This is a genomic window from Ruegeria sp. CDSA021 (assembly GCF_059612325.1).
Genome location: NZ_JBXWQJ010000011.1, coordinates 1 through 55,811, shown reverse-complemented (window position 1 = coordinate 55,811; position 55,811 = coordinate 1). Strand labels below are relative to the sequence as shown.

At 57.1% G+C, this 55,811-nt stretch carries 56 protein-coding genes, 3 tRNA genes, 1 pseudogene and 1 riboswitch (1 of these 61 running past the window's edge); of the genes and pseudogenes, 28 read left to right on the top strand and 32 right to left on the bottom strand.

Features of this window, described 5'->3' with window-relative positions:
- A protein-coding gene (locus AC2FLD_RS15140) for a class I SAM-dependent methyltransferase (protein WP_496670164.1) crosses the window boundary here: on the bottom strand, window positions 1-111 show its beginning. Its footprint begins 741 nt before the window's first position; only the first 111 of its 852 coding nucleotides appear in the window; its start codon is at window positions 109-111; its stop codon lies off the left edge, out of view.
- 584 nt (window positions 112-695) lie between these two features.
- Here AC2FLD_RS15140 and AC2FLD_RS15135 point away from each other — a divergent pair.
- The 10 genes from AC2FLD_RS15135 to AC2FLD_RS15090 all read left to right on the top strand — a co-directional run bounded on the left by AC2FLD_RS15135 (window position 696) and on the right by AC2FLD_RS15090 (window position 11,623).
- Complete coding sequence (locus AC2FLD_RS15135) at window positions 696-2,639, top strand: AMP-binding protein (protein ID WP_496670280.1); 1,944 nt, start codon at window positions 696-698, stop codon at window positions 2,637-2,639.
- Window positions 2,640-2,700: 61 nt separating this feature from the next.
- Window positions 2,701-3,519, top strand: a complete 819-nt coding sequence (locus AC2FLD_RS15130; protein WP_050604581.1) for an ABC transporter ATP-binding protein — start codon at window positions 2,701-2,703, stop codon at window positions 3,517-3,519.
- 29 nt (window positions 3,520-3,548) lie between these two features.
- Window positions 3,549-4,535, top strand: a complete 987-nt coding sequence (locus tag AC2FLD_RS15125) for a branched-chain amino acid ABC transporter permease (RefSeq protein ID WP_050604580.1) — start codon at window positions 3,549-3,551, stop codon at window positions 4,533-4,535.
- A 3-nt stretch (window positions 4,536-4,538) separates the two neighbouring features.
- Entirely contained in the window at window positions 4,539-4,796 is a 258-nt protein-coding gene (locus AC2FLD_RS15120; RefSeq protein WP_050604579.1) for a hypothetical protein, read from the top strand.
- Between the two features lie 3 nt (window positions 4,797-4,799).
- The gene (locus tag AC2FLD_RS15115) at window positions 4,800-5,876 is read left to right on the top strand and encodes a branched-chain amino acid ABC transporter permease (protein WP_050604578.1); all 1,077 of its coding nucleotides are present in this window, start codon (window positions 4,800-4,802) and stop codon (window positions 5,874-5,876) included.
- 72 nt (window positions 5,877-5,948) lie between these two features.
- Window positions 5,949-7,232, top strand: coding sequence for an ABC transporter substrate-binding protein (locus AC2FLD_RS15110; protein WP_496670163.1), 1,284 nt, complete (start codon window positions 5,949-5,951; stop codon window positions 7,230-7,232).
- Window positions 7,233-7,341: 109 nt separating this feature from the next.
- Entirely contained in the window at window positions 7,342-8,175 is an 834-nt protein-coding gene (locus AC2FLD_RS15105) for an ABC transporter ATP-binding protein (RefSeq protein WP_050604576.1), read from the top strand.
- 19 nt (window positions 8,176-8,194) lie between these two features.
- Complete coding sequence (locus AC2FLD_RS15100; RefSeq protein WP_496670162.1) at window positions 8,195-9,412, top strand: phenylacetate--CoA ligase family protein; 1,218 nt, start codon at window positions 8,195-8,197, stop codon at window positions 9,410-9,412.
- A 122-nt stretch (window positions 9,413-9,534) separates the two neighbouring features.
- Window positions 9,535-11,199 (top strand): ABC transporter permease, encoded by a 1,665-nt coding sequence (locus AC2FLD_RS15095; protein WP_496670161.1) that lies wholly within the window; start codon window positions 9,535-9,537, stop codon window positions 11,197-11,199.
- A 73-nt stretch (window positions 11,200-11,272) separates the two neighbouring features.
- Window positions 11,273-11,623 carry a DUF2794 domain-containing protein gene (locus AC2FLD_RS15090; RefSeq protein WP_050604574.1) on the top strand — a complete coding sequence of 117 codons (351 nt, stop codon included), beginning with the start codon at window positions 11,273-11,275 and terminating at the stop codon, window positions 11,621-11,623.
- Here the strand turns inward: AC2FLD_RS15090 and AC2FLD_RS15085 are convergent.
- The 3 genes from AC2FLD_RS15085 to AC2FLD_RS15075 form a co-directional block, all read right to left on the bottom strand.
- A complete protein-coding gene (locus AC2FLD_RS15085) occupies window positions 11,620-12,357 on the bottom strand; it encodes a C40 family peptidase (protein ID WP_496670160.1) in 738 nt (245 codons plus the stop codon). The two genes, AC2FLD_RS15090 and AC2FLD_RS15085, sit on opposite strands and share 4 nt — an antisense overlap.
- Window positions 12,354-13,736, bottom strand: coding sequence for a leucyl aminopeptidase family protein (locus AC2FLD_RS15080; RefSeq protein WP_496670159.1), 1,383 nt, complete (start codon window positions 13,734-13,736; stop codon window positions 12,354-12,356). Before AC2FLD_RS15080 ends, AC2FLD_RS15085 begins: the two co-directional genes overlap by 4 nt.
- 63 nt (window positions 13,737-13,799) lie before the next feature.
- On the bottom strand, window positions 13,800-14,189 hold the full coding sequence (locus tag AC2FLD_RS15075) for a hypothetical protein (protein ID WP_496670274.1): 390 nt from the start codon (window positions 14,187-14,189) through the stop codon (window positions 13,800-13,802).
- Between the two features lie 145 nt (window positions 14,190-14,334).
- Between AC2FLD_RS15075 and AC2FLD_RS15070 the strand changes: the two genes are divergently transcribed.
- Entirely contained in the window at window positions 14,335-14,985 is a 651-nt protein-coding gene (locus AC2FLD_RS15070) for a carbonic anhydrase (protein WP_496670158.1), read from the top strand.
- Between the two features lie 88 nt (window positions 14,986-15,073).
- Window positions 15,074-15,610 carry an SRPBCC family protein gene (locus AC2FLD_RS15065; protein WP_496670157.1) on the top strand — a complete coding sequence of 179 codons (537 nt, stop codon included), beginning with the start codon at window positions 15,074-15,076 and terminating at the stop codon, window positions 15,608-15,610.
- A 41-nt stretch (window positions 15,611-15,651) separates the two neighbouring features.
- Here AC2FLD_RS15065 and AC2FLD_RS15060 read toward each other — a convergent pair whose 3' ends face one another.
- The 5 genes from AC2FLD_RS15060 to AC2FLD_RS15040 all read right to left on the bottom strand — a co-directional run bounded on the left by AC2FLD_RS15060 (window position 15,652) and on the right by AC2FLD_RS15040 (window position 21,374).
- Complete coding sequence (locus AC2FLD_RS15060) at window positions 15,652-16,569, bottom strand: endonuclease/exonuclease/phosphatase family protein (RefSeq protein WP_496670156.1); 918 nt, start codon at window positions 16,567-16,569, stop codon at window positions 15,652-15,654.
- Between the two features lie 548 nt (window positions 16,570-17,117).
- Entirely contained in the window at window positions 17,118-17,573 is a 456-nt protein-coding gene (locus tag AC2FLD_RS15055; protein WP_496670155.1) for a GNAT family N-acetyltransferase, read from the bottom strand.
- Between the two features lie 449 nt (window positions 17,574-18,022).
- Window positions 18,023-19,045, bottom strand: a complete 1,023-nt coding sequence (locus AC2FLD_RS15050; protein WP_496670154.1) for an aspartate-semialdehyde dehydrogenase — start codon at window positions 19,043-19,045, stop codon at window positions 18,023-18,025.
- Window positions 19,046-19,148: 103 nt separating this feature from the next.
- Entirely contained in the window at window positions 19,149-20,180 is a 1,032-nt protein-coding gene (locus tag AC2FLD_RS15045; RefSeq protein ID WP_496670153.1) for a glycosyltransferase family 4 protein, read from the bottom strand.
- A 21-nt stretch (window positions 20,181-20,201) separates the two neighbouring features.
- Entirely contained in the window at window positions 20,202-21,374 is a 1,173-nt protein-coding gene (locus AC2FLD_RS15040; protein ID WP_496670152.1) for an MFS transporter, read from the bottom strand.
- 141 nt (window positions 21,375-21,515) lie between these two features.
- Here AC2FLD_RS15040 and AC2FLD_RS15035 point away from each other — a divergent pair, with 141 nt between their 5' ends.
- Complete coding sequence (locus AC2FLD_RS15035) at window positions 21,516-22,658, top strand: DUF3095 domain-containing protein (RefSeq protein ID WP_496670151.1); 1,143 nt, start codon at window positions 21,516-21,518, stop codon at window positions 22,656-22,658.
- A gap of 4 nt (window positions 22,659-22,662) precedes the next feature.
- Here AC2FLD_RS15035 and AC2FLD_RS15030 read toward each other — a convergent pair whose 3' ends face one another.
- Complete coding sequence (locus tag AC2FLD_RS15030; protein ID WP_496670150.1) at window positions 22,663-23,433, bottom strand: HpcH/HpaI aldolase family protein; 771 nt, start codon at window positions 23,431-23,433, stop codon at window positions 22,663-22,665.
- Window positions 23,434-23,652: 219 nt separating this feature from the next.
- Here AC2FLD_RS15030 and hpaR point away from each other — a divergent pair, with 219 nt between their 5' ends.
- Together hpaR and AC2FLD_RS15020 are read left to right on the top strand one after the other, a co-directional pair.
- A complete protein-coding gene (hpaR, locus tag AC2FLD_RS15025) occupies window positions 23,653-24,087 on the top strand; it encodes a homoprotocatechuate degradation operon regulator HpaR (protein WP_496670149.1) in 435 nt (144 codons plus the stop codon).
- A 601-nt stretch (window positions 24,088-24,688) separates the two neighbouring features.
- Complete coding sequence (locus AC2FLD_RS15020; RefSeq protein ID WP_496670270.1) at window positions 24,689-25,375, top strand: fumarylacetoacetate hydrolase family protein; 687 nt, start codon at window positions 24,689-24,691, stop codon at window positions 25,373-25,375.
- Between the two features lie 3 nt (window positions 25,376-25,378).
- Here the strand turns inward: AC2FLD_RS15020 and AC2FLD_RS15015 are convergent, their stop codons facing one another.
- The gene (locus AC2FLD_RS15015) at window positions 25,379-26,599 is read right to left on the bottom strand and encodes a winged helix-turn-helix domain-containing protein (protein ID WP_496670148.1); all 1,221 of its coding nucleotides are present in this window, start codon (window positions 26,597-26,599) and stop codon (window positions 25,379-25,381) included.
- Window positions 26,596-27,621, bottom strand: a complete 1,026-nt coding sequence (locus tag AC2FLD_RS15010; protein ID WP_050604554.1) for a LacI family DNA-binding transcriptional regulator — start codon at window positions 27,619-27,621, stop codon at window positions 26,596-26,598. Before AC2FLD_RS15010 ends, AC2FLD_RS15015 begins: the two co-directional genes overlap by 4 nt.
- Before the next feature lie 115 nt (window positions 27,622-27,736).
- Here AC2FLD_RS15010 and AC2FLD_RS15005 point away from each other — a divergent pair.
- Window positions 27,737-27,813: transfer RNA gene (locus AC2FLD_RS15005), tRNA-Arg, on the top strand.
- Between the two features lie 3 nt (window positions 27,814-27,816).
- Here the strand turns inward: AC2FLD_RS15005 and arsB are convergent.
- From arsB to AC2FLD_RS14985, 4 genes are read right to left on the bottom strand one after another with little or no spacing between them, the layout of a single operon-like run.
- Window positions 27,817-28,839, bottom strand: coding sequence for an ACR3 family arsenite efflux transporter (gene arsB / locus AC2FLD_RS15000; protein WP_496670147.1), 1,023 nt, complete (start codon window positions 28,837-28,839; stop codon window positions 27,817-27,819).
- Window positions 28,836-30,101, bottom strand: coding sequence for an organoarsenical effux MFS transporter ArsJ (gene arsJ, locus AC2FLD_RS14995; RefSeq protein ID WP_496670146.1), 1,266 nt, complete (start codon window positions 30,099-30,101; stop codon window positions 28,836-28,838). Before arsJ ends, arsB begins: the two co-directional genes overlap by 4 nt.
- The gene (locus tag AC2FLD_RS14990) at window positions 30,098-31,096 is read right to left on the bottom strand and encodes an ArsJ-associated glyceraldehyde-3-phosphate dehydrogenase (protein ID WP_496670145.1); all 999 of its coding nucleotides are present in this window, start codon (window positions 31,094-31,096) and stop codon (window positions 30,098-30,100) included. The genes arsJ and AC2FLD_RS14990 overlap by 4 nt, the downstream gene beginning before the upstream one ends.
- The gene (locus AC2FLD_RS14985) at window positions 31,093-31,926 is read right to left on the bottom strand and encodes an arsenate reductase/protein-tyrosine-phosphatase family protein (RefSeq protein ID WP_496670144.1); all 834 of its coding nucleotides are present in this window, start codon (window positions 31,924-31,926) and stop codon (window positions 31,093-31,095) included. The genes AC2FLD_RS14990 and AC2FLD_RS14985 overlap by 4 nt, the downstream gene beginning before the upstream one ends.
- Before the next feature lie 226 nt (window positions 31,927-32,152).
- Between AC2FLD_RS14985 and AC2FLD_RS14980 the strand changes: the two genes are divergently transcribed.
- Window positions 32,153-32,228 (top strand) — tRNA-Thr (locus tag AC2FLD_RS14980).
- 732 nt (window positions 32,229-32,960) lie between these two features.
- On the opposite strand, the gene dxs is transcribed toward AC2FLD_RS14980, so the two are convergent.
- The 6 genes from dxs to AC2FLD_RS14950 all read right to left on the bottom strand — a co-directional run bounded on the left by dxs (window position 32,961) and on the right by AC2FLD_RS14950 (window position 38,218).
- Window positions 32,961-34,889, bottom strand: coding sequence for a 1-deoxy-D-xylulose-5-phosphate synthase (gene dxs / locus AC2FLD_RS14975; protein WP_496670143.1), 1,929 nt, complete (start codon window positions 34,887-34,889; stop codon window positions 32,961-32,963).
- 16 nt (window positions 34,890-34,905) lie between these two features.
- The gene (locus AC2FLD_RS14970; protein ID WP_496670142.1) at window positions 34,906-35,772 is read right to left on the bottom strand and encodes a polyprenyl synthetase family protein; all 867 of its coding nucleotides are present in this window, start codon (window positions 35,770-35,772) and stop codon (window positions 34,906-34,908) included.
- Window positions 35,773-36,015, bottom strand: coding sequence for an exodeoxyribonuclease VII small subunit (locus AC2FLD_RS14965; RefSeq protein ID WP_050604532.1), 243 nt, complete (start codon window positions 36,013-36,015; stop codon window positions 35,773-35,775).
- Window positions 36,012-36,938, bottom strand: a complete 927-nt coding sequence (locus AC2FLD_RS14960; RefSeq protein WP_496670141.1) for a histone deacetylase family protein — start codon at window positions 36,936-36,938, stop codon at window positions 36,012-36,014. Before AC2FLD_RS14960 ends, AC2FLD_RS14965 begins: the two co-directional genes overlap by 4 nt.
- A gap of 69 nt (window positions 36,939-37,007) precedes the next feature.
- Window positions 37,008-37,709 (bottom strand): response regulator, encoded by a 702-nt coding sequence (locus AC2FLD_RS14955; RefSeq protein WP_050604530.1) that lies wholly within the window; start codon window positions 37,707-37,709, stop codon window positions 37,008-37,010.
- On the bottom strand, window positions 37,706-38,218 hold the full coding sequence (locus AC2FLD_RS14950) for a MarR family winged helix-turn-helix transcriptional regulator (RefSeq protein ID WP_050604529.1): 513 nt from the start codon (window positions 38,216-38,218) through the stop codon (window positions 37,706-37,708). The genes AC2FLD_RS14955 and AC2FLD_RS14950 overlap by 4 nt, the downstream gene beginning before the upstream one ends.
- Before the next feature lie 159 nt (window positions 38,219-38,377).
- Here AC2FLD_RS14950 and AC2FLD_RS14945 point away from each other — a divergent pair, with 159 nt between their 5' ends.
- From AC2FLD_RS14945 to AC2FLD_RS14925, 5 genes are all read left to right on the top strand, one after another.
- On the top strand, window positions 38,378-39,244 hold the full coding sequence (locus AC2FLD_RS14945) for a branched-chain amino acid aminotransferase (RefSeq protein ID WP_496670140.1): 867 nt from the start codon (window positions 38,378-38,380) through the stop codon (window positions 39,242-39,244).
- A 106-nt stretch (window positions 39,245-39,350) separates the two neighbouring features.
- A complete protein-coding gene (locus AC2FLD_RS14940; protein ID WP_496670139.1) occupies window positions 39,351-40,301 on the top strand; it encodes an AraC family transcriptional regulator in 951 nt (316 codons plus the stop codon).
- 111 nt (window positions 40,302-40,412) lie between these two features.
- Window positions 40,413-40,778 carry an SPW repeat domain-containing protein gene (locus AC2FLD_RS14935; protein ID WP_050604526.1) on the top strand — a complete coding sequence of 122 codons (366 nt, stop codon included), beginning with the start codon at window positions 40,413-40,415 and terminating at the stop codon, window positions 40,776-40,778.
- Between the two features lie 137 nt (window positions 40,779-40,915).
- Window positions 40,916-42,484: an alkaline phosphatase D family protein gene (locus tag AC2FLD_RS14930; protein WP_496670138.1), complete on the top strand. Its 1,569-nt coding sequence runs from the start codon at window positions 40,916-40,918 to the stop codon at window positions 42,482-42,484.
- 209 nt (window positions 42,485-42,693) lie between these two features.
- Window positions 42,694-42,912: a hypothetical protein gene (locus AC2FLD_RS14925; protein ID WP_496670137.1), complete on the top strand. Its 219-nt coding sequence runs from the start codon at window positions 42,694-42,696 to the stop codon at window positions 42,910-42,912.
- A gap of 35 nt (window positions 42,913-42,947) precedes the next feature.
- Here the strand turns inward: AC2FLD_RS14925 and cobO are convergent, their stop codons facing one another.
- The 5 genes from cobO to AC2FLD_RS14900 form a co-directional block, all read right to left on the bottom strand.
- The gene (gene cobO, locus AC2FLD_RS14920) at window positions 42,948-43,547 is read right to left on the bottom strand and encodes a cob(I)yrinic acid a,c-diamide adenosyltransferase (RefSeq protein ID WP_496670136.1); all 600 of its coding nucleotides are present in this window, start codon (window positions 43,545-43,547) and stop codon (window positions 42,948-42,950) included.
- A 56-nt stretch (window positions 43,548-43,603) separates the two neighbouring features.
- Window positions 43,604-44,539, bottom strand: coding sequence for a DMT family transporter (locus tag AC2FLD_RS14915; RefSeq protein WP_496670135.1), 936 nt, complete (start codon window positions 44,537-44,539; stop codon window positions 43,604-43,606).
- 45 nt (window positions 44,540-44,584) lie between these two features.
- A complete protein-coding gene (locus AC2FLD_RS14910; RefSeq protein WP_496670134.1) occupies window positions 44,585-45,247 on the bottom strand; it encodes an HD domain-containing protein in 663 nt (220 codons plus the stop codon).
- Window positions 45,231-46,331 carry a chorismate synthase gene (aroC, locus tag AC2FLD_RS14905; protein WP_496670133.1) on the bottom strand — a complete coding sequence of 367 codons (1,101 nt, stop codon included), beginning with the start codon at window positions 46,329-46,331 and terminating at the stop codon, window positions 45,231-45,233. Before aroC ends, AC2FLD_RS14910 begins: the two co-directional genes overlap by 17 nt.
- Before the next feature lie 125 nt (window positions 46,332-46,456).
- Entirely contained in the window at window positions 46,457-46,897 is a 441-nt protein-coding gene (locus AC2FLD_RS14900) for a 6,7-dimethyl-8-ribityllumazine synthase (protein WP_496670132.1), read from the bottom strand.
- 129 nt (window positions 46,898-47,026) lie between these two features.
- Window positions 47,027-47,226, bottom strand: a riboswitch (FMN riboswitch).
- A gap of 54 nt (window positions 47,227-47,280) precedes the next feature.
- Between AC2FLD_RS14900 and AC2FLD_RS14895 the strand changes: the two genes are divergently transcribed.
- Complete coding sequence (locus AC2FLD_RS14895; RefSeq protein WP_496670131.1) at window positions 47,281-47,895, top strand: FMN-binding negative transcriptional regulator; 615 nt, start codon at window positions 47,281-47,283, stop codon at window positions 47,893-47,895.
- Between the two features lie 70 nt (window positions 47,896-47,965).
- Window positions 47,966-48,574 carry a glutathione S-transferase gene (locus AC2FLD_RS14890; protein ID WP_496670130.1) on the top strand — a complete coding sequence of 203 codons (609 nt, stop codon included), beginning with the start codon at window positions 47,966-47,968 and terminating at the stop codon, window positions 48,572-48,574.
- Window positions 48,575-48,596: 22 nt separating this feature from the next.
- On the opposite strand, the gene AC2FLD_RS14885 is transcribed toward AC2FLD_RS14890, so the two are convergent.
- On the bottom strand, window positions 48,597-49,040 hold the full coding sequence (locus AC2FLD_RS14885) for a c-type cytochrome (RefSeq protein ID WP_050604516.1): 444 nt from the start codon (window positions 49,038-49,040) through the stop codon (window positions 48,597-48,599).
- Window positions 49,041-49,504: 464 nt separating this feature from the next.
- On the opposite strand from AC2FLD_RS14885, the gene petA reads away from it, so the two are divergent.
- From petA to AC2FLD_RS14870, 3 genes are read left to right on the top strand one after another with little or no spacing between them, the layout of a single operon-like run.
- Window positions 49,505-50,089, top strand: coding sequence for a ubiquinol-cytochrome c reductase iron-sulfur subunit (petA, locus tag AC2FLD_RS14880; protein ID WP_050604515.1), 585 nt, complete (start codon window positions 49,505-49,507; stop codon window positions 50,087-50,089).
- A 14-nt stretch (window positions 50,090-50,103) separates the two neighbouring features.
- Window positions 50,104-51,435 (top strand): cytochrome b, encoded by a 1,332-nt coding sequence (gene petB, locus AC2FLD_RS14875; RefSeq protein ID WP_050604514.1) that lies wholly within the window; start codon window positions 50,104-50,106, stop codon window positions 51,433-51,435.
- A 17-nt stretch (window positions 51,436-51,452) separates the two neighbouring features.
- Window positions 51,453-52,244: a cytochrome c1 gene (locus AC2FLD_RS14870; RefSeq protein ID WP_050604513.1), complete on the top strand. Its 792-nt coding sequence runs from the start codon at window positions 51,453-51,455 to the stop codon at window positions 52,242-52,244.
- 144 nt (window positions 52,245-52,388) lie between these two features.
- Here AC2FLD_RS14870 and mtaB read toward each other — a convergent pair whose 3' ends face one another.
- Both mtaB and dapF read right to left on the bottom strand, forming a co-directional pair.
- A complete protein-coding gene (gene mtaB / locus AC2FLD_RS14865; RefSeq protein WP_496670129.1) occupies window positions 52,389-53,645 on the bottom strand; it encodes a tRNA (N(6)-L-threonylcarbamoyladenosine(37)-C(2))-methylthiotransferase MtaB in 1,257 nt (418 codons plus the stop codon).
- Window positions 53,642-54,475 carry a diaminopimelate epimerase gene (dapF, locus tag AC2FLD_RS14860; RefSeq protein ID WP_496670128.1) on the bottom strand — a complete coding sequence of 278 codons (834 nt, stop codon included), beginning with the start codon at window positions 54,473-54,475 and terminating at the stop codon, window positions 53,642-53,644. The genes mtaB and dapF overlap by 4 nt, the downstream gene beginning before the upstream one ends.
- Before the next feature lie 220 nt (window positions 54,476-54,695).
- Between dapF and AC2FLD_RS14855 the strand changes: the two genes are divergently transcribed.
- Window positions 54,696-54,771: transfer RNA gene (locus AC2FLD_RS14855), tRNA-Lys, on the top strand.
- Window positions 54,772-54,872: 101 nt separating this feature from the next.
- Here AC2FLD_RS14855 and AC2FLD_RS14850 read toward each other — a convergent pair.
- A complete protein-coding gene (locus tag AC2FLD_RS14850; protein WP_496670127.1) occupies window positions 54,873-55,445 on the bottom strand; it encodes a recombinase family protein in 573 nt (190 codons plus the stop codon).
- Window positions 55,446-55,715: 270 nt separating this feature from the next.
- Window positions 55,716-55,811, bottom strand: a pseudogene (locus AC2FLD_RS14845) (IS5/IS1182 family transposase); the annotation flags it as partial.

Sequence of the window (55,811 nt, the reverse complement as noted above, 5' to 3'; positions counted from 1 at the left end):
TTCCAGAATGCTGGGCATCACGCGAGGTTCGATCCTGACGCCAAGGAAGTTGGTTATCAACCCGTCTCTTGCTTCTGGATCAGGTTCGGCGAAGTCGCGAATCAGTTCCATGGCCGGGAACTCGCAGATGTAGTTGTACAGCGGATGTCCGGCACCGGCGTGGTATACCTGAGTTCGCGTATTAGGGCAAAAATGCCGTCTGAAGTATCGCCTTAGTCCCACTCTTCTGTCCTGAAGTAATTAGAGGGCCACCTCTCATTGATCGGATAGCAGACATTGTCCAGCTTTCCTCGGCAAAAAAAGCAGTGATTGTCGCGCTATCGGGTTTTCAGCGCAGTGTTCCGAAGCGGCCTTTAGTCAGGTCGTGGCCTATGTGCTATCTCGTGTCAGCGCCTTTCGTCCTAAATCGTTTTTTGCGCGAAGAATCCAGATGCTTGCGTCAAGCTCAACCCGGATCTTGGCAGGCTCGTCCAATTGCACGGCAAGCGCATCTTGTAGAAATCTCACCTTTCAATGCCTGTTACAATTCGTAAGAATTGAGAAAACATCAGGCAAAACTTGACGCTGATCGTGGCAATGTCCCTAATCGGGACGCTGGCATCCGGGGCGACCTCTGGTTTGCCGTTTCCGGTCTTGAGGAGGACCGGATGGGGAGGAGAAAAAGATTGGCTCAGACGCAGTCGGGCGCTGAAGGGATGCAGTCTCTTCCGGCGCTGCTACACCGCAATGTGACCCAGTTCGGGGATGCCCCGGCCTATCGGGAAAAAGAATTCGGGATCTGGCAATGCTGGACCTGGGCAGAAGCCGCCAGGGAAATCCGCGCCATCGCGCTTGGATTTTTGGAGCTGGGCGTTGCAAAGGGCGACCATATCGCCGTCATAGGCCGCAACCGCCCGGCGCATTACTGGTCGATGGTGGCAGCGCAGATGGTGGGTGCGGTACCGGTGCCATTGTATCAGGACGCGGTCGCCGAAGAGATGACTTATGTGATGGAACATTGCGGCGCGAAATATGTCGTCTGCGGTGATCAGGAGCAGGTCGACAAGGTCATCGAAATTCAGGAAAAAGTACATCAGATCGAACATATCCTGTATACCGACAAGCGCGGGATGCGGAAGTACGACCACAGCCAAATGAACGCGCTTGAAGACATAATGGCCGAGGGTAGCGCCGGTCACGCGCGGTTCGATGCGGAACTGGACAAGCGTATCGCTGCGATCACTTATGACGACACCTGTGTGATGCTCTATACCTCGGGCACCACGGGTAAGCCGAAGGGTGTCGTGCTGTCCAACCGCAACGTCATCGAAAGCGCAAAGAATTCTGCCGAGTTCGATCATCTGACCCGAAGCGAAGATATCCTCTCTTACCTGCCGATGGCCTGGGTGGGTGATTTCATATTCTCAATTGGTCAGGCCTATTGGTGCGGGTTCTGCGTGAACTGCCCCGAAAGCGCCGACACGATGATGACGGACCTGCGCGAGATCGGGCCGACCTATTTCTTCGCTCCGCCGCGCGTGTTTGAGAACCAGTTGACCAATGTGATGATCCGGATGGAGGATTCGAGCAAGCTGAAGCAGCGCATGTTCCATCACTTCATGGCGCATGCCAAGAAAGTCGGAGGTCTGTTGCTGGACGGTAAGCCGGTGGGTCTTGGCGATAAGTTGAAATACGCGCTGGGCAATCTGTTGGTTTACGGACCGCTCAAGGATACGCTCGGCTATGGCCGGTTCCGCGTGGGTTATACGGCGGGTGAGGCAATTGGGCCGGAAATCTTTGATTTCTATCGTTCATTGGGCATCAACCTGAAGCAGCTTTATGGTCAGACTGAAGCAACCGTATTCATCACAGTACAGCCCGATGGTGAGGTGCGTGCCGATACGGTTGGCGTCCCCGCGCCGGATGTTGAGCTGAAGATCGATGACAAGGGCGAGATCCACTATCGCTCGCCGGGCGTGTTTGTTGAATATTACAATAACCCGGCCTCGACGGCCTCGACCAAGGATTCTGAGGGTTGGGTTGCGACGGGCGATGCCGGGTTCATCGAAGAAAGTTCGGGCCATCTGCGGATCATCGATCGCGCCAAGGATGTGGGCAAAATGGCCGACGGGTCGATGTTCGCGCCCAAATATGTCGAGAATAAGCTGAAGTTCTATCCGGATATTCTGGAGGTCGTTCTGTTCGGCAACGGCAAAGATCACTGCGTGGCTTTCATCAATATCGACCTGACGGCGGTGGGAAACTGGGCAGAGCGCAACAACGTGGCCTATGCGTCCTATCAGGAACTGACGGCAAATCCTCGAGTGTTAGAGACGATTCGTGACCATGTGGAAGAGGTCAACAAGTCGGTCGCGGCCGACGAGATGCTGTCGGGCTGCCAGGTGCATCGTTTTGTGGTTCTGCACAAGGAACTGGATGCCGATGATGGTGAGATGACCCGGACCCGCAAGGTGCGTCGGGGCTTTGTCGAGGACAAGTTCCACGACATCATCACGGCGCTTTATGACGGGTCCGAACGCGTGTCGACGACAACCGAAGTGACCTATGAGGATGGTCGCAAAGGGTCGATTTCGGCGACGCTCGAGATTGTCGACGTGCCGGTTGTAGCGGTTGTACAGCACAAAGTGGCGGCGGAATGAGCGCCGCGACCTGCGGTTATCGCCCCGCCGCCGTCTTGTTTTTTGTGTCAGGGAGTAACTGATGCTGGATAATTCCGAAGGATATGTCACCGAAGACGGCCGCAAGATCGGCGGCGTGGTGATGGAGATGAAGAACATCACTCTGCGCTTTGGCGGGGTGGTGGCGATCAAGGATATCTCGTTCGACATTCGTGAAGGTGAAATCCGCGCCATCATCGGGCCGAACGGGGCGGGCAAATCCTCGATGCTGAATGTGATCTCGGGGTTCTATGTTCCGCAAGAGGGCGAGGTCTGGTTTCACGGTTCAAAGCGCCCTCAGATGCGGCCCTTTGAGGTGGCGCAGCAGGGCATTGCGCGGACGTTCCAGAATATTGCTCTGTTCGAAGGCATGAGCGTGCTGGACAACGTCATGACCGGGCGGTTGAGTTTCATGAAGACGAACATGCTTCAGCAGGCGCTGTGGAAAGGCAAGGCCGAGGCGGAAGAAACAGAGAACCGCGAGGCCGTCGAGAAAGTTATCGACTTTCTTGAGATTCAGCACATCCGCAAAACGCCGGTATCGCGCTTGCCATATGGCCTGAAAAAACGCGTCGAACTGGCCCGCGCCTTGGCGGCAGAACCCAAGCTGCTGCTGCTGGATGAACCGATGGCGGGCATGAATGTCGAAGAAAAAGAGGACATGAGCCGTTTTATCCTCGATGTGAATGACGAATTCGGCACCACCATCGCCCTTATCGAACATGACATGGGTGTGGTGATGGATCTGAGCGACCGGGTGGTCGTGATGGATTACGGCAAGAAGATCGGTGACGGCACCCCCGACGAGGTGCGCAACAATCAGGAAGTCATCGACGCCTATCTGGGGGTCAGCCATGATTGATATCCGGTCAGATATTTGGGGAGGCACAGATGCCTGAACAACTCGTATTTGCGATGGAGGTCATCCTCAACGGTCTGATGGCCGGGGTGCTGTATGCTCTGGTCGCGCTGGGCTTTGTGCTGATCTACAAGGCGTCAGGGATTTTCAATTATGCGCAAGGGGTTATGGCCCTGTTTGCAGCGATGACACTGGTCGGGATCATGAACGGGCAAGTTCCGTTTGCCCATCTGATCAATTCCACATTTGGCACGCATTTCCACTATTTTGGCTGGAACGTGCCCGCACTGCTGGCGGTCATCCTGACGATGGGTGTGATGGTGCTGCTGGCCTGGGCGGTGCAACGGTTTGTGATGCGCCATCTGGTCGGCCAGGAACCGATCATCCTATTCATGGCGACCATTGGTTTGGCGTACTTCCTCGAAGGGGTTGCGGACCTGATGTGGGGATCTGAAATCAAGACGCTTGATGTGGGATTGCCGCAGGGGATCAACCTGTGGATTGACGAGACCACCTTCAACATCTTCGACTACGGCTTCTTCATCGACAATCTGGATATCGTCGCGACGGTGATTGCGGCGCTGCTGGTCGCGGCCTTGGTGGCATTCAGCCAATATACCAAACAGGGACGGGCGATGCGCGCTGTGGCGGATGACCATCAGGCGGCGTTGTCGGTGGGAATTTCGCTGAACTTCATCTGGATCATGGTCTGGTCGGTTGCAGGCTTTGTCGCCCTGGTCGCGGGTATTATGTGGGGCACCAAGTCCGGCGTGCAGTTTTCCTTGTCGCTGATTGCGCTCAAAGCGTTGCCGGTGCTGATGCTGGGTGGGTTCACCTCGATCCCAGGAGCCATCGTCGGCGGCCTGATCATCGGCGTAGGTGAGAAGCTGTTTGAGTTTGCCATTGGCCCAATGGTCGGCGGCGCGACCGAGAACTGGTTTGCTTACGTTCTTGCGCTGATCTTCCTGGTGTTCCGACCGCAGGGTCTGTTCGGCGAAAAGATCATCGAGAGGGTGTAGTGCATGACCAAGCTGATCGCCATCATCAACGTGATCGCATGGGCTGGGTTCTGGGCTTTTGGGTACATCGCCCTCACATCTGGCGATTTGACCGACGGCCAGTTGACCATCGCGGCAATCCTGGCCTTTGCCGGGCTGATCATGGGGGTTCTGGCCTACCTGAAACTGGCGCGCGCCTCAGAGGCGAGCGGCTATGCCAAAGGCTCCAACCAACTGGATGCCGCAGCCCGCAACCGGGCGCAGGAAGAATGGGGAAAGTAAGACATGTTCTATCGTGAGGCCGGAGATTTCAAAACCTCCTACACCGCTGACAGCCAGACTTTCCCGATCAAGTTTGACCGGTATCGGTATTATGTCGTGCTGGCCGTGGCGTTTGGTATCATTCCCTTCATCATCAACGACTATTGGGCAAACGCCCTGCTGCTGCCTTTCCTGATTTATGCGATCGCAGCGATCGGGCTGAACGTTCTGGTGGGCTATTGCGGGCAAGTCAGCCTCGGTACGGGTGGCTTCATGGCTGTGGGGGCCTATGCCTGCTACAAGCTGATGACCGCCTTTCCCGACGTCAGTATGTTCATCCATGTTATCCTTGCCGGAGGCATCACGGCTTTTGTGGGTGTTCTGTTCGGTCTGCCAAGTCTTAGGATCAAAGGGTTCTATCTGGCGGTGGCGACGCTGGCGGCTCAGTTCTTTCTTGTGTGGCTCTTCAACCGGGTGCCGTGGTTCTACAACTATTCGGCATCGGGCCAGATCAACGCGCCCGAGCGGGATGTGTTCGGCATCATCATTACCGGCCCAAACGCGCCGGCCTGGGCCACCTATCTGTTTTGCCTGATCTTCCTGACACTCTGCGCCATTCTGGCGCGCAACCTGACGCGCGGCACCATGGGCCGCAAGTGGATGGCGATCCGCGATATGGACATCGCGGCCGAGATCATCGGGGTGAATCCGCTGAAGGCGAAACTGACCGCCTTTGCCGTCAGCTCTTTCTTTGTGGGTATCGCCGGAGCGTTGTTCTTCGCGGTCTATCTTGGCGCGGTCGAAGTGGGCGAGGTGTTCGGCATTCAGAAATCGTTCCTGGTGCTGTTCATGGTAATTATCGGCGGATTAGGGTCTATTTTCGGTTCGTTTGCCGGGGCTGCGTTCCTTGTGCTGCTGCCGGTGGTCCTGAAGGTCGTCGGCGTCGATGTGCTCGGCTGGCCCACGGATATCGTGGCCCATCTGCAGCTGGTGATCGTGGGCGCATTGATCATCATGTTCCTGATCCTCGAACCACATGGCCTGGCGCAGCTTTGGCGCGTCGCGAAAGAGAAACTCAGACTCTGGCCATTCCCGCACTAAGGGTGGCCCAATCATAAAGACGGGTGCGAAACCCGAAAACACCATCGGATCAATCAAGGGAGGAAACACCCGATGAACAAGAAACTGGCAACCTTGGCGCTGAGCGCCCTGATGGTCGCAGGGCCGGCGATGGCAGAGCTCGTAATTCCGGATCTCAGCTACCGCACCGGGCCTTATGCGGCGGGCGGTATCCCGTTTTCGGACGGGTACAACGACTATTTCACGCTGTTGAACGAACGGGACGGCGGCATCGGTGGCGAGCCGATCCGGGTTGTGGAATGCGAAACCGGATACAACACCGAGAAAGGTGTGGAATGTTATGAATCCACAAAGGGCGAAGGTGCGCTGGTGTATCAGCCGCTGTCGACCGGGATTACGTATCAGCTGATCCCCAAAGTGACCGCTGATGGCATTCCTTTGCACACCATGGGTTACGGTCGGACCTCGGCTGCAAACGGCAAAGTATTCAGCAACGTGTTCAACTATCCGGCCAACTACTGGAACGGGGCCTCGGGCGCGATCAACTATCTGCTGAACGAAAACGGCGGTGATCTGAGCGGCAAGAAAATCGCGCTGGTCTACCACAACTCGGCCTATGGCAAGGAACCGATCCGCACGCTGGAAATGCTGGCTGAAAAGCACGGTTATGATCTGACGCTGCTGCCGGTGGATCACCCTGGTCAGGAGCAGAAATCGCAATGGCTGCAGATCCGTCGCGAAAAGCCTGACTACGTGGTCATGTGGGGTTGGGGCGTGATGAACCAGGTCGCTGTGCAAGAGGCCGCAAACATCCGCTTCCCGATGGAAAACTTCATCGGTGTCTGGTGGTCGGGTGCCGAGTTCGACGTTGAACCTGCTGGTGAAAAAGCCACTGGCTACAAGGCGCTGACCTTTACCGGTCTGGGCAATGACTATCCGGTTTATGACGACCTGAAGAAGCATGTCGTTGACTCGGGTAAGGCTGCTGGTGCCGGTGATCAGTTGGGTTCGGTTCAGTACAACCGTGGGCTCTATGCGGCGATGTTGGCCTCGGAGGCGATCAAGACCGCGCAAGAGATGCATGGCGTGACCGCGATCACACCGGCGATGATGCGCGACGGTATGGAAGCGCTGGAAATCACCAACGCCAAGATGGAATCGCTGGGTATGGCAGGCTTTGGGCCTGAGTTCAGCGTGAGCTGTGAAAACCACGGCGGCCCGGGTCTGGTGGGTGTTGTTCAGTGGGATGCTTCGACCGGCACCTGGAACAAACTTCAGGACTTCATGCCAACCGATGCAGAAGTGATCGGTCAGTTGATCGCGGAAGATTCGGCAGCATATGCCGCCGAAAACAACATCGAACCGCGCTGCGAGTAAACCGCAGCTTTGTTTCGGTTTTGGTCGGAACGTCAAAACACCGGAGCGGCGGGATGCCTGCCGCTCCCCACGAACCGCCCTTGAAGGGCAGGCATGAGGACACGCGCTGATGCTGGATGCGGCACAAACCACTGATGTGCAGGCGGAAACCCTGCTTGAGGTCAACAATATCGAGGTGATCTACAACCACGTGATCCTCGTGCTGAAGGGCGTCAGCCTGACTGTGCCCAAGGGCGGTATCACGGCTTTGTTGGGCGGCAATGGCGCGGGCAAGACGACCACGCTCAAGGCTGTGTCGAACCTGCTGCATTCGGAACGCGGCGAGGTCACGAAAGGGTCGATCAAGTATCGCGGTGAAAGCGTGCATGAAAGCGACCCTGCTGTTCTGGTCGAAAAAGGTGTCATTCAGGTGATGGAAGGCCGCCACTGTTTCGAACACCTGACCGTGGAAGAAAACCTGCTGACAGGGGCCTATACCCGCAAGGATGGGTCCGCAGCGATCCAGCGGGACCTGGAGCTGGTCTACAACTATTTCCCCCGCCTCAAGGAACGCCGCCGGTCGCAGGCAGGTTATACCTCGGGCGGCGAACAACAGATGGTTGCCATGGGTCGGGCATTGATGTCTCGGCCCGAGACGATCCTGCTGGACGAGCCCTCGATGGGTCTTGCGCCGCAGTTGGTCGAAGAGATCTTCGGGATCGTGAAAGACCTGAATGAGAAAGAGGGCGTGTCCTTCCTGCTGGCTGAACAGAATACAAACGTTGCCCTGCGGTTTGCTCATTACGGGTACATTCTGGAATCCGGGCGCGTGGTTATGGATGGCCCGGCTGCCGAACTGCGCGAAAACCCGGATGTGAAAGAATTCTACCTCGGCATGTCCGATGAAGGCCGCAAAAGTTTCCGCGACGTGCGGTCTTATCGCCGCCGCAAGCGGTGGCTGTGAGCGAATGGAGGATATGGCGATGACCTATTTCGACACACTCGAAACGCGCTCGGCAGACCAGCGCGCCTCCGATCAGGCCACAGCGCTTGTGGAGCAAATCAAGCGGGCAGCATCCGCACCAGGATTCGCGGCGCACCTATCTGAAACAGACACTAATCAGGTGTTAAATGCAGAAGATCTGCCGCTGCTGCCCGTATTTCGCAAATCGGACCTGACGCGAGCTCAGGCCGAACGACCGCCGTTTGGCGGGTTTACGGTGAAGCCCGCGCGGCATTTTCATCATGTGTTCCAATCCCCCGGACCGATCTACGAGCCGGGCAGCACGGATCATGACTGGTGGCGCATGGGCCGGTTCCTCAATGCGGCGGGTGTAGGCGCCGGTGACATTGTGCAAAACTGCTTTGGCTATCACCTGACCCCGGCGGGCATGATTTTTGAAAATGGTGCCCGCGCGGTTGGTGCAGCCGTTTTACCCGCTGGAACCGGCCAGACCGAGTTGCAGGTGACAGCGGCGCGTGATGTCGGGTGTACGGCCTACGCAGGAACGCCCGACTATCTGAAGGTCATTCTGGACAAAGCCGATGAGATGGGCGTTGCGCTGAGCTTCTCAAAGGCCGCCGTTGGCGGCGGGGCGCTGTTCCCGTCGCTGCGCCAGGAATATGCGGATCGCGGGATTTCGTGCCTGCAATGCTATGCGACAGCCGATCTGGGCAACATCGCTTACGAAAGCCCGGCGATGGATGGGATGATCATCGATGAACATGTGATCGTCGAAATTGTAACCCCCGGTACTGGCAACCAGGTCGCTCTGGGTGAGGTCGGCGAGGTTGTTGTGACGTCACTGAACCCCGATTACCCGCTGATCCGCTTTGCAACGGGCGATTTATCTGCGGTCATGCCAGGTGTTTCGCCTTGCGGCCGCACCAATACAAGGATCAAGGGCTGGATGGGCCGCGCGGACCAGACCACCAAGATCAAAGGCATGTTCGTGCGCCCGGAACAGGTGGCGGCACTGGTCGACAAACATGATGAGATTGTCAAAGCCCGCGTTATCGCGATGCGTCAGGGCGAAATGGACACGATGACCGTGCAAATCGAAAGCGCGGATGGGGATAACCCTGCCTACGCCAAGTCGGTTGCCGAAGTATTGAAGCTGAAAGGCGCGATCGAGGTCGTGGCCCCTGGCTCACTTCCCAAGGACGGTTTGGTCATCGAGGACCAGCGGGTTTACGAATAGCCGTGGAAAACGTGTCTACGGCATCAAATGCCGCAGATTTATTGAATGTCGCACTGGTGTTTCCGAGCTTTTTGGTCGATTAAAGGCGAACCCTTCGCCTTTGCCAATCACAAGCCGGGATGATGGCCGAAATCGAATATTCACAAAACGGATCGCGCAATCGTGGCGTACGTGGAACCCGGCTGTTGGCGGGGATCGCGTATCTTGTGGCAGCGGCTTGCCTGTTGCCGATGGTTGCCGTGGTTCTGGCTGCGGTGACGGGCGGAACGGACACGATTTCGCACCTTATCGAAACGGTTCTGCCAAGCTATACCGCGACGACACTGATCCTTGTTGTGCTGGTCGCAGCAGGTACGTTTAGCATCGGCACCGGAGCCGCCTGGCTGGTGACGATGACCCGCTTCCCCGGAGTTCGGTTTCTGGAAATTGCACTGGTTCTGCCACTGGCTTTTCCAGCCTATGTTCTGGCCTATGCCTACACTTTCATTCTGGACCATCCAGGGATCGTTCAAAGCACATTGCGGGACGTAACGGGGTGGGGGCCGCGCGACTACTGGTTCCCTGAAATCCGCTCGACCGAGGGTGCAGCGGTGATGCTGATCCTTGTGCTGTACCCGTATGTCTATCTGTTGGCGCGAGCTGCGTTCTTGCAGCAAAGCGCAACGGCGTTTTTGGCGGCCCGGGCGCTGGGGAACAATCCATGGTTGGCATTCCGGCGCGTCTCGTTGCCGATGGCGCGGCCAGCGATTGCGGGCGGCGTTCTGCTGGCGGTGATGGAGACCATAGCGGATTTCGGCACTGTTTCGTATTTCGGTGTTCAGACATTTGCGACCGGCATCTACACCAGCTGGTTTTCCATGGCAGACCGTGCGGCTGCGGCGCAGCTTGCGCTTTGCCTGCTGGTTTTTGCGCTGGTGATGGCCGTGGCCGAGCGCACGCAGCGCGGCAAGGCGAAATATTATCAAGCCGGAAAACAACATGTGGCGCAACCGGCGGTCGATCTTACAGGCTTGCACGCCTTTGGGGCCTTTTTGCTCTGTGCGATACCTGTTCTGTTCGGGTTCTTGCTGCCGGTGATCATTCTGGTCGAGATGGGGTTGGAATCGGAACAAAACCTGCTGTCGCGACGCTATATCGGGTTCATCCAGAACTCGCTGACTTTGGCCGGGACAGCGGCGGTCATCACGGTCTTTGCGGCGATCAGCGTTGGGTTCTTCCAGCGGCTCAGGCCCGGGCGGGCATCCTCTGTGACGGCATATCTGGCGCGGTTGGGATATGCCGTGCCCGGGGGCGTGATTGCGGTGGGTCTGATCGTCCCTTTCGCCGGTTTCGACAACGCGCTTGATGCCTGGATGCGCAAGACTTTCGATGTGTCCACAGGGTTGCTGGTCACCGGTTCAATCTGGTTGCTGGTTGCAGCCTATATGGTGCGGTTCCTGGCAGCCGCGCTCAGCGCGTATGAAGGTGGGCAAAGCACGGTGCACGCCAATATGGATGCCGCTGCGCGTTCACTGGGTCAATCGCCGCTGGGGACTCTGCGGCGCGTACATTTGCCGATTCTAACGCCATCCCTGTTGACGGCGCTATTGATTGTATTCGTGGACGTGATGAAGGAATTGCCTGCCACGCTGATCATGCGCCCGTTCAATTTCGACACATTGGCAGTGCAAGCCTACAGGCTGGCCTCGGACGAGCGGTTGGAGGGTGCTGCCGTGCCCTCGTTGGTCATTCTGGCTGTCGGTTTGTTGCCCGTGATCCTGATTTGCCGTCAGGTTGGCCGGCGGTAACACTTCTGCCTGAATTGTCGGGTCATGACGCATCAGGCTTGATTCAAAAGCGATTTCCGGCAAGGCTGGAGGTATGAATATGCAGCCTCCCAGCCGGTTCTCGGCAAGTGCAGCGCAGATGCCCGTCGCCTTTGACCGGCATGAGATGTCCCAGATACTGTCCGTTTATGGCCGGATGGTCGCCGCCGGAGAATGGCGGGATTACGGTATCTCGAACCTGCGCGACATGGCAGTGTTCTCGATCTTCCGGCACACTGCTGAACACCCGATCTATCGCGTCGAAAAGCACCCGCGACTGAGGTTCCGGCAAGGGATGTATTCCGTTGTCGGCATGGATGGCCGTATTCTGAAACGCGGCCACGATTTGCGCGCGGTTCTTCGGGTATTGGAACGTAAGCTGATCCGGGCGGTAAAGCCCGATTAGAACCTTTTATGTGCCGTTACTGGGCCGTCGCCCTGTGCTTGAATGCGCTCAATGGCCTGATCCATAGGTTCAAACACAACCGCCATATGGCTGGCGTTGGCATGCAAAATCATGTTGTCCCCGGACACCCAGGCCACATGACCTTTCCAGAACACCAAATCACCTCGATGCGCCGCTGATCCTTCGTTCAGGGTTGAACCCAGTGCGCGTTCCTGATCACCGCTGTCACCGGGACAAGGCGTGCCACAGGCCAGAAGCGCGGCTTGGACAAGCCCGGAGCAATCGATACCAAACCGGCTGTTTCCACCCCACAAATAGGGCGTCCCAAGGAACAATTCGGCCACTGCCAGCGGATCCTGCGGCGTCTCAGAGATTGGTGCGGCGTGTACCTTCGGAACAAAGCCCAACTCGGTTTCCAGATACCGGTCTGTTTCTGACAACGCGTGAATTTTGCTGCCAAAGCTGAGGGACACCAGATCGTAGCTTTTGAAATACGCGGTTTCATAGGCATGAGTCGCCGGTGCTTTGATCCAATGCGTGGCGGGTCTACAGTTGGTCAACTGATCCGTTCGCACCCAGCCGGTGTACCCGTCTTTGTCGGCGATAACCCGGCTCCAACCATCTTTTTCACAAGTGACCTGAACCGTATCTCCGAACAGGACCTGCCTGTTACGGGGGCCGTCAGGGTCACGCAACAGATCGACCACAGGCTTAGATATGCGGAGGTGAGTCACAGGCCTAACATCTCGGGCAGAGCGTTCAGTATCGCGCGCGGCCCTTGGCCTAGACCGCCTTTGCTGCGCCCGGGTTCCGTGCTCGGCTGCCAGGCATAGATATCGAAATGGACATAGCGGCACGATCCCACAAACCTGCGCAGAAACAGGGCGGCGGTGATCGAACCCGCAAACCCGCCCGAAGGTGCATTGTCCAGATCGGCGATGCCGGGCTCGATCATTGCCTCATACGGCGCGTGAAACGGCAAACGCCAGACTGGATCGGCCGATGCCTTGGCGGATTGCGACAGGGCCGTCGCACAGGATTCATCATCAGTGTAGAACGGGGCCAAATCGGGACCCACAGCAACGCGTGCCGCCCCGGTGAGTGTTGCCATCGAGATCACCAGATCGGGCTCACCCTCATCCGCCAGTGCCAGAGCATCCGCCAGCACAAGGCGTCCTTCGGCGTCTGTGTTGTTGATCTCAACCGTCAAGCCCTTGCGCGAGGTCAGGATATCCCCGGGCCGAAAAGCATTGCCTGCAACCGCGTTTTCAACAGCAGGGATCAGGACACGTAGCTGTACTGGCAAGTCCAACGCCATAATCATGTGCGCTAATCCAAGCACATTGGCGGCCCCGCCCATGTCTTTTTTCATCAGACCCATCGAGGCACCCGGTTTCAGGTTCAGCCCGCCTGTGTCGAAACAAACGCCTTTGCCTACGAGCGTCAGTTTGGGGCCGCTGTTGCACCAGTTCACCTCGATCAATCGCGGGGCCTGGTCCGCGGCCCGCCCGACCGTGTGGATCATCGGGAAGTTCTGGTCCAACAGCGCGTCACCCAGGACAGTGCTACACGTGGCCCCAAATTCGTCGGCCAAAGACTCGACAGCCTGTTGCATCTGCGCCGGTCCCATATCCGACGCCGGAGTGTTGACCAGATCGCGGGTCAGGGCCTCGGCCTGAGCCATGGCTTCAATACGGGCTGCATCCACCCCATCAGGAGCGACCAGCGCCGCTGAGCCGCCGGATTGTATGGCGTAGCGATCAAAAGCATAGCCGGCCAGCAGCCAGCCGAGGCATTCAACCTCTAACAGGTCCGAAGGCAGGCCGGACGCGATATGATAGGTTCCTTCCGGCAGAGACAGAGCGGCAGCGGCCAGCGGAAACCGTTTGCGCGCGCGCTTTGCTTCAGTCCCGTAACCGGCTAGTGCCATTTCTGCGGCGCCATTTTTGCCTGGCAACAGCAGAGACTGACCTAGCGCCGCCGAAAACCCGTTCGCAGAGACCCAGGATTGCACGTGCTGCGGTTGCTCTTGCAACCACCCCTCTAGATCCGGCTGAGCAATCACATGCAGAGGCAGAGAGGTGTCAGAGGACGGGGAGAAGGACAGGGTCATGGGCGTCTCAACAAGTGGTTTCCAAGCACAGACTAGCCACGCCTGATCCGCCTGCAACCCCTGTCAGACGGAAAGATCCTGTTGATCCCATACGGAGGTCAGGGAACGCTCACCCACTCGGATCAGCCGCCCCAAGGTTGCACCGGCCGCCACTGCATCACCGGCATCGACGGATTGGGCCACATCCCCTGCCACTCGCGCAAGCGCTGTCATCCCGACCTGTTCAAAAATTGCGACCAGCGATTTGGCACATTTGCGCTGGTCAGACCATTCGCGGTGCCGCCAATAGCGTTCACAGTTTGAAAGACGCACGGCCAGCTCTTCAACTGTGCGACACAGCACGTCCAGAGCGTTCTTGTCCCCCAGTTGACTGTACAGCCCGCTGAGTTGATCCGGGTCCAGCAGGACGGATTCTTTGTGTTCTAGCGTGATTATCTTTTCCACCACATTCACCCTAAGTATTGACGCCCCCACGGCGTGGGTCTGATACTGGCGGCAAAATCCTTTGCAAAACCTTGCAGGGAAGTTGGATAATGGCTCGAATTTTTATTGAATTCGGTTTACAGCGTCCTGAACCGAGAAGAACTGGGACATTACAATGGACTATGCCAAGCCTTTGCCAACCTATCTGGTCAAGCGGTATCACGGGTGGAAAGCCACAACATATTCCGAGAACCAAGTTTGGTACAAACGGTTGGCAGAAGAAGGGCAACGCCCCCGCGCGATGGTGATTTCCTGCTGCGATAGCCGGGTGCACGTGACCTCTATGTTTGGGGCTGATCAGGGTGATTTCTTTATTCACCGCAATATTGCCAACTTAGTGCCGCCTTACGCGCCCGACGGCGATCATCATGGCACCAGTGCCGCAATTGAGTATGCCGTTACGGCGCTGAAGGTCGCGCATCTGATCGTGTTGGGCCATTCGCAATGCGGCGGTGTTCAGGGTTGCATCGACATGTGCAAGGGCGAAGCGCCTCAACTGGAAGCCAAAGAAAGCTTTGTCGGTCGCTGGATGGACATCCTCAAACCCAAATACGATCTGGTTGCGGATATCGAAGATCGTGTCGATCAGGCGCGCCAGTTCGAGCGCCAGGCGGTTGTGGCATCACTGGAAAACCTGATGACTTTCCCGTTTATCGCCTCGGCGGTTGAGGAAGGCGCACTGAGCCTGCATGGGTTGTGGACCGATATAGGCGCGGGCGGGCTGGAATGTTTTGACCCTCATCAGAAGAAATTTCTTGCCATCTGACATCGATGAAACAACACGGTTTCCGGTTCTGATTCAGAGCCGAAATCCTGTATGATGCGTGCACACGTTTCGAGTTTTGGAGATTGCGATGAAAGTTGTTCTACGAATTCTTGCAGGATTGGGCCTGATTGCTATCGCGCTGGTCGCGGTGTCATATCTGTTGCCAGGCAAGGCCGAAGTGTCCCGCAGCATCACCATCGATGCGCCAGCCGAAGCGATCTTTCCGTACGTAAACTCCATGCAAGAGACCGAGCAATGGTCCCCTTGGCTGCACCGAGATCCCGACACCCAACTGACCTACTCGGGACCCGATGCAGGCGTCGGAAACGCTCTGAACTGGAGTTCCGATAACCCGCAGGTTGGCACCGGTTCGCAGGTGATCGTCGAGAGCGTGGAAAACCAGCGCGTCCAAACGGAATTGGATTTCGGTCCGATGGGGACTGCCACGGCGTCATTTCTTCTGGAGCCTGGTGGAAACTCGACCTTGGTGACCTGGGGGTTCGAGTCCGATTTGGGGCTTAACCCCATATCCCGATGGATGGGGCTCATGATGGATAAATGGGTCGGCGGTGACTATCAACGTGGGTTGACCAATCTGAAAGCGCTGATCGAAAATAGTACATAGGCAGGCGGACCAGCTGCGCGCTGAGGAGTGCGGTGGAAACGCTATTCGATACGAAACCGGGCGAGCTTTCCCATATGGTCCGAGCCCATGAAGGGGCGCAGTTCGACTGTTCCGATTGTGCCCTTGGGAAAAAGCAGGTTGTCGATCGGCAAAGGGACTCTCCAACTGCCAAGGTTATGCGTGTTCAGCGCGGTTCCGAAACTTTGATTGTCCGCAGCCGCGGCGATCCGCTGGACGCTTGCCCCCCATGGCACCATGTTGAAATCCCCCGCGATCAGAACCGGGCCGTCCAGATCCGCGATGCGATCCGCGATAATCTGACTTTGCTGCGCCTGATCATAGGGAAATGGCCAATTCAGGTGAATCGAGACGATCCAGACCGCAGTCTCGTCAGGAGCCTCAACCTGCACACCGACCAATCCACTGCCTTTGAGGCAGAATTCCGAGTTCCCCACGATAGGCAGTGTCGTCAGAATGGCAACGCTTTGCTCAGGACGAAAGCTGCACACGACCTTTGACGGGTAGTGTTCGAACAGGTTGTTCATGTATTTTTGATTGTGACTGGACACTTCCTGCAAAGTCACAATCTGGGCGTTGGACGCGATGATATCGTCAGCCAGAGGATAGCGCGGCCAGGCTTTGCTCATCAGGTTCTTTTGGTACAGCGTCAGGCAGGTTCCGTTGCATTCAGCAGAGGGCGCAGCATAGCTGGCGGCAATGGAACCAAGGGCCATCGCGGCAACGGCACAGGTCGTCAAAGCCAAGTATCTGACGCGCAGGTACAGCAGCAACGTGGCACAGAGCAGAAGCAAAACGCCAGCTTGAGGACGCAAAAGGGCAATCGAGTCCCCCACGGCAAAGATTTGTCCGGTAAATCCGATCACCACAAACGCCATCAGTATGCATGCGCATCCGATGGTCAGGGTTCTGGCAATCCTGTGTCTGGTCGAAACCTGCATGCCCTGCCTCAGCCACCTTGTGCGGGACACTGCTTGTGGTCTGCTCAGCCACATCTGCAGCGATCAAGGTTATGCATTTAGGTGACAAGCCCGCCCGTCTTTGTCAACAGGTCGGGGGAATTTACCGCGTTCGGGTGCTCGCCCTTGAGCAGATTTCTATTGGAGACCTGACGGGTATGGCTGATGAGCCAGAAGGTGCTGTTTGAGAGGAAAGGGTGCTTTGAGGCAGATTTGTACAGATTTCCGTAGGTCCGCTTGTAGCCCCTGAGCCGCCATTGATCACACTTCAGCCTTTCGCTCATGCAGCAGGTCGCGATCCGCGCAAACCGGACATTTCCTGTCTGGTTCGTGGATGGCTGTGACGCGGACAAAACAGCCGTCGGCATCGCGGAAACGAATGTCTGCTCTATGCTGATGATTCAACGGGTGGTCGCAACACATCGGGCAAACTTTTTTGCCAACGTTTCGTATTGCAAGGTCTTTCTCAGGCGCTCGTTGAGCTGTCTGGCCATCGCGCTTCGTGCCTTCCTTTTGATTCCCAGAAGTTGCTATTCGAGCGGCTTTCTCATCAAGACGAATGGTCCTTCCGGGTATGTTTGCAATTCCACAAATTCATAGCCGAGAGCCAAATAAAACTCCCGCGCGGTCAGTGAGGAATGAAGCATCATTTCCGGGATTGCCCTTTGTCGCGCCTCCTCTTCAATTCTTGAAACCAGCATTTTGCCCAACCCTCGCCCCTGATACCCACGGTCCACGAACATTGAACGCAGATAGTTATCTCTCAGCCCCACCGTCCCAACGAGTTCGGTGCCCATGAAGCAAAGAAGAATTAGCTCGTTTTCAATTCTTCCGGCGACCGGCTCCGACTCAAAAATCGCGCACAGCATATCGATTGACTTTTGATCGTAGTCCTTGGAATTTGAAACGCGAATTGTGCGCCGGATCAGCCCACTGAGCGGAACTACATCGGCAACAGTTGCCTGTCGGATTTTGAGCGACTTCATCGCGGCAAGCCTACCCCGGGACATGCGACATCGAAGAACTAGCAGATATGGCGAAAGCGGGCTGGAAGCATTCGGGCTTCTCTATGTCTTTCACAAAGGGAAACGGGTTCACAAACTTCATGGTGTGTCCTGCCGGAATTGTCGGATCAGATAATCCCATCACTATTGCAGACATTCTTTCGAGGCGCAGCATCGGTAACATTGGGCTCGTTGCAGACCTTGGCTGCTAACTTCATGAATATCCGCTTTCCGCGCATTCCTACCATCCTTGGTGCTCGGTGCTGCAATCGCAGCGAATGGCAGCTGAGTGGCCGATTCTTACCTTTCCCAAGTACTTGTAGGCGCGGTTAAAGTCAGTTTTGGATCTCAATCTTGGCTTTCCTACACAAATCAAAAAACCCGCTGACCAAACAGCGGGTTTCTTTTCAGTCTTTGCAAAAGTTGGATCGTCAGCCCTTTTTCAGGACCTCACGGCCCAGCAGCTCGGCGATCTGTACTGCGTTCAGGGCTGCACCTTTGCGCAGGTTGTCCGAGACGCACCACAGGTTCAGGCCGTTTTCCACGGTTGAATCCTGACGGATACGGCTGATGAATGTGGCGAAGTCGCCCGCGCATTCGATGGGCGAGACGTAACCGCCGTCTTCGCGCTTGTCGATCACCATGATCCCGGGTGCCTCGCGCAGGATGTCGCGGGCCTCGTCTTCGTCCAGAAACTCTTCGAACTCGATGTTCACGGCCTCTGAGTGGCCGACGAAAACAGGAACGCGGACGCAGGTGGCTGTGACCTTGATCGACGGATCGACGATCTTCTTGGTCTCGACAACCATCTTCCACTCTTCCTTGGTCGAACCGTCTTCCATGAAGACGTCGATCTGCGGGATGACATTGAACGCGATCTGCTTCTGGAATTTCTTTGGCTCAACATCGGTCGTCGGGTTGTAGATCGCCTTGGTCTGATCCCAAAGCTCATCCATGCCGTCTTTGCCCGCGCCGGAAACCGACTGATAAGTCGATACGACCACGCGCTTGATCCTGGCGCGGTCATGCAGCGGCTTCAGCGCGACAACCATCTGCGCGGTCGAGCAGTTGGGGTTGGCGATGATGTTCTTGTTCTTGTAGTCGTGGATCGCCTCGGGGTTACATTCCGGAACGATCAGCGGAATCTCGGGATCATAGCGATAGAGCGACGAGTTATCGATCACCACACAACCTGCAGCCGCCGCCTTGGGGCCATAGGTTTTGGTCGCGTCCGAGCCGATGGCGAACAGCGCCATGTCCCAGCCGGTGAAGTCAAAAGTGTCGATGTCCTGGGTCGTCAGTGTCTTGTCGCCAAAGCTTACTTCGGTCCCCAGCGAACGACGGCTTGCCAGAGCGGCAATTTCATCAACCGGGAACTGGCGTTCCGCCAGGATGTTCAGCATTTCGCGGCCCACGTTACCCGTGGCGCCGGCGACAACGACGCGATAGCCCATTTCATGTCTCCAAAGTTAAGGACGCGCGTTCATAGCTGCGTTGCGGCGAAGAAAAAAGGGCTTTCGGCGCTGATTTGATAGTTTGACGTCGAATTGAGGCGCTTCAGGTGCTCAGAAGACGCTTGTAGAGTGTAACCAATGTCTTTGCTTCACCCTGAATATCGAAATTCTGTTCGACATGGGTACGGGCGGCCTGACCGGCCTGCGAAAGGGAATCACGGTTTTCCAGCATGTCCGCCGCCGCGTCGGCCAGCGCAGGAATGTCGTCGGGGACCACCACCCGCCCCAGCGAGGGGTCGGTCACGATCTCGGAAAACGCGCCAACGTCTGTTGCCACAACCGGGACGCCGCAGGCCATCGCCTCGAGCGGGGTGAGCCCGAACCCTTCCCACCGTTGCGGTGCGATAAACAGGTCCAGTACCTGATACCATTCGGCAATCTGATCGACCGTGACCTCGGGCATGAAAAGGATGCGATCAGACAGCCCCGCCTTTGCGACCTTGTCTTTCAGCTCGGCAAGGAATGTGGCGTGTTTCTCGGTGGCCCGACCCATGACGATACCGGACACAGTGTCGAACCGCCCACATAAATCGATCATGGCGTCGACAAACGCGTCTGTGCCCTTTTGATGCCGGATACGCCCGTAGCATCCCAACAGCAGCCCATTTGGCAGACCCAGTCTGGCCCGCACGGCTGCCTTGTCCTGAGGGGGCACAAAATCCTCAAGGTTGATACCATGCATGACAACCTGCGCGTCGCGCTCAAGATACCCGGCGGTTTTTTGGGACGTCGCCACAATCGCGTCCATCTTGCCGATCAGCCATTTAGTGTAGCCTGTGTGGGGGCGTTGGGATGCACTGGTAAACAGCAGTTTGAGCTTCAGGCGGAACATGTGGCGCAGGATCAAGCCCAGAAGCATCTCGGTGTTGCGGCGCGCGTGCCAGACTCGCGTTGTACGGCGCGACAGAAAGGGCAGGCGGCCCAATGGGATATGCGGGATGTCGGCAGGCAGACCCGGACCCGTGGCTGCGATGTCGATTGATTGTGCCTGCAGCGGAACCAGCCTTGCGATGGTTGCAGTCACGCCCGAAAGCCTGCGTTTCAGATTTGGGGCTATGACGACGGGATCTTTCACCGGGCTCTCCTGATGGCTGCTTCAGTCGACACTATCCCGGCTGAATAGATAGATCACGCAACCAATGGCAAGCGATATGGCAAAAAACCCGAATATCGCCGTGTAGGGTGCAGTTGATCCTGTCTGAGCGGTGGCGGCATGAATGCGGCCGGTGACGAACTGGGCGACGCCCGCACCGCCGATCCCGAACAAGTTCAACAGGGTCACGCCGCGGCCAACGAGATGTGGCGGCACAAAGGCTCGGCCATGCGCCATAATGACGGGAAAGCTGGCCCCGACAAATCCAATGATGGCCAGCAGAAGAACCGAAAGCCAGATAGCGTTGTCAATCCACAAGCACAGCAGCGTCAGCGCGACGGCCCCTAGAGCGTTGCCTGCGAAAATGACCCATTTCCGGGTGCCGAACACGCGGTCCAGCGGCCCGTAGACAAAAGTGCCAGCGATCATCGCTGTTCCCATGACCAGCGTCGCGGTGCCGATCTGAGTTGTGCTGAGACCGAAGACATCGTTCAGATAGGGCCCTGCCCAAAGTCCGCGTAACGCTGCGGAAGGCGCGTAAGCAACCATCATCAATGGCAGGATCAGCCATAGTGCAGGCTCCTTCAACAGGTCCAACAGTGACCCCTTGTGTTCCGTTTCGACCTTTTCCGGATCGTGCACGGTCAGCAAAATGCCCAAAGCAATTGTAGCGGAAATCACTGCCAGCCCAACCATCGTTGCGCGCCATCCCATCCACTCGACCGCGATCGCCGTGGGGTAGGATGCTACGAGGTTGCCCACCGAACCCACACCCAACATCACAGCCGCCAACGTGGCAAACCGCGCCGACGGATATTCTCGGGCAAAGATGAAATATGAGGCCATCAGGACCGGAGAGCATCCGACACCGATCAGGCCCATTGCGATGCTGATATGCAGCGGCGAGGATGCGACGGCAAAAACCGCAGCCCCGCCAGCGCCACCAATCAGCAACAGAACCGCCGCGGTCAGTCGGGGACCAATCTTGTCCAGCGCCCAGCCCACCGGGATTTGCATTGCCGCAAACACAAGAAACCAAAGCCCAGACGCAAAGGCCAGATCTTCGGGTGTTGCTCCGATATCCTTTTCCAAATCCAGGCTGAGAACAGCCAGAAACGCGCGGAAAAACTGGCTGAGCACATAGCCCAGGCATAAAACCACCAAACCAGCCTGCATGATCCGCCTCTTTTTTGCGCGCCTCAGGAAAAGGCTTGGCATGTCGTGATGCAACGCACAAGCATGTGTACTATGTTTCAAACACAGGACCCGGACCGTTTTCCATCTAGTATAACTGGAGCATTGATCTTGAGGGGGACCATGAAAGACCTCCATTCCGCGTTTTATGAAAATCTTCCCTTGTTGCGGGAATTTACTTTGTTGGCGGATCCAACGAAGTTTTCGACTATGCCGGATGACTGGGTTCTGGGCATTGCGGACATTGTCGATTCAACCGGCGAAATCGCGCGAGGCAGATACAAGACAGTCAACACGGTTGGGGCCGCCGTGATTTCAGCCATGATCAACACCATGAATGGCAAGCTGTTTCCTTATGTCTTCGGCGGGGATGGCGCGGGCTTTGCGGTTCCGCCCAGCCAGGTTGAAGCGGCGCGCGATACTCTGGCCGCCCTACGGCGTTGGGCGGAGGAAGAGTTTTCCATGTCCCTGCGTGCGGCCTTGGTATCAGTTGCCGAGATCCGAGCCGCTGGCCGGGACCTGCGCGTGGCCCGATATGCACCGTCGACCGGCGTGGACTATGCGATGTTTTCAGGTGGCGGGCTGGCCTGGGCCGAAGCCGAGATGAAAGCAGGGCGAAGTATGGTTGAACCTGCAGAACCGGGGGCGCTGCCGGATCTGACGGGCCTGTCGTGCCGGTGGTCCAACAGCACGGCGCGGCATGGTCAGATCGTCTCGTTGGTTGTTCAACCCACCGCATCGGCCACGGAACGCGATTTTGCCGATCTTGCGCAATCCGTACTGTCCGCGTCAGAAGAGCTTGAGCGTGCAGGTCATCCCGTGCCCGAGAACGGCCCACCCATGAAGTGGCCGCCTCCGGGGCTGGACATTGATGCGCATGTATCGCGCAACGGGCGGCATATGGGACTGCAAAAGATTGCCTTGCTGTTTCAGAACCTTCTGATCGCGATTCTGTTCAAATCGGGCAAACGCATGGGACAGTTCGAGCCAGAGCATTACAAGCATATGGTCAGCAGCAATGCGGATTTTCGCAAATTCGATGACGGTTTGAAGATGACGCTGGATTGCGATCCGGCGACGTTGAAAAAGATCGAACACATGCTGGAAGAGGCGCGGGCACGCGGCAAGATCAGGTATGGTTTGCACGCCCAGGACGAGGCAATGATGACCTGCATCGTGCCCTCTGCCACACGGGATGACCATGTGCATTTTGTTGACGGGGCTTCGGGTGGCTACGCGCAGGCCGCGGCTGCCATGCGCAGCTGACGGGTCATGACGCCTTCCACCGCGCAACCAGTGATCGCGCCGATTGCGCCAACAGCATAACGTCGATTCCAACGGCCAGGAATTGCGCACCCATGTCCAGATAAGCATGTCGGGCTTCATCATTGACGGCGAGGATGCCAGCCGCTTTATCGGATGCCTTGATCCGCGCCAGCGCGTCAGCGATCACCTCGCGCATCTCGGGGGCGGCGCTGTTGCCTTGATAGCCCATATCGGTCGACAGATCGGCGGGGCCGATGAACACACCATCCACGCCCTCGACCTGCAATATATCATCCAGGGCAGCCAATCCGGCGCGGGTTTCAACTTGCAGCAACAGGCAGATTTCCTGATCCGCCGTTTGGATGTATTCCTCGACCGATCCATACATCGTGGCCCTTGACGCCATCGCGCCCACGCCGCGCGCGCCGGTCGGGGGATAGCGACAGGCGCGGACCAGTTCCCGCGCCTGTTCCGCGCTTTCCACAATCGGAACCAGCACGGTCTGAGCGCCTGCATCCAATACCATCTTGATCAGCCAGGTCTCGCCAACCGGAAGCCGAACCACCGGATGCGACGGGCTGGCTGCCAACGCCACAAGCTGATCCCGGATTGAGCGGATATCGTTAGGGGCATGTTCCCCATCTATCACCAGCCAATCGAAACCGGCTGTGCCCATGATTTCGGCCGTTATGGGTTCTGCAAAGCTCATCCAGCACCCAATCTGTGTTTTTCCCGTTTTTAGAGCCGTCTTGAAGGGGTTTTCCGGGGCAGCCATCTGATCTCCCTTTGTTGCGTAAGATATGGTGCGCAAAGACCTCGTGCCTGGCCTCCTCTGCATCTTCTTTGATGGTGGTGAATTGTCCAGCCTGAAGGCGCAGCTTTCTAATTGGTTTTATTGATGTTGCGGCAAAGCCTGCAGGTAAAAGTGGTCGGGAACTTTGATCGGAAGAGAGGCTCGCTTGCGAAAATCCTGAATTTCAGTGATAATTTTCCTATGACCGACGATCTTCCTCTGACGTCGCGATCTTTGCCCATTGCGCTGTTGCGGGCGCGGGAAAAGGTTATGGGACCCATTCGTGCAATGCTGGCTGACGCCGGTGTCACTGAACAACAATGGCGCGTTTTGCGGGTGCTGAACGAGGAAGGTCCACAAGAGCCGACACATATCTCTGATCGTGCCTGCCTGTTGCTGCCCAGCCTGACGCGCATATTGCAGAAACTGGAACAACGCGGTTTGATCTCGCGGCGGTGCCACCCGGCAGATCGTCGTCGCCAGATTGTCGAGATCACCGCAAGCGGTACCCAGATCATTCGTGCCAATCTGTCTGCGAGTATCGCCCAGGCAGAACGCATTCGGTCCCAGCTTGGTCCGGATAAGCACGAGCTTTTGCTGGATCTTCTCAATGACCTGAAAGATCTCGAAGCCTGATCCACGGTTTTAGTGAATTCGCACTTCAGGGACCCCGCCGGAGAGTTTAGGGGGATTCTCCGACGGGGCGGCCAGACTCGTACTGGATCATGTGCCTGGCCCGAGGCCGGTTGCGTCACGTGTAGCCTGACGGTCCGACCTGCGCTTCGGAGTGTGTGCCGAGTCAAAACAGACCCTAAACAAGGCATGTTTCCCGGGGGGCGGGCTCATGCCTTTGCTCTCCGAAATAGATGTTGCCAAGTGCCGACCGATGGATCGTTTGCAAGTGGGGCCCTGACGTCACCTCGGCGGGTTCATTCACCAAGTGAGTGCATTTGGTTTCACTGAGGCCGTGTTGTCGGCTGCAACATCACGTATCTAATGACATAGCTCAACTTATGCCTGAGCCAAGTCGCGTTTGTTCTTCCTCTGACGAGGCCATAAAGGCGGAAGTGAATTTGCTTTGAAACGGACATTGCGCTGCACATCGGAATTGGGCGAGTTCGTGCTGAAACACCGCCAAAGCTTTGGCGAAATCTGGCGTGTTTTCCGGTATTGCTGATCGGACCAGCGGTCGTGAGATGAACCAGTAAAATAGTCAGAGAGCACTATGTAAAACAATCTGTTTTCTCTTCCAGACCCCATCACTATTCCTGTTGTCGGTATCCCGGCAGAGTATCCCGTTGGTCGCATTTTTTGCGTTGGCCGAAACTATGCGGCCCATGCGGCCGAGATGGGGAATGAGGCAGACCGCGAAGCACCGTTCTATTTCACCAAGTCCGCCGCAATTGCGGTTCTGTCCGAGGCAACGGTTCCGTACCCTGCCGGGACCGAGAACTATCATCATGAAATGGAATTGGCACTGGCGATTGGAAAACTGGTTTTCCGCGCCAACCCTGAGCAGGCTTGGGACGCGGTCTATGCGTATGGCTGTGCTCTTGATATGACCCGGCGCGACTTGCAGATCCGAGAGCGGAACAAGCACAGGCCCTGGGATCTAGGCAAGGATGTCGAAAACGGTGCTGTATTTGCTCCGCTCACCCGGGCAGAAGATTGGTCCCCGGACGAGGGCAAGCATATCCGTCTGCGCGTCAATGATGAGATACGGCAGGACGCGACGCTTGAGGAGTTGATCTGGAAGATTGACGAAGTCATCTGCCATCTGTCCGGCTTTTATCATTTGCGCCCCGGCGATCTGATCCTGATCGGCACCCCCGCCGGTGTTGGGCCGGTTGTGGCGGGGGATGTTCTGAGCGGTGAGATTGACGGGCTCACACCAATTCAACTGACGCTCACGGATGCAAAATAGACCCTATTTAGGATCTTTCAGCCAATCTTTGGCAAACTCGACATGTGTCACGCCCGCCAGTCGACGCACCCGGTCCAACTCGGCGTTCAGGCGTCGGGTGCGGGCGTCGGACCAGCGCACTCTGTGTTCGGGCCACAGGGCTTTGACACGTAACACGTCGCGATCACGATGCGCTTTCATATCGATCCGGCCAATCAAACGATCACCTTCGAGCAGCGGAAACACATAGTAGCCATAGCTGCGCTTGGCCTCCGGTACGAAGACCTCAATGCGATAGTGAAAGCCAAACAACCGCTCAGCCCGGTTGCGGTCGCGCAACATGGGGTCAAACGGGCTGAGCACGCGGATGCGCCCCGGTGGCTGGGACAGGTTGGCTTTCTTGTCCATCAAATCTGGGCGGGCAAAGACCTTTCGGGTGCGTCCATCCGCACAGGTGATCTCAATCTCTTCGATGTCGCCCCTATCCAATGCCGTCGCGCACCAGTCTTTGGCTTCACCGGCGCTGACCGTGTCCCAGAACGCAGCCAACTCGCCCGAGGTTGCAAATCCAAGCCGGTCTAGGGCCGCGTTGCACAGCCAATCCACGGTCGCCTCTGCGTCGCACTGCATGTTTCCCGGACAAAGCTGGGTTTCAATGACCCGCTCGGTCAGATCATAGCGTTTCTGGAATCCGTCACGGCTGACAACAGTAAGAGCCCCGGAACGCCACAAAAACTCCAGGGCGGTTTTTGAGGGGTGCCAATCCCACCATCCGCCCGAGCCCTTCTTTTCATCCTTGCCCACATCCGAGGAGGACACCGGGCCGTTGTCGCGGATGTGCTGTAACACCGTTTCAAACTGCTGCTCGAACCCGTCCCGTCGCCAGTTCTTCCACCGCGCTTTCAGCAGATCCGCATCGCGCTGAAAGCGCAGATGCCAGTGCGGGTAGAACTCCATCGGGATCACGGCCGCATCATGCGTCCAATGCTCGAACAGTTCTTTTTCCCTTTCATAGAGCCTTTTGAGGTTTTCGCTGCGATAGCTGGGCCTGCGCGAAAACAGGATCAGGTCATGCGCACGGGCCACCGTGTTGATGCTGTCGAGTTGCACAAACCCTAACCGCTGAATCAGATCCAGCAGCGCACTGCCTTTGGCCTCACCCGAAGGCTGTTCCGCCAGCGCATGGCGGTCCATGAAAAAGGCCCGCGCTGTTCGGTTGTCGAGCCGTTTTAGGGTTGCCGTCATCGCCGTTTCAGGGTGTCGCCAAAGCTGATCTTGGGGGTCAGCGTCACGCGCGTTTCAATCTCAGAATCGGGATCTTTCAGGCGCTCGGCAATGATCTGGGCTGCCTGACGACCAATGTCGAGACGGCAGGCATCCATCGTTGCAAGTTTGCGTGGCAGGCCCTGCAACAGTTCGACATTGTTGAACCCGGCCAAGCCGATTTGACCCGGAATGTCGATACCCTGCTCCAGAAGGTACAACAAGCCACCTGCACCGATCATGTCGTTGGAATAATACAGGAAATCCAGATCGGGAGAACGCTCCAGCATGGCCTGTGTCATTTCGCGACCCTTCGCCAAGGCCGACCCACCGGAATAGAATTCGCGGTCTTCGATCTCGATCCCGTGTTTGCCCAGCACTTCGGTGAAACCTTCGAACCGTTTGCGTGCGCGGTGATCCAGCGGCATTTTGGTGCCCATGAAGCCGATATGCTGATACCCGGCCTTCAGGATCGCCTGCGCCATTTCGCGCCCGGCGCGGCGGTGCGAGATACCTACCATCGCATCCACAGGTTTGCCGTCGGTGTCCATGATCTCAACCACTGGAATGCCTGCCGAATCCAGCATGGCGCGCGCGGCTTCGGTATGTTCAAGCCCTGCAATGATCACGCCTGACGGCCGCCACGAGAGCATCTCGTAAAGCACCTTTTCCTCTTTCTCAGGCAGGTAATCGGTGACGCCAACCACAGGCTGCAACTCAGTATCTTCAAGCACCTGATTGATTCCGGTCATCACCTCGGGGAACACCATGTTTGAAAGCGACGGGATGATCACAGCGACCAGATTGACCCGGCTGGAGGCCAGCGCGCCGGCGATCTTGTTGGGGACATAGCCAAGCTCTTTGGCGGCGGCCAGAACGCGGGTGCGGGTGGCGTCTGACACATCCCCCCGATTCCGCAAAACCCGGCTTACCGTCATTTCGGATACTCCAGAAGCCTCGGACACATCGCGAAGGGTAAGCGGGCGTTTGGTTTCACTGTTCACGGGAGGCACCTGCGTTGTTGTTTTGCCCGATGGTAGCGTGAACAGGTCGGCGTGTACAACAATTGTGCAAAGGCGATGACAACCCGAAAAATCCCGGTTACAGAAGGCGCAACGCGGCCCCGTGGCTCAACTGGATAGAGCAGCCCCCTCCTAAGGGGCAGGTTGCAGGTTCGAATCCTGCCGGGGTCGCCAAGTTTACCTTGTTACTGGTTCTGGAAAACGCGCGCGTGTGCGGTTGGCAAAAGCTACAAGGGACAACATCACGGGCACTTCGACCAGAACCCCCACAACGGTCGCCAACGCCGCGCCGGAATTCAGACCGAACAAGCTGATCGCAACGGCCACAGCCAGTTCGAAGAAGTTCGACGTTCCGATCATGGCACAGGGGGCTGCGATCCGATGAGGGACTTTAAGCACGTAAGCGGCGCCGTAGGCTACGGCAAAAATACTGTAGCTTTGGATCAGAATGGGCACGGCGATCAGCACGATGACCATCGGTCTGGCCAAAATCGTCTGCCCCTGCAGGCCGAACAAGATAACCACTGTCGCGATCAACCCTATTACAGACCATGGCTTCACCCGGGCCGAGAAGGATTCAATTGCCTGTTTAGAGCCTAAAATACGCCGGGTAATCAGTCCGGCAATCAGCGGCAGTACGACATAAAGAACCGTAGCCAGAACCAGCGTCTGCCATGGAACCTCAATATCGGTGACGCCAAGCAAAAATGCTACGATCGGGGCAAAGGCCACGACCATGATCAGATCATTGACCGAGACCTGAACCAGCGTGTAGGTCGCGTCGCCTTTGGTGAGTTGTGACCAGACGAACACCATGGCGGTGCAGGGTGCGGCCCCCAACAAGATCAGACCAGCCGTGTATTGGGCAGCGTCTTCAGGCGCGATCCAGGGCGCGAAGACATAGTCAAAGAACAGAACGGCCAGCAGCGCCATGGTGAAGGGCTTGACCAGCCAGTTCACCACCAGTGTCACAATCAAACCGCGTGGCTGGCGGGCAACCCCGGCGACTGCGCCGAAATCGACGTTGACCATCATCGGGTAGACCATCGCCCAGATCAGCACGGCGACAACCAGGTTGACGCTGGCGACTTCGGCCCCTGCGACCAGCTGCACCAAGCCCGGCGCGGCTTGTCCGATCAGGACGCCACCGATCATGGCAAGCGCAACCCAGATCGTGAGATATCGTTCGAAAATGCTCATGAAAGCGCCTTGTAAGTTTGATCTGTGAGTTTGCCGGACGTCAGCGCGGCAAGGGCAACCATAACGGTTGCGGTACCGAGAACCATGGGTAACCCCCCGACCTGATAAGTCAGGCCGGACAGTACGGTTCCAACCAACCGACCCGCCGCATTCGCCATGTAGTAAAAGCCAACATCCATCGTCACGCGCTCAGACCGGGTGAAGGCCAGAATCAGATAAGAATGCAGTGATGAGTTGATCGCGAAGATGCCACCGAAGACCAGCAAGCCAACTACAAGCGTTATGGTGAGCCAAGTCTCTGGGCTATCTGACAGCGAAACAACCAATGTTAGAGCCGCGGGAACACAAAATAGGATGGCCGCCCAGCTGCGCGCGGCACGGATCAGATCACTTTCGGTTCGGTCCCTTGCACGCAATATCTTCGGCGCGCTAGCTTGCACTGCACCGTAGAGGATGACCCATACCGCCATAAATGTCCCGATCATGAAGAACGCGGCCCGATTGCCCTCTTCTGTGCCGTCTGACAGGACCGCGTAAAAATAGACTGGGATGCCAACCACAAACCAGACATCTCGCGCGCCGAACAGAAAGACGCGCGCCGCAGACAACCAGTTCACATTGGCGGATTTCGAAAAAACCTCGGAAAATTTTGCGCCTTTGCGTCCCTTCGGCAGGCCCGCCGGCATGAACAGGATAACTGCGAACAGGATCAACGCCAGAACGGCTGCCATGACAAGGATTGCCGTCATGAAGCCCAGCGTTGCCAGCATGGCCGCCCCCAACAGGAATCCCAGCCCTTTGACCGCGTTTTTCGATCCCGTCAGGACCGCAACCCAGCGAAATAAACAGCCGCCTTCGGTCGGAGCCAACAGCTTGACCGACGATTTCGAAGACATCTTGGCCAGATCCTTGGCCACTCCGCTGGCTCCTTGCACCATCATCACAAAGGTGACCGAAGCTGCGACGGTCCAGTTCGCGTCAAGCTGCGTCATCGCGAGCAGCGCCACCACCTGCAACCCCAGCCCCGCATAAAGGGTCGAGGTCAATCCGAACCGCGCTGCTATCCAGCCTGCGGACAGATTGGTGACAATCCCGGCGATCTCATAAAGTACAAACAGATATGCCAGTTGAACCGGAGAGAAGCCCATGGTGTGAAAGTGCAGCAGCACCAACATCCTGAGTGCACCGTCGGTCAGCATGAAAGCCCAATAGGCCGCCGTAACCGCGATATAGGCCGACAGTCCTTCGGGCCGCTGTGTCACAGCGATGACCCTACCATCAATGCGACATCCACCAGTCGATGCGCATAGCCCATCTCGTTATCGTACCAAGCGTAGATTTTCACCTGCGTCCCGTTCACAACCATGGTCGACGGTGCATCGACAATCGAGGAGCGTTCGTCATTGGTATAGTCAGTCGAAACCAAGGGGCGGGTTTCATAGCCCAGAATGCCCTTCAACTCACCCTCGGCGGCGGCTTTGAAGAAGGCGTTGACCTCTTCAACCGTGGTTTCGCGCTCCACTTCGAACACGCAATCGGTCAGCGAGGCGTTCAACAGCGGCACCCGTACCGCGTGACCGTTTAAGCGTCCCTTGAGTTCCGGATAGATCAACGTGATGGCGGTGGCCGAGCCGGTGGTGGTCGGGATCAGAGAATTCAGTGCTGATCGCGCGCGCCGCAAGTCTTTTGCAGGCCGGTCAACGATCGTTTGCGTGTTGGTCACGTCGTGGATCGTGGTCATCGACCCGTGGCGGATACCCAAGTTCTCGTGAATAACCTTGACCACCGGCGCCAGGCAATTTGTTGTGCAGGACGCTGCTGTCACGATCTTATGGGTCGCTGGATCATAGGTGCTGTCATTCACACCCATGACGATATTGGCCGTCGGGCCGTCTTTGACCGGGGCTGAGACAACAACCTTCTTAACCCCAGCATCAAAGTACGGAGCCAGCTTGGCCTCGGTCTTGAACACGCCGGTGCAGTCGATCACCGCGTCGACACCGTCCAGCGGCAGTGCGGTCAGGTCTTTTGTACCTATGAAGGGCAGGCGGATTCCATTTACTGTGACGCTGTCAGCATCATGGCCAAACTCTGCGTCCCAGCGCCCATGCACTGTATCGAACTCCAGCAGATGCGCGTGCATCTCTGGATCACCGACGGCATCGTTGATCCAGGCAATATTTGCACCCCGTTCCAGCAAAGGCTTCAGGGCCAATTTTCCCACCCGGCCAAGGCCGTTCAGTGCATAAGTCGTCATTTCGTGTCCTCGAGTGGCGCCCGCCCGATTTCGTCGACGGCCGATTGTAGTGCGATCCGGTCAAGACTTTCGACCGGCAAAGATGTGAAGGCTTGAATCCGACGCTTCAGCCCGCCGTAAGCGTTTTGGAAGGCCAGGCTCTTCTCGGCGTCGGTGCCTTCTGTCTTGACCGGATCAACCATCCCCCAGTGTCCACTGATCGGTTGGCCGTCCCACGCCGGGCATTCTTCGTTGGCGGCCTGATTGCAGACCGTAAAAACAAAATCCAGATCAGGCGCGTCCGGTCCCGAAAACTCGGATACATTCTTCGATCGCAGCACCGAAGTGTCATGCCCCTTGTTTTGCAGAACCTGAACAGCAAACGGGTTCAGTTCGGAAAATGGCCGCGTTCCGGCGGAATAGACCTTGAACCGATCACCGCCGATGTCCCGCAGCAGGGATTCAGCAAAGATCGAGCGGGCGGAATTGCCCACACAGATGAACAGCACATTGAACTTCCGGTCAGTCATGGTGTCACTTCCCTTGGTTGAAGGCATGCAAAGATCAGGTCGGCCACGGCAGCAGTCCACAATCAGGAAATCGAGCATTTGCTGCACGTTCTTCATTTCAATCGAATAGAGCAGAGACGTCCTGGATCGCTCCTGCTTGACCAGCCCTGACCTTTGCAACGCATTCAGATAGTTCGACATGGTGCTGGGTTTGACACCCAGCTCTGCCGCCAGTTCGCCTGCGGGAACAGTGTCAGGAAACCGTCGCATTAACATGCGAAACACGGTGATGCGTTGCGGGTGGCCAAGGATGGCCAGTTGATCGGTAATCTCTTTTATCATATTTCATGAAATATTGAAATAATGAAACTGAGTCAATTCGACTTCGGAACCGTTACAAAAATTCCACAGTCCGGGATTGCCTTTCGCTGGATCGGTCGCGATCTGAACAGATGGCGTCGGTCAGTGCATACCAACATAAAAACGCGCGCAAGTGGGCTTGCAGGCCGCATACTGACGGTTTAAACGAGCCATCGCACCCGTTTCACCAGTTGCGGGTGATTTCGGTGCCGCTGTAGCTCAGCTGGTAGAGCACGTCATTCGTAATGATGGGGTCGGGGGTTCGAGTCCCTTCAGCGGCACCAGTTGTCTTAGCAAATTGGTCTATCGCATTTTGACAAAAAACGCGGCCAGTAATGCCCTTGGCTTTCGCGTCATTGGAAGCAGAGAGTCTCGCCTGACCCGTCTTGGCGGGGTGCAAAAACTGCGGTGCTGGTCCGCCCGTCGGACAATACGCCCGTTGCCTGAACAGGTTCCAGAAAGGCGCCTTCTTCGATGCGTTCCGTTCGGTACGATCCGGTTGTCATATCGGAACATTCGAACTCACCCGAGATGACACGAGACGCTCTGGCAGAAAACTTTCCGGAACACACGGCGTTTGAAGTCTGAAGGCAAAAATTGCCTCTGTAGGCGCCCGGAAGCCACCAGGCGACGCCGTCAAAATCGCTCCCGTCAGACAGCTTGCCACTGATGGTATTGAAAGTGCCTGAATAGCTTACCTTTGTAACTGATTTCTCTTTACTTGATCCGTCGTCACAGGCGGCGGTTAATGAGAAAACCGCCAACATCACTATGGCAGTAGAAAAATGTCTTTGACCCATTGGCTATCCCATCAATGAATGAAATTTCGTATCGGTTTTCTAATTCTTTTGTTGGTCAATTTGTGACCAGTACACTTTACAGAGCGTGTATGAATGCGGTTCGGTTCGTCAACGATTTTGAAAGGGTGTGCCAGCCCAAATTTCTTCCAACGGCAGCAACCCAAAGAGTCCCGGTTCTCGTTGCGGTAAGAAAGGCTTGAGGCAATTTGGTTTTGCTCAGGCGCGCTTTTCCCCAATGGATACCACGCCCAGAACGTCCAGAACCTTAGCTTCGATTTGCTCGGAATTCATACCGGCCACTGCATACATGTCCGCTGGGCTGGCCTGATCGATGAAGGTGTCGGGCAAGACCATCGAACGGTACTTCAACCCTTGATCAAAAACGCCTTCATCCGCCAAAAGCTGCGCGACATGGCTGCCAAAGCCGCCGATTGCACCTTCTTCAATGGTGATCAGCGCTTCGTGGTTGGCGGCCAGATCCAGGATCAACGCGCGGTCCAGCGGCTTGGCAAAGCGGGCATCGGCGATGGTTGGGGTTATGCCTTTGCCCGCGAGGGATTCTGCGGCTTTCTGCACCTCTGCTAACCGCGTTCCGAAAGACAGCAATGCCACGCGCGCGCCCTTCTGGATCATGCGGCCCTTGCCGATCTCAATCACGTCTCCTCGTTCGGGAAGGTCCACACCAACGCCTTCGCCGCGCGGATAACGGAAGGCGATGGGGCCTTTATCATATGCAACGGCTGTTGCCACCATATGCATCAACTCGGCCTCGTCCGCGGCGGCCATGACGACCATGCCCGGCAGGTTGGCCAAATACGCAATATCGAACGACCCGGCATGGGTGGCACCGTCGGCGCCTACCAAGCCTGCGCGGTCAATGGCGAAACGTACTGGCAAACGCTGGATCGCCACATCATGGACCACCTGATCATAACCGCGCTGCAGGAAGGTCGAATACATGGTACAGAACGGTTTCATACCGCCAGCTGCAAGCGCGGCCGAGAACGTCACCCCATGCTGCTCGGCAATCGCAACATCGAAACAGCGCGACGGGTAGCGTTCTGCAAACAGGTTCAGACCGGTGCCGTCCGGCATGGCGGCGGTCACGGCGACGATCTTGTCATCGCGTGCGGCCTCTTCCACCAAAGTCTTGCCAAAGACTGACGTATAAGACGGCGCGTTGGACGGTGCCTTCTTCTGCTCGCCCGTCACCACGTCGAACTTTGCCGTTGCATGACCCTTGTCGCGGGCTTGCTCGGCAGGAGCATAGCCCTTGCCCTTTTTCGTCAGAACGTGGATCAGGATCGGGCCGGTCGCCCGCGCCTTGACGGTGCGCAGCACTGGCAACAACTGGTCCAGATCATGCCCGTCGATGGGGCCGACATAAGAAAAGCCAAGCTCTTCGAACAACGTACCGCCGACGGCCATGCCTTTCAGCATTTCCTTGGCGCGTTTGGCGCCTTCGCGGAATGGCTCGGGCAGAAGCGAGACCGCGCCTTTTGCGGCAGCCTTCAGATCGTGGAACGGCTCTTCCGCGTAGATACGGGACAGATAATTGGACAAGGCGCCCACTGGTGGTGCAATGCTCATCTCATTGTCGTTCAGAATGACGATCAGACGTTTGCCGAGATGGCCCGCATTGTTCATCGCCTCAAATGCCATGCCTGCGGACATCGAACCGTCGCCGATCACGGCAATTGCGTCGCCCAGACCTTCAGGTGTGACACCACCCAGATCGCGGGCCACGGCAAAACCAAGTGCTGCACTGATCGAGGTGCTGGAATGTGCCGCGCCAAAGGGGTCATAGGGGCTTTCGCTGCGCTTAGTAAATCCGCTCAACCCGTCCTTCATCCGTAAGGTGCGGATACGGTCGCGGCGCTCGGTCAGGATCTTGTGGGGATAGCACTGATGACCGACGTCCCAGATGATCTTGTCGCGCGGCGTATCGAACACAGCGTGCAGCGCCGTTGTCAGTTCGACTACGCCCAAACCAGCCCCGAGATGCCCGCCGGTGACGGACACGGCCGAGATCGTCTCGGCCCGCAATTCTTGCGCCACCTGATTCAACTGAGCGTCCGAGAACTGCTTGAGATCCGCGGGGCGGTTCACAAGGTCCAGCAAGGGCGTATTTGGTCGGTCAGACATGTGGCGCGTTCCTGGCTTAGCTGTCCCGGGCAATAACGAAGCGTGCGGCGTCCTTCAAGGTTTCTGCTGACGCACTGTACCCGTCCAACGCAGCACAGGCCGCTTCAACCAGCTCTGCCGCGCGGGTTTTGGCCGCCTCGAGACCCAGAAGCGAAACAAAGGTCGCCTTGCCCGCGTTTGCGTCTTTCTGCAGCCGTTTTCCGGCTTTTGCGACATCACCCTCGACGTCCAGGATGTCATCAGCAATTTGAAAGGCAAGCCCAAGGGCCCGCGCATAGTCGCGCAGAGGGGCCGGATCGGCTTGCGCCAGCCGCGCACCCGCGCAGGCAGACCATTCGATCAGCGCGCCTGTCTTGCCCGCCTGCAAACGGGTGATTTGTTCCAGCGTCAAAGGCGTGGCCGCTGTTTCTGCGGCAATGTCCAGCGCCTGACCCAGAACCATGCCTTGTGCTCCGCTGGCCTGAGCCAGCGTCAGAGCCAGATCTGCACGCATTTGAGCATCGCCTACTTCGGGCCGGGTACACAACTCGAACGCCAGGGTCTGCAACGCGTCGCCGGCCAGAACGCCGATCCCTTCGTTCCATTTCACGTGAACGGTGGGTCGCCCACGTCGCAGATCGTCATCATCCATGCAGGGCAGATCATCATGGACCAGAGAATAGGCGTGCAGCGCTTCGATCCCCGTGGCAGGCCAGATCGAGCGGCCCTCATCCACATCATGCAAACGCGCGCTTTCCTGCACCAGAAACCCGCGCAACCGTTTGCCGCCTTGTGTGGCATAGGCCATAGCTCGTGTTACGTTGATGTCGTCCAGCGCACCCAGAACCAGATCAAAGTGATCCTGAATGCGCGCCGCATCGTGCGCCAATCTTTCGGGGAACATTTACTGACCTTCGACAGGCGTGGTCCCGGTGGGTTGCCCTGTGGCATCCAGAGTGATCGCGGCCACTTTCTCTTCAGCCCGCTTCAACTCGTCTTCGCACCGTTTCTTCAGGGCCGCTCCGCGCTCATAAAGCGCGATCGACTGATCCAACGCCACGTCGCCGCGTTCAAGCTGGCCCACAACGGCCTCAAGCTCTTTCATGGCCTGCTCGAATGTCATCTGCTCAACTGGGGTATCGGTCATCGTGCTGCCTTCATCAATTCTTCCACGTGGGCGCGTGTGGCCTCGGCCAATGCGTTCAGATCATACCCGCCTTCCAGAGTCGAGACGATACGGCCCTCACAAACCTCATCGCCAATCTTGCACAGCTCGGCTGTGATCCACGCAAAGTCACCGTTGGACCAGTTCAGATTGGCAAGCGGGTCGTCCTGATGGGCATCGAATCCGGCGGAAATGATGATCAGGTCAGGGTTGAACGCCCGCAACCGCGGAAACGCCTGAGACACGTACGCCGCGCGCATCTCGGTGCCACCGCTGCCCGGTGCCAGGGGGATATTCAAAACCGTGTCGTGAACACCCGTCTCGTCCCTGCGACCTGAGCCGGGCCAGAGAGGCATCTGCTGGCTGGTGATCACCAGAGCGCGCGCTTCGTCCCACAGCAGATCCTGCGTTCCATTGCCGTGATGGACGTCGAAATCGACGACGGCGACCCGGTTCAGCCCGTGATGGTCCAGCGCATGTTTCGCTGCCAAGGCGGCATTGCCAAACAGGCAAAACCCCATGGCTGTCTCGGTTTCTGCATGGTGTCCCGGTGGGCGAATGGCGCAGAACGCATTCGCCACATCGCCACTAAGTACCAGATCAACAGCCCGCACCACCGCACCTGCTGCACGATAGGCCGCATCGACCGAGCCCGGTGACATGAACGTATCCCCATCGATCTGTGCGAACCCGTCCGAAGGGCGTGCGGATCGAATATCGCGAACATAACCTTCCGGATGCACCCGCAACAGATCGTCATCAGCCGCCAGCGGAGCCGTCACACGTTTCAGGTCCAACCCCTCTAGGGCGTGCAAGATATGCTCCAGACGCGCCACCCGTTCAGGGTGGCCCTCAGGAGTGATATGGCCTAGACAATCGGCATGGGTCAGAAGGGCAGTTGTCATTGGAATCCCATCTTCATCTGGCTAAAAATATCCTCGCCGAAGGCCTGAACACGCCGCGTGGCGGCACATTCAATCCGGCGCCAGCATATAACCTGCGCCCCGCACGGTCTGCAAATAGCGAGGCTGCTTTGGGTCTTGCTCGATCTTGCGCCGCAGGCGCGTGATCTGAACGTCCACCGCGCGCTCCTGTGCCTGACCCTTGTCACGCCCCAGATCCTCGACCAGCTTCGCGCGGCTGATCGGCTCGCCGGGCTGGGCCGAGAAAATCTTCATCAACTGGCTCTCTGTCGCGGTCAGCCGTACCGGATCTTCTTCCTGCCACATTTCGCCCCGCTCAATGTCGTAGCGGATCGGGCCGAGGTATAGGATCTTTGCCGCCGTTTCCTCGGCTGGAGTTTCTGGCATCCGGCGTAGAATCGCGTTGATCCGCAGCAACAGTTCCTTTGGCTCGAACGGTTTCGCCAGATAATCATCCGCCCCGACCTCAAGCCCCGCAATCCGGTGTTCGGTTTCCCCTTTGGCGGTCAATAGAAGGATGGGGGTGCTGTGTGTCTCACGAAGGGATTTTGTGAGGCTGACACCGTCTTCGCCTGGCATCATTACGTCCATGACAATCATGTCGAAATCCAGGCCCGACAAGACCCGCCGCGCATGGGCGGCATCCCGCGCTGCGGTGACCAAAAACCCGTTTCGCATCAGGAATTTCTTAAGCAGATCGCGAATGCGCTCGTCGTCGTCAACAATCAGCAGATGGGCATCCATATCGCTCATGAGGTCGTATCCCGAAGTTTCGTATAAGCATGACGCATATCAGCATCCATCATTGCTTCAAGCACTTTGCGGAAACCAGTCACGGCGTCGGGGCCGGCATCCTTGTAAGCGGCGCGCATTCTTGAGCGCTGAGCATCTGACAGCGTGGTTTCCAGCGCCTGTCCCTTTTCTGTAAGAAATAGGTGGCGTTCGCGTTTGTCCACCGTGCCCACGCGGCTTTCCACCAGACCATCTTCGATCAGGCTTCGTAAAACCCTGTTTAGAGACTGTTTTGTCACGCCAAGGATAGCTAACAAGTTGTTGACCGTAGTGCCCGGCGCGCGGTTGATGAAGTGGATCGCGCGGTGGTGGGCGCGACCATAGGCCAATTCCGCGAGGATACGATCAGGATCCGCGGTGAAGCCGCGATAGGCGAAGAACATGGCCTCGATCCCCTGTCGTAATTGTTCATCGGTCAAAAACAACAGGCTCTCGCCCCCATAACGCGGGGCTGGGCGGATGTCGGACATGGTACGCCTCATTCGTTACTCGGGGCCTAGTTTATGTCAGCGTTATTGACATTCCAAGAGTAGAGCGGTATCGAATCGCAGTTTTTGCGCAATATTATGTCCGCATCGGACTTAATCGGCGCAACAATCGCAAATTCAACCCGGTTCAGGAGGTTTCGCATGGCGGGGTATGATGATCGTGATGGCACCATTTGGTTGGATGGCAAGTTGGTGCCCTGGCGCGACGCCACTGTGCACATTCTGACCCACGCAATGCACTATGCATCGTCCGTATTTGAAGGCGAGCGCGCATACAACGGCAAGATCTTCAAAAGCCGCGAACATTCCGAGCGCCTGATTGCCTCGGCCGAGGCGCTGGACATGCCAATGCCCTATTCGGTTGATGAAATCGAAGCAGCCAAGGAAGAAGTCCTGAAAGCCAGCGGTCTGCAAGACGCTTATATGCGTGCCTTGGTCTGGCGCGGATCCGGCGAAGACATGGGTGTGGCCTCGGCCAAGAACCCAGTGCGCATGGCAGTCGCGGTCTGGCCTTGGGGGGCTTACTATGGCGATGCCAAGATGCAGGGCGCAAAGCTGGACATTGCCGAATGGAAACGCCCCAGCCCTGAAACCATCCCGGTTCACGCCAAGGCGGCAGGTCTTTACATGATTTGCACCATCTCGAAGCACAAGGCCGAAGCCAAGGGATGCTCGGACGCTTTGTTCATGGATTGGCGCGGATATGTGGCCGAGGCCACCGGCGCGAACGTGTTTTTCGTCAAAGATGACGAGGTTCACACGCCTCTGGCAGACTGTTTCCTGAATGGCATCACCCGACAGACCGTCATCCAGATGCTGAAAGACAAGGGCATCACAGTGCACGAACGCCGCATTAAGCCCGAGGAAATGGCTGACTTCGAACAATGCTGGCTGACCGGTACGGCTGCCGAAGTTACGCCTGTTGGGCAGATTGGTGAGTACACCTTCGAGGTCGGCGACCTGACACGCGACATCGCGGAAGACTACGAGAAACTGGTCCGTTCGTAAGCGTTCTACCCCCGCCAAGGCGGGGGTTTTGTTGCAGAACGTGCAAATTATTGTGCAATCCGTCCGGTGATCTGGACGAATTGCCCGAATCACGTATGTTCAGCGCATGTTGGATCTTCTCAGCGATATTCTCACCCGCCTGTCCTTGCGAGGCACGTTTTACTTCCGCACATCGTTCACACCACCCTTCGGCATTCAGGTGCCGGGGTTCGAAAACGTGGCCCGGTTTCATTTTGTGCAGCGTGGCGAGCTCAAGGTATACGTCTCTACCACAGGGGAAACCCTGCGGCTAAGGCAGGGGGACCTGATATTGATCCCACACGGCGCACCACACGCGTTGCTATGTGCCGAAATAAAGCCGCTGGATGCGTTGCCTCTGGAGCAGGTGTTGGAGATTGCGGGTTACACGGGCGACGGTGTGTTGGTTTATGGCGGTCATGATGAAGAACGGGATACGCAACTGATCTGCGGTCATTTCTCGTTCACTGGCCCAGCCGGACGAAAAGGCGCAGGGCACATGCTGATCGACCGCTTGCCGCCCTATATTCTGTTAGAAAACTATGGCGAAGAGGCCGGGTCGTGGATGGAATCGACCTTGCGTATGATTGGCTCTGAGGTTTCAGGCGCAAGGATTGGCGGGGATCTGATCGCTTTGAAACTGTCCGAAGTTCTGTTTGCTCAGGCAATCCGGGCCTATCTGGAACGTCAGAGCCCACAGGATTCCGCGTTGGCAGGATTTGCTGATCTGCGCATCTCGCGGGCCCTGACCGCATTCCACCAAGCCCCGGCCGAGGATTGGAGCGTTGCGTCTTTGGCACGAGAGGCCGGTATGTCGCGCACTGCCTTTGCTCAGCTTTTTGCCGAGAAGATGGGGACAACACCGATGCAGTACCTCACGGACTGGCGGATGCAGATCGCCTGCCACGGCCTGACCGAGGCGCGTTGGAACGTGGCGGATGCAGCGGCCGAGGTTGGGTATGCCTCTGAAGCCGCGTTTTCGCGCGTGTTCAAGAAACAGGTTGGGCTGTCACCGGCGGCGTACCGCGCCACGCATTAATACGCCGAGATTTCTGAACGATCTGCATGTTTTCTGATACGATTAGGAATGCAACGTTCGGATCAGGCTTCCTATTTTCTTTTCATCACTGATTGAGAAAAGGAAGCTCTTATGTCCCTGCGTTTCGTTACCCGCTCTGTCCACGCCTATCTGGATTACCCGGTTGCCATTGCACTGATGACGTTGCCGTTCCTGCTGGGGTTGGGTCAGTCCAACCCGTTGGCTCTGTGGCTTTCGGTTGTCACCGGCGTAGCCGCGTTTGTTCTCACAGTTCTCACAGATCACCACCTGGGTATTTGGCGTGTCCTGCCTTACAAGTTTCATCTGGCCGTAGACTTGATCGTCGGGATCACCTTCCTGTTTGCGCCCAGCGTTCTGGGTTTCTCAGGTTTGGATGCTGCATTCTATTGGCTGAACGGTGCGGCTGTGGTGCTGGTTATCTCGCTCAGCGCGCCCGAGCAGGAAGTCGCCGCCTGACGACGTTGTCCACACCTGTCATGGTATCATCATGATAGTGTCAAGAAACTGAGCCGCCGGTTTTACAAATCGGCGGCTCATATTGGTGCACCAATCGCGTGATCGAGGAATCGGTCATCAGACAGGAGAGCCCCACTATGACCAAGATCTTTCGCCCAAACCGCCGTTCTTTTCTGGCAGGCAGTACCGCCTTTGTCGCATCGCTGGCCGTGCCAGCCATCAGCCGTGCCGCATCGCGCCCCGTATTCACACACGGTGTTCAATCTGGCGATGTCGATACGACATCGGGCATGATCTGGACCCGCACTGATCGACCGTCTCGCGTGATGATGGAAGTTTCGACTACTGAAAGCTTTGCGGACGCCCGCAAACTCGCGCCGATGGATGCCATTCCGAACAGCGATTTTGCCATCAAGCGCCTGGTCGATGGCCTGCCGTCAGATCAGGACATATTTTACCGGTTCGTTGCCGCCGATCTGAGCGACATCAACGCCGTATCAGAGCCTATTATTGGGCAATTCCGCACCGCACCGACGTCACGCCGCAACGTTCGTTTTGCCTGGTCCGGTGACACGGCTGGGCAGGGATGGGGTATTGATGATGAAGGTATGCGCACTTACGCAACCATGGCACAGTACAAGCCTGACTTCTTCATTCACTCAGGCGACACCGTCTATGCTGATGGCCCTATGAATGATGAGGTCGAGAAGGACGGCCAGCTGATCTGGAAGAACTCGACCCTGATCGACGAGAAACGAAAAGTGGCCGAAACGCTGGACGAATTCCGCGCTCAGTGGAAATACAATATGATGGACGAACATGTGCGCGCCATGAACGCCCTTTGCCCGACCTTCTTCCAGTGGGATGACCATGAGGTTGTGAACAACTGGTCTGATGCAAAAGACCTGATTTCGGATGATCGGTACACCGAGAAGTCGGTGCATGTTCTGCAATCGCGCGCCGGGCGCGCCTTCCACGAAATGACACCGCTGCGCATCACGCCAGCAGAGCCCGGGCGTGTGTATCGCAAGATCTCATACGGGCCGATGCTGGACGTCTTCTTTCTGGACCTGCGCAGTTATCGCGGGCCTAACGGCCCCTCGATGGATGATGAAATCACAGAACAGTCCCGCATTCTGGGCGCCGAACAACTGGCATGGCTCAAGCAAGAGCTGGCGTCTTCGCAAGCGACTTGGAAGGTGATTGCCTCGGATATGCCAATTGGGCTGATCGTCTGGGACAATTGGAAAGAACAGGCCGGAGCAGAGGCGATCTCAAACGGTGATAGTGGACCGGCCAAGGGTCGCGAGTTGGAGATCGCTGATCTGCTGCGTTTCATCAAAACGGCTGGCGTCACCAACACGGTCTGGTTCACGGCGGATGTGCATTATACCGCTGCGCATTACTATGACCCTAACAAAGCTCAATTCCAGGATTTCGAACCGTTTTGGGAGTTTGTTTCGGGCCCGCTGCACGCGGGAACTTTTGGTCCAAACGCGCTGGATGGCACATTCGGCCCCGAGGTCAAATTCGTCAAAGCACCCGCCGACGGGCAGGGGGTAAACCTGCCGCCCAGTGAAGGTCTGCAGTTCTTTGGTCTGGTGGACATCGATGGCGCGACCGAGCAGATGACGGTTCGCCTGATGGACCGGGCAGATACCGAACTGTGGTCGGTTACGCTGGACCCGCAAAATCGCGCGCTCTGATTTCCGGTACGAACCTGTCTAGCACCCCGAGTTATTTTCGGGGTGTTTTTTGACTTGAAAATTCCGACTAAAACAGTCAGGTTGCAGGCAGCGCCAGATGATGTACCATCAAGCTCAAAGTTTCGGGGTGGTTTGTAGGCTTAGCATGATCTTGGTGAGAGCCTGCCGCCGCTCCGGAAACGACTCTGTCTGATCAGAACGAGGTTAAAATGCGCGAGTCTCTAGATGAATTAATGGCACGCCATGACGCACTGGCTTCGTGTGGATGCACCTGTTGCGACAGTGACTACTGCGCCTATGTCGACCGCAAAAAGCCGCGCCGCGACAATGTCGAAGCGACGCCGCCTGAAAGATCAGAAGTTGGTGATCTTACCCCACGTGCCTCGCTTAGACAGATTCTTGAAACGACCCTGAGCCGCTTTGGCTGATTGACGCGGGCCAGGAGGCCCATGTCAGATACAGATCAAAAGTCCACGCCGCGCTGTGCTTTGATCCCCGCCTGGAACGGGTGTTTTTCTTCGGTCATTTCAGTGACCAGATCAGCATAGTCTCGCAGCGCCTGTGGGGCATCACGACCAGTTAGGAACACACTGGTCTTGTCCGACCGCTCGTTCAGGCCGTCGATCACGTGTTCTACCGTCAGGTATTCATAGCGAAGGGCGATGTTGATCTCATCCAGTACAACCAGATCGTATTCGCCACTGGACATCAGGGTGCGCGCCTTGTCGAAAGCGGCGTTTGCGGCGGCGATGTCGCGCTCGCGATCCTGCGTGTCCCAGGTGAAGCCTTCACCCATCGTGTGCCATGTGACCAGATCGCGTTCCTCAAAGAATCGGCGCTCGCCTGTTTTCCACTTGCCTTTAATGAATTGTACCACGGCGACCTTCTGGCCCCAGCCCAGCGCACGGATAACCACGCCAAAGGCGGCCGAAGATTTGCCTTTGCCCTTGCCGGTGTTGATCAAAACCAGACCGCGACCGGGGTCAACCGCCTCGGACACTTTCTTGCGGTGCTTGGCTTGCACCTTCTGCATCTTTTCCTTGTAATCCTGCGTGTCGCTCATGGGGGAACCTCGTTGATTGTCCGGCCCAACCTAGGCGAAGATTACAAAAGGTAAAGTCACGCTTTGGGGTCCGTAACCGACCGGGCCTTGCCGCGCTCGAGCCCCAACTGGTGTTCACGCCAGATCACAACGACATTGCCGGCGATCACCAATGCAGCCCCGATCAGGATTGCAAGCGTTGGAAGTTCGTCAAACCAGACATAGCCGATCACGATCGCAAACAGCATGGTCGCATAATCATATGGTGCCAGCATCGAAGCTTGACCGAAACGATAAGAGGACGTGACCAGAATCTGCGCAACCCCGCCGATCAGGCCCACCATGACCAGAATTAGAGCCTGATTCCACGTTGGCATTGACCATCCCCAGAACGCTGTCAGCGCCGACAGTAGCGTCGCGGTCATCGAGAAATAGAAGACAATTGCTGCAGGATGATCGACCTTGACCAATTGCCGGATATGGATCTGAACAAAAGCCCGGGCGATAGTAGCCCCCAAAACACCCAGCGCGCCGACGGTGGCGGCGACCTCCATCTCGGTGCTGCCCAGGCGCGGCCAAATCATGATCAGGACCCCTAGCAGGCCAAGAGCCACCGCGCCGATGCGGATCAGGCGAATCCGTTCTCCCAGCATCACAGCAGCCAGAATCAGGGTGAAGATTGGCGTGGCATATCCAATTGCCGTCACTTCGGGCAACGGCAGCAAGCTGAGGCCGGTGAAAGTAAGCCCCATGGCGCCGGTTCCCAGAACACCGCGCCAGAAATGGCCCATGGGTTTCTTGACCACAAAGCCTCTGGACAACTCTCCACGCGCGATGAGCCAAATAATGATGACAGGAATCGCAAACAGAGACCGGAAGAACACCAACTGGCCCGGCGGGAACTCGTCCGATAGCGCTTTGACCACGGCGGACATCGACGTGAAAAGGAACAGAGCGCCCAGTTTCAGCGTTACTGCCAGCAAAGGTCGATGCGATGTTAAGGGTTTCGTCATCGGCGCGAACCTGCGCCTTTGGCGGGAAAAGATCAACGGGTGCGTTCAGCCACTGACCCATGTTTGAGGTAAAGAATTGCCGATTTCTTCGGCGAATTCTTTAAGAAAGCGGATCATACGCTCGGTGCGTTGTTCGGCAATCTGCCTTCCGGTCTCGGTCAGCATGTCGCCGGGCAGGGACAGCAGCTTGACCTTCCAATGGTCGAGTGAGAAATGCAGGTCGTCCAGAGACCGGTTTTGGGCAAAAGGATCCGCCGGATCATAAAGTGTGCGCCCCAAAGCACCGGAGACGGAAAAGTTACGGGCGATACCGATGGCACCCAAGGCGTCAAGTCGATCTGCATCACGCAGAATGCGCGCTTCGACCGTTTCCGGAGTGATATTAGCCGAGAAGCTATGGGCTTCGATCGCGTGTTGGATGGCACGGATCTGGGGCGAATTATATCCTAGTTCCGCCAAAATAGGCTCTGATATCGCTGCGGATCTGCGAGAGGCCAGATGCCGGTCCGGATCGTCCTTTGGCAGATTTACAAGATCATGCAGATAACTTGCGGCCAGCAATACCGACATATCGGTTTTTTCATCCGCGATGGCATGCGCGTTGGTCCAAACACGATCCAGATGGGCCAGATCATGGGCCGGATCGGTCTCCATGCGGTGCGCGACCACCGCTCGCAGGCGCGTGCGCAGATCAGCCGATCCGTCCACGGTTCTCTCCGATCTGGCCACGATGCAGCAGCAGGTGGTCGAGGATCACGCAGGCCATCATCGCCTCCCCCACTGGAACGGCTCGGATGCCAACGCAGGGGTCATGACGGCCTTTGGTAATGATCTCGGTTTCCTCGCCCGATTTCGTGATTGTCTTTCGTGTTGTCAGGATTGACGAGGTCGGCTTGACCGCAAAACGCACCACGATGTCTTGTCCGGTCGAGATACCGCCCAGAATGCCACCGGCGTGGTTCGAGCTGTATTGTGGACCATTTTGGCCCATGAAGATTTCATCCGCGTTGGCTTCGCCTGTCAGTTCAGCGGCAGCCATGCCTTCGCCAATCTCGACGCCCTTGACGGCGTTGATGGACATCATCGAGGCGGCCAGATCAGTGTCTAACTTGGCATATACTGGCGCACCGATCCCGGCGGGGACACCACGCGCGACGACCTCGACGATTGCTCCCACCGAGTTGCCGGACTTACGCAGGTCGTCCAGATACGCGGCCCAATCTTCTGCGGCTGATGCGTCGGGTGTCCAGAACGGGTTCTGTTCGATCTGAGACCAGTCGAATTTAGCGCGATCAATCTTATGCGGTCCGATCTGGGTCATGTAACCCGAGATCTGCACGTTGGGCGCAATCTGCTTAATCGCCTCGCGTGCCAGTCCTCCAGCGGCGACACGTGACGCGGTTTCCCGCGCCGAACTGCGCCCGCCACCGCGATAGTCGCGGATGCCGTATTTCTGCCAGTAAGTGATATCGGCGTGGCCCGGACGAAACTTGTCCATGATATCACCGTAGTCTTTCGACCGCTGATCGGTATTTTCGATCATCAGTTGGACGGGTGTGCCAGTAGTCTGGCCCTCAAACACGCCCGAGAGGATTTTCACCTGATCGGGTTCGCGCCGTTGGGTGGTGAACTTGTTCTGCCCCGGTTTGCGCTTGTCCAGCCAGTGCTGGATCATGGCTTCGTCGATTGCAACGCCCGGAGGGCACCCGTCGACCGTGGCGCCCAAAGCAGGGCCGTGGCTTTCACCCCAAGTGGTGACGCGGAAAAGATGTCCAAAGCTGTTCATCGACATGGGGTGTACTCCTTTGAGGGTTGTGATTAGCGGGCAAGGCCCCCGGCCTCAAGCGGATTTGGCCTTTGATGACGTGAACGCCGCCCGGTGGGCGGCGCATTTGAGTATTTTGGAAAAGATGAAGCTCAGGCGGCCTGCGCGACTTTCGCGCGGGTGTCTGCGATCATCAGCGCGGCCTGAGCCGCTTCGCGCCCTTTCTGAACGAAATGGTCGCGGTAAATGGCGTTGTGGTGGTCGGTCTCCTGATATTGATGCGGCGTCAGCGAGACGGACAGGACGGGTATACCCGTGTCCATTCCAGCGCGCATCAATCCATCGACGACGGCCTGTGCGACGAAATCGTGCCTGTAGATGCCGCCATCGACGACAAAAGCGGCACAGGCAACGGCTGCATATTTGCCGGTTTGGGCCAGGTCGCGGGCCAGCAGGGGCATTTCGAACGCGCCGGGGACATCGAAGACATCGACCTGATCGGTGGGAATGAGCTCCAAAAACCCGTCCAACGCGCGGTCGACGATATCAGAATGCCAGTTGGCTTTGATGAAGGCATAGCGGGTGTGTGTCATCATGATCTCCTTTCAGTTTGGTGGCCTGCTGGCGGTCGCGAAAATCGCTTCTCACTTTTCGCCGCCAGCACGGTATGACACGTCACCCAAGGCGATCACGGGCAAGCACGCCGCTGGGCGGCGCTACTCACACGTTCTCTTTCATCCGGACTGTAACCGTCGGCTCTGGCTTCTCACCAGATCTGCTGACACCCTTTGGTGCTTCTACAATTTGTCCGAAAACCGGTTTCCACTTTTCGGATCGTAGACACTGCGGGGCCGCTCGCGGGCTTACGGATCATCGCCCGCATACCGCCGGTGGGGAATTTCGCCCCGCCCTGAGAACAAGTTGGACCTTGCATAGATCGGACCCTGTCTGCAACAGATTTGACAGGAGGACCACCATGCACCCGAACCCCGCCTTCCGCGCCGAGGACCGCGCGCGCCACATTGATTTTGCACGTGACCGAGGATTCGGCGTGCTGGCATTATCTGCGATTGGTGCCCCCCTGTTGAGCCACGTGCCGTTTCTTTTGTCAGATGATGGTCGGGTGGCCGAGCTGCATCTTGTACGCTCAAATCCTATCGTGCGGGCTTTGGGCGCGCCGAAAAATGTCAAGATCGCTGTGCAAGGACCAGATGGGTATATCTCGCCGGATTGGTATGAGGTGGAGGATCAGGTTCCGACCTGGAACTACGTGGCCGTGCATTTGACCGGGCAGCTGGAGCTGCGTCCGCAGGACGAGATGTTGGATCTTTTGAACAGGCAATCGGCTTTCTTTGAAGAGCGCCTGCTGCCTAAACCGCCATGGGGTACGGGCAAGATGTCAGACGAGGCTCTGACCAAGATGATGCGGATGATCGTGCCATGCCGAATGCAGGTCGAGGATATTCAGGGCACATGGAAGTTGAGCCAGAACAAGACCGATGATGTGCGCGCCCGGGCATCTGAACAGGTTGCGTCCTCGGGGATCGGGTCCGAACTGACGGCTCTGCAAGAGTTCATGCACAAGGCTTAGCCGTCGGTGAAGTGTAGTCTTTTGTTTTTGCGGACCTCCTGTAAGGTCGGCGCAAAGAGGGAGTCTGCCGATGAAACTCTACCACAGTCTGACGTCGCCCTATGTGCGCAAAGTCATGGTTTTGCTGCATGAAACAGATCAGCTTGAAGACGTTGAGCTGGAGACGGTGGCTGGAACGCCGATTGCACCGGCTGAGTCGCTGGTCAGCAAGGCGCCTTTGACCAAAGTTCCGGCGCTGGAACGCCCGGATGGCCCGACATTGTTCGATAGCCGCGTGATCTGCGCATTTCTGGATGCCCGTTCCGGCGGAAAGCTTTATCCTGAGAATGCTGGTCGTTGGGACGTTCTGACGCTCGAGGCGCTGGCCGACGGGATTCTGGATGCGGCCCTTTTGATGACTTACGAGGATCGCCTGCGCCCAGAAGCCAAAAAGTGGGACGCCTGGATCGAGTCGCAGTGGGTCAAGATCGATCGTGCCTGCGCGGTTCTGAACCAGCGCTGGATGGCGCATTTGTCCGGCCCGTTGGACATGGGGCAGGTCGCTGTCGGCTGCGCGCTGGGCTATCTGGATCTGCGCCACGATGCGCGGGGTTGGCGCAAGGGCAATGATGCGCTTGCAACTTGGTTTGCGGAATTTGGCGAGCGACCCAGCATGGTGGCCACCCGCCCACAGGTCTAAGGCATCCGCAGCCACGCCTGCGTTACTGGCTGAACGTCGCCAGATACGCGGCGATATCTTCCGCACCTTTCTTGAGCTTGACGCTCATGTTTGGGCGGGCGGTATCGTCATCGAGGTAGTCCTTGATGAACCCGATCGGGTCTTTGGAGTAGGCCGCAATGTTTTCTTCGGTCCAGACCAAACCTTCTTCACCGGCGCGGATCATGTCATCGGTGAACATTCCAACAGGCAAGCGTTCACTGCCATAACGGTAGTCGTTCTCGGATCCGGCGACTCGCCCGATAACGCCATAAAGATTCGGCCCGGTGATTCCACCTTTGACCAGCACTTCTCCGTCCTTGATGATGGCATGGCACGAGGAGCAGCGGTTATACATCGCCTTTCCCTTTTCGGGATCACCTGCGGCAAGGGCCTGATTGGATAGGGCCAATGTAAACACAGCAGTGGCCAGGAGGGTTTTTGACATGGGGGGTCTCCTTACTGGAGTTCGCGCGTTTTGCCTGCTGTCCTGTATTCGCGCAAAAAGTGCAACGAAGTAAAAGTGCACAATTTGCAATTTAAATCATCTATTTCGGGAATATGATTTTCCTGAAAACAATCCCGTTCCTGCCGGCTTGATTGTGAGCATCCAGCGCGCAAATCAGTGGTGCTCGAAATCAAAAATACACACCTGTTGGAACGTATTGAGGGCATACGCTGGCAATCGAATCAAGCTGGCCTGATTCGAGCTCACGAACAAAGTTGAGCGCGAGATTCACCAAAAAAACAGCTCCGGTAGCCATATGAAGCGTCACATGCGGCGTATTGCGCGTTTATGAACGCTGGACGAACACTATTCTCCCCGATAGTAAGCGCGTTTAAGACGCCGCTTTCACGCGGTGCGCGAGCTTTTTGCCCGTCCGCGGGCGCCAGACAACCGGAGATAACCTCGTGTCCCACGCAGAAGACCACGAAGGCACCCGCAGAGATTTCCTGTATTACGTCGCTGGCGGCGCAGGTGTCGTTGCGACGGGTGCAGCCGTATGGCCCCTGATCAACCAAATGAACCCGTCAGCAGACGTGCAGGCGCTGTCGTCGATCCGCACGGATGTAAGCGGGGTCGAGCCGGGTACACAGCTGACCGTCAAGTGGCTGGGCAAACCCGTCTTTATCCGCCACCGCACCGGTGCCGAGATTGCCGACGCGCAGCAGCAGGACGAGGAAGCCGTTGGCAACCTGCCTGATCCGCTGGCGCGGAACTTCAACCTGAATCCGGATGCACCTGCAACTGACGCCAACCGCGTGATGCCTTCGCCCGAAGGCGAAGCGGCAGGTGCCTGGATCGTTCAGATGGGCGTATGTACGCACCTCGGTTGTGTGCCTCTGGGAGATGCTGGCGACTTTGGTGGCTGGTTCTGCCCCTGCCACGGTTCGCACTACGACCTTGCCGGTCGTATCCGTAAAGGCCCCGCGCCTGAGAACCTGCCTGTCCCGCCTGTTGAGTGGGTCGACGCAACAACCATCAAACTCGGCTAAGGGAGACCCAGTTTATGTCCGGAATTCCCCACGATCACTACGAGCCGAAGTCAAACGGCGAGAAGTGGCTGAACAGCCGTCTGCCGATCGTCGGCCTGCTGTATGACACCCTGATGATCCCAACCCCCAAGAACCTGAACTGGTGGTGGATCTGGGGCATCGTTCTGGCCTTCTGCCTGGCGCTGCAAATCGTCACCGGTATCGTTCTGGTGATGCACTATACCCCGCATGTCGATCTGGCCTTCGCCAGCATCGAGCACATCATGCGCAACGTGAATGGCGGCTATATGCTGCGTTACATTCACATGAACGGCGCGTCGCTGTTCTTTGTTGCGGTCTACATCCATATCTTCCGCGGCCTGTTTTACGGTTCGTACAAAGCCCCGCGTGAGATCACGTGGATCATCGGTATGCTGATCTATCTGATGATGATGGGCACCGCCTTCATGGGCTACGTTCTGCCCTGGGGTCAGATGTCCTTCTGGGGAGCGACTGTTATCACCGGCCTGTTTGGCGCGATCCCGTTTGTGGGCGAAGCGATCCAGACCTGGCTGCTGGGCGGACCCGCGGTGGACAATGCCACGCTGAACCGCTTCTTCTCGCTGCACTACCTGCTGCCTTTCGTTATCGCGGCGCTGGTGATCGTGCACATCTGGGCCTTCCACACCACCGGCAACAACAACCCGACAGGTGTTGAGGTTCGCCGTGGCTCGAAAGCCGAGGCCGAGAAAGACACGCTGCCGTTCTGGCCATATTTCGTGATCAAGGACCTGTTCGCGCTGGCCGTTATCCTGGTCGTGTTCTGGGCCATCGTCGGCTACATGCCGAACTATCTGGGCCACCCGGATAACTACATCGAAGCCAACCCGCTGGTGACACCGGCGCATATCGTGCCCGAATGGTACTTCCTGCCGTTCTACGCGATCCTGCGGGCCTTCACCGGTGAGGTCTGGGTTGTTCAGTTCGCCAGCTTCATCACCGGCGGCATCGTCGACGCCAAGTTCTTTGGTGTGATCGCGATGTTCGGTGCGATCCTGGCTATGGCGCTGGCGCCCTGGCTGGACACGTCGAGCGTGCGTTCGGGCAAGTACCGTCCGATGTTCAAATGGTGGTTCTACCTGCTGATCATCGACTTCTTTGCCCTGATGTGGCTGGGTGCGATGCCTGCGGAAGAGCCCTATGCGACCTTCTCGCTGATCGCGTCCGCCTACTGGTTCGCCTATTTCTTCGTGATCCTGCCGATCCTCGGTGTGATCGAGAAGCCTCTGGCACAGCCCGAGACGATCGAAGAAGACTTCAACGCGCATTATGGCAAGGCTGACGCCGACGCCACGCCGGCCGAGTAAGAAGAGGGACCGGAAACATGTTCAAGAAACTTGCAATCGGCGCCGCGTTTGCTCTGGCCCTGACCCCTGCTGCATCCATTGCGGCAGGCGGTGGTGAGCAGCATATCGAAGATTTTGCCTTCTCGTTCGAAGGCCCCTTCGGTACCTGGGATCAACATCAGCTGCAGCGCGGCCTGCAGATCTATACCGAGGTCTGTGCCGCCTGCCATGGCCTGCAATATGTACCTCTGCGCGATCTGACAGCGCTGGGCTATTCGGAAGAAGAAGTTATCGCTTATGCAGCGGAAAACTTCGAAGTGTTCGACCCTGAGCTGGACGACTTCCGCCCGGCAATCCCGACAGACCATTTCCCGGCCAATACTGGTGTTGGCGCACCGGACCTGAGCCTGATGGCCAAGGCCCGCGCGGGCTTCCACGGGCCTTACGGTCTGGGCATCAATCAACTGGTAAAAGGCATGGGCGGTGCCGAGTACATCGCCTCGCTGCTGGACGGCTACACCGGTGAAGAGAAAGAAGAGGCAGGCTCTGTCCTCTACGAAAACAAAGCCTTCCCCGGCGGGTGGATTTCGATGGCACCGCCGCTATCGGACGAACAGGTCGACTTTGCTGACGGACATTCAAACTCTGTCGAACACATGTCGGAAGACGTCTCAGCCTTCCTGATGTGGGCGGCCGAGCCGAAGATGATGGAGCGCAAGAACGCTGGCTTTGTTGGCGTGATCTTCCTGACCGTACTTTCGGTGCTGCTCTACCTGGTTAACAAGCGCCTTTGGGCACCGCATAAAGGCAAGCTTCGCAAAGAAGATTGATCTTTTTCGGGAGATAGAAATCAAAACCCCCGCGCCGTCAGGTTGCGGGGGTTTTTCTTTTTCTGGTCGTATAAAAGGGGCCAGTCCCTTCTTGGCCTTCGGCCAATTCATCCCCGAGATATTTTTGGCCAGATGAAGGGCGGATCAGGCTGTAAGCTGGGTTGCGGTCTGTCCGGTGATTGCCGTGATTACGATCTGACCTTCGGGCTGAGGCGTGTCGAAGGTTACTTCGGTGAATTGCTCGGTCCGGCCCATATGAGGGTTTTCCATCAGGATGTGATGGGTCTTGCCGAACTGTTCCGACAGGTGCCTGGATACCTGAGCGTCTCCGGCCGCGCGCAGTCGGGCGGCGCGGTCTTTGATGACGGTCCCATTTATCTGTTGTGGGATCCGCGCAGCTGGTGTGCCGTCGCGTTTGGAATACGGGAATACGTGCAGCCATGTCAGGTCACAATCATTGACCAGCTTGAGCGAGTTTTCGAAATGCGCCTCAGATTCGGTTGGGAACCCTGCGATGATATCGGCACCAAAAGTCATGTCGGGGCGCAGTTTGCGGGCGTCCTCGGTGAAGCGGATCGCATCATCGCGCAGGTGGCGGCGTTTCATACGCTTAAGGATCAGGTCATCCCCGTGTTGCAGCGACAGATGCAGGTGCGGCATCAGGCGCGGCTCGGTCGCTATGGCCTGCATCAAGTTCTCGTCGACCTCGATCGAGTCGATCGAACTGATCCGCAGGCGTGGCAAATCTGGCACCAGCTTGAGAATACGCATCACCAGATCGCCCAGTTTGGGTTGAGCGGGCAGGTCGGCCCCCCAAGAGGTCAGGTCAACGCCGGTCAAAACCACCTCGTTATAGCCCTTGTCCACCAGCCGTTTGATTTGATCGACAACAACGCCCGCAGGGACGCTGCGCGAGTTGCCCCGGCCGTAGGGAATGATGCAAAAGGTACAGCGGTGGTCACAGCCGTTTTGGACCTGCACATAGGCACGTGAGCGTGTGCCAAAGCCGTCGATCAGGTGGCCGGCCGTTTCGGTGACTGACATGATATCGTCGACCTGAACCGCCTCGGTCTCGCCAATGAAATCGGCGGCCATGCCTTTCCAGGTGTCGGGCTGCATCTTCTCGGTATTGCCGATGACCGCATCCACCTCGTCCATTTGGGCAAAGGTCTCGGGTTCCGTTTGGGCGGCGCAGCCCGTGACGATCAGACGGGCGTGGGGGTTTTCGCGCCGCAGCTTGCGAATCTCTTGCCGGGCTTTGCGAACAGCCTCGGCTGTGACCGCGCATGTGTTGACCACCACAGCGTCCGTCAGACCCGCCTGCTGCGACAGTTCTTTCATCGCCTCGGTCTCATAGGCGTTCAGGCGGCAGCCCAGAGTGGTAAACTTGGGCGGGTTCATCCCAACGACCTCAAGAATTCCGGTGTCAGCGTGCCCGAAAAGACATGGGCTGTTGGCCCGGTCATCCAGACTCCGTCCTCGCGCCAGTCGATCCAGAGAGTACCGCCGTCCAGGTCGATCTGAACTTTACGACCGGTTAGCCCGCGCCGTGCCGCGGCGACGGCTGTTGCACAAGACGAAGAGCCGGAGGCTAGGGTGATGCCTACTCCGCGCTCCCACACCCGCATTCGGATGCGGTCCGGCCCTGTAATCTGCGCCACCTGCACATTGGTCCTTTCAGGATAGAGGGGATGGTATTCATAGCGCGCGCCGAACTCCGCCAGCGGAATCGCCTCGGCGTTTTCGACGAAGAATGTGCAATGGGGGTTGCCCATGCCGGTTGCCGTTGGCGCCCCTTCTATCGGCAGTTCCAACGTATCCATCTGTTCGGCCAATGGGATTTCGTCCCATTTCAGCTGGGGTGATCCCATGTTGACCGATGTCAGCCCTTCGCCCTCATCTTTCGCGTAGAGCGTTCCACGTTCGGTGGTCAAAGTTAGCTCCCCGCTTCCAGCCTCATCCATCAGAAACCGCGCGATGCAGCGTGTGGCATTGCCACAGGCGGCCGAGGTCGATCCATCGGAATTGTAGAAGACCAGATGCGCGTCCGCTTTGCCATTTTCGATTACGGCCAGTTGGTCGAAACCCACGCCAAAGTGTCGATGCCCGATTCCCTTTGCGAGAACCGGGGTGATCTGGAAATCGCGGCCGCGCGCGTCCACGATGACAAAGTCATTTCCCAACCCATGCATCTTCATGAAGGGCAAACCGGTATCGAGTCTCTGTTGCATAGCGGCGATATAACCCCGGTCAGAACATGAATCCACCCTGTTGCGCAGAATCCTGAAAAAAGGGGTTGACCCCCCTGCGACACCTGCCTAATTAGGCCGCCTATCGGGTCGCCGGAAACACAAGTTGTGATGGTGAAACGAGGCGTAAAATAAGGGCTTGAACCTGATCAGGGAATTGCCTTAAAGAGCGCCACGGATCTAAAAGATCCAGCAAAAGAGTGGGCCGTTAGCTCAGTTGGTAGAGCAACTGACTTTTAATCAGTGGGTCGCAGGTTCGAATCCTGCACGGCTCACCACTTTTTTCAATTAAAGTAAACACTTAACCACTTCAGCACGCTCCTGAGAAGTATAGTAGGTACATACTATTCCGAAAAACGTGCTGAGTGATTTTGTTGGGTCAGTCAGAGTTTAGGTATTCCCGTGCTTTTGCCGCAACTGGCCGGTTGGCAAACTTTGCGTATTTCTGAGTTTGCTGGACTGTTGCGTGACCTAGAAGATGCGAAACCTCTTCCAATCTCATACCCTTGTTCAACATGCGGGTGGCATATGTGTCGCGGCAGGAATGGATTGTTGCCTTGCCTTTGTCTATTCCCTCTCGCTGCCGCTCCAACATGATCTCCCGTTCGAATTGAGAGATGGACCCAAGGACATTCAGCATAAGCTTCCCTGTAGCTGAGGAAGTATCAAGGGACATGTCGAGTACTCTCAGTGCGATGCCTCTCTTGGTTAGCTCATCCACGATCTCTCCCAGATGTCTGACTGAACGAGCAAGGCGGTCAAGCTTGGTGACTATGAGGACATCTCCTTCTCTGCAGAAGCTGAGAGCTTCACTGAGCGTCTCTCTACGTGCAACAGAGGAGACTTGTTCGGAGTAAATTTTCTCGCATCCAACTTCTGAGAGTTTCTTCTGTTGGGCTTCCAGTCCTGCTTGTTGTTCCAGTGTAGATGTTCTTGCGTATCCAATGATCATGGTGGTGATCTCCTTTAGGTTCCTAGACGTTGAGGCAATTGCTTGCCAAAAGCCGGGATCGACTTCATTGCCACCATTTCCGCCACCCTCGGCAGATGGACACAAAACCTTGGCCTATTGGCAGAGTTTTCAGCTGGAATCTAAGGGGTGGGGGGTTTTGGAAACCGACTTCAAAAAGGAGGGGGATTATTGTTCTTATTATTGCGGCTGAAAAAATCGCTTGGTTGTCCCGTTAAGAGACTTCTGCATACTCTAAGCTAGGCTCAGGACTCATAGCCAATAGATGACCAGTGCGGCGAGTGCGATGGCTGACAGGAAGACTTTCGGGCATCTATCGTAGCGGGTTGCCACACGTCGCCAGTCCTT

What these genes read in the sequence shown, in the direction of transcription:
- AC2FLD_RS14870 (WP_050604513.1), top strand. Translation starts at nt 51,453, where the DNA reads ATGTTCAAGAAACTTGCAATCGGCGCCGCGTTTGCTCTGGCCCTGACC.
- aroC (WP_496670133.1), bottom strand. Translation starts at nt 46,331, where the DNA reads ATGTCGATGAACAGCTTTGGACATCTTTTCCGCGTCACCACTTGGGGT.
- AC2FLD_RS15015 (WP_496670148.1), bottom strand. Translation starts at nt 26,599, where the DNA reads ATGACGGCAACCCTAAAACGGCTCGACAACCGAACAGCGCGGGCCTTT.
- AC2FLD_RS15030 (WP_496670150.1), bottom strand. Translation starts at nt 23,433, where the DNA reads ATGGCTGCCCCGGAAAACCCCTTCAAGACGGCTCTAAAAACGGGAAAA.
- AC2FLD_RS14890 (WP_496670130.1), top strand. Translation starts at nt 47,966, where the DNA reads ATGAAACTCTACCACAGTCTGACGTCGCCCTATGTGCGCAAAGTCATG.
- AC2FLD_RS14900 (WP_496670132.1), bottom strand. Translation starts at nt 46,897, where the DNA reads ATGACACACACCCGCTATGCCTTCATCAAAGCCAACTGGCATTCTGAT.
- arsB (WP_496670147.1), bottom strand. Translation starts at nt 28,839, where the DNA reads ATGAGCATTTTCGAACGATATCTCACGATCTGGGTTGCGCTTGCCATG.
- AC2FLD_RS14915 (WP_496670135.1), bottom strand. Translation starts at nt 44,539, where the DNA reads ATGACGAAACCCTTAACATCGCATCGACCTTTGCTGGCAGTAACGCTG.
- hpaR (WP_496670149.1), top strand. Translation starts at nt 23,653, where the DNA reads ATGACCGACGATCTTCCTCTGACGTCGCGATCTTTGCCCATTGCGCTG.
- AC2FLD_RS15120 (WP_050604579.1), top strand. Translation starts at nt 4,539, where the DNA reads ATGACCAAGCTGATCGCCATCATCAACGTGATCGCATGGGCTGGGTTC.
- AC2FLD_RS14885 (WP_050604516.1), bottom strand. Translation starts at nt 49,040, where the DNA reads ATGTCAAAAACCCTCCTGGCCACTGCTGTGTTTACATTGGCCCTATCC.
- dapF (WP_496670128.1), bottom strand. Translation starts at nt 54,475, where the DNA reads ATGCAACAGAGACTCGATACCGGTTTGCCCTTCATGAAGATGCATGGG.
- AC2FLD_RS14925 (WP_496670137.1), top strand. Translation starts at nt 42,694, where the DNA reads ATGCGCGAGTCTCTAGATGAATTAATGGCACGCCATGACGCACTGGCT.
- AC2FLD_RS14930 (WP_496670138.1), top strand. Translation starts at nt 40,916, where the DNA reads ATGACCAAGATCTTTCGCCCAAACCGCCGTTCTTTTCTGGCAGGCAGT.
- AC2FLD_RS14895 (WP_496670131.1), top strand. Translation starts at nt 47,281, where the DNA reads ATGCACCCGAACCCCGCCTTCCGCGCCGAGGACCGCGCGCGCCACATT.
- AC2FLD_RS14935 (WP_050604526.1), top strand. Translation starts at nt 40,413, where the DNA reads ATGTCCCTGCGTTTCGTTACCCGCTCTGTCCACGCCTATCTGGATTAC.
- AC2FLD_RS15135 (WP_496670280.1), top strand. Translation starts at nt 696, where the DNA reads ATGCAGTCTCTTCCGGCGCTGCTACACCGCAATGTGACCCAGTTCGGG.
- AC2FLD_RS15070 (WP_496670158.1), top strand. Translation starts at nt 14,335, where the DNA reads ATGGACTATGCCAAGCCTTTGCCAACCTATCTGGTCAAGCGGTATCAC.
- petB (WP_050604514.1), top strand. Translation starts at nt 50,104, where the DNA reads ATGTCCGGAATTCCCCACGATCACTACGAGCCGAAGTCAAACGGCGAG.
- AC2FLD_RS14965 (WP_050604532.1), bottom strand. Translation starts at nt 36,015, where the DNA reads ATGACCGATACCCCAGTTGAGCAGATGACATTCGAGCAGGCCATGAAA.
- AC2FLD_RS15060 (WP_496670156.1), bottom strand. Translation starts at nt 16,569, where the DNA reads ATGCAGGTTTCGACCAGACACAGGATTGCCAGAACCCTGACCATCGGA.
- AC2FLD_RS15130 (WP_050604581.1), top strand. Translation starts at nt 2,701, where the DNA reads ATGCTGGATAATTCCGAAGGATATGTCACCGAAGACGGCCGCAAGATC.
- AC2FLD_RS15100 (WP_496670162.1), top strand. Translation starts at nt 8,195, where the DNA reads ATGACCTATTTCGACACACTCGAAACGCGCTCGGCAGACCAGCGCGCC.
- AC2FLD_RS14950 (WP_050604529.1), bottom strand. Translation starts at nt 38,218, where the DNA reads ATGTCCGACATCCGCCCAGCCCCGCGTTATGGGGGCGAGAGCCTGTTG.
- AC2FLD_RS15090 (WP_050604574.1), top strand. Translation starts at nt 11,273, where the DNA reads ATGAATATGCAGCCTCCCAGCCGGTTCTCGGCAAGTGCAGCGCAGATG.
- cobO (WP_496670136.1), bottom strand. Translation starts at nt 43,547, where the DNA reads ATGAGCGACACGCAGGATTACAAGGAAAAGATGCAGAAGGTGCAAGCC.
- AC2FLD_RS14940 (WP_496670139.1), top strand. Translation starts at nt 39,351, where the DNA reads ATGTTGGATCTTCTCAGCGATATTCTCACCCGCCTGTCCTTGCGAGGC.
- AC2FLD_RS14955 (WP_050604530.1), bottom strand. Translation starts at nt 37,709, where the DNA reads ATGAGCGATATGGATGCCCATCTGCTGATTGTTGACGACGACGAGCGC.
- AC2FLD_RS15125 (WP_050604580.1), top strand. Translation starts at nt 3,549, where the DNA reads ATGCCTGAACAACTCGTATTTGCGATGGAGGTCATCCTCAACGGTCTG.
- AC2FLD_RS15065 (WP_496670157.1), top strand. Translation starts at nt 15,074, where the DNA reads ATGAAAGTTGTTCTACGAATTCTTGCAGGATTGGGCCTGATTGCTATC.
- AC2FLD_RS15110 (WP_496670163.1), top strand. Translation starts at nt 5,949, where the DNA reads ATGAACAAGAAACTGGCAACCTTGGCGCTGAGCGCCCTGATGGTCGCA.
- AC2FLD_RS15040 (WP_496670152.1), bottom strand. Translation starts at nt 21,374, where the DNA reads ATGCAGGCTGGTTTGGTGGTTTTATGCCTGGGCTATGTGCTCAGCCAG.
- AC2FLD_RS14945 (WP_496670140.1), top strand. Translation starts at nt 38,378, where the DNA reads ATGGCGGGGTATGATGATCGTGATGGCACCATTTGGTTGGATGGCAAG.
- AC2FLD_RS14970 (WP_496670142.1), bottom strand. Translation starts at nt 35,772, where the DNA reads ATGTTCCCCGAAAGATTGGCGCACGATGCGGCGCGCATTCAGGATCAC.
- AC2FLD_RS15095 (WP_496670161.1), top strand. Translation starts at nt 9,535, where the DNA reads ATGGCCGAAATCGAATATTCACAAAACGGATCGCGCAATCGTGGCGTA.
- AC2FLD_RS14850 (WP_496670127.1), bottom strand. Translation starts at nt 55,445, where the DNA reads ATGATCATTGGATACGCAAGAACATCTACACTGGAACAACAAGCAGGA.
- dxs (WP_496670143.1), bottom strand. Translation starts at nt 34,889, where the DNA reads ATGTCTGACCGACCAAATACGCCCTTGCTGGACCTTGTGAACCGCCCC.
- AC2FLD_RS15105 (WP_050604576.1), top strand. Translation starts at nt 7,342, where the DNA reads ATGCTGGATGCGGCACAAACCACTGATGTGCAGGCGGAAACCCTGCTT.
- AC2FLD_RS15050 (WP_496670154.1), bottom strand. Translation starts at nt 19,045, where the DNA reads ATGGGCTATCGCGTCGTTGTCGCCGGCGCCACGGGTAACGTGGGCCGC.
- AC2FLD_RS14990 (WP_496670145.1), bottom strand. Translation starts at nt 31,096, where the DNA reads ATGACGACTTATGCACTGAACGGCCTTGGCCGGGTGGGAAAATTGGCC.
- AC2FLD_RS15035 (WP_496670151.1), top strand. Translation starts at nt 21,516, where the DNA reads ATGAAAGACCTCCATTCCGCGTTTTATGAAAATCTTCCCTTGTTGCGG.
- AC2FLD_RS15115 (WP_050604578.1), top strand. Translation starts at nt 4,800, where the DNA reads ATGTTCTATCGTGAGGCCGGAGATTTCAAAACCTCCTACACCGCTGAC.
- AC2FLD_RS15055 (WP_496670155.1), bottom strand. Translation starts at nt 17,573, where the DNA reads ATGAAGTCGCTCAAAATCCGACAGGCAACTGTTGCCGATGTAGTTCCG.
- AC2FLD_RS15080 (WP_496670159.1), bottom strand. Translation starts at nt 13,736, where the DNA reads ATGACCCTGTCCTTCTCCCCGTCCTCTGACACCTCTCTGCCTCTGCAT.
- AC2FLD_RS14985 (WP_496670144.1), bottom strand. Translation starts at nt 31,926, where the DNA reads ATGATAAAAGAGATTACCGATCAACTGGCCATCCTTGGCCACCCGCAA.
- mtaB (WP_496670129.1), bottom strand. Translation starts at nt 53,645, where the DNA reads ATGAACCCGCCCAAGTTTACCACTCTGGGCTGCCGCCTGAACGCCTAT.
- AC2FLD_RS14960 (WP_496670141.1), bottom strand. Translation starts at nt 36,938, where the DNA reads ATGACAACTGCCCTTCTGACCCATGCCGATTGTCTAGGCCATATCACT.